58 protein-coding genes and 2 pseudogenes (2 of these 60 running past the window's edge) are annotated in these 55147 nt (G+C 71.2%); 25 read left to right on the top strand and 35 right to left on the bottom strand.

The features are described from left to right. The 3 genes from FDO69_RS18700 to FDO69_RS18690 all read left to right on the top strand — a co-directional run. Nucleotides 1-366: the 3' end of a LysR substrate-binding domain-containing protein gene (locus tag FDO69_RS18700; protein WP_104780979.1), read on the top strand. The gene continues 513 nt to the left of window position 1, outside the view; 366 of the gene's 879 nt are visible here — the last part of the coding sequence; its start codon lies beyond the left edge, outside the window; it ends in the stop codon at nt 364-366. Nucleotides 367-690: 324 nt separating this feature from the next. Then, nucleotides 691-2517: an AMP-dependent synthetase/ligase gene (locus tag FDO69_RS18695; RefSeq protein WP_104780978.1), complete on the top strand. Its 1827-nt coding sequence runs from the start codon at nt 691-693 to the stop codon at nt 2515-2517. A gap of 156 nt (nt 2518-2673) precedes the next feature. Next, entirely contained in the window at nt 2674-3465 is a 792-nt protein-coding gene (locus FDO69_RS18690) for an aldo/keto reductase (protein ID WP_104781101.1), read from the top strand. A gap of 219 nt (nt 3466-3684) precedes the next feature. Here FDO69_RS18690 and FDO69_RS18685 read toward each other — a convergent pair whose 3' ends face one another. Both FDO69_RS18685 and FDO69_RS18680 read right to left on the bottom strand, forming a co-directional pair. Further along, the gene (locus FDO69_RS18685; protein WP_104780977.1) at nt 3685-4581 is read right to left on the bottom strand and encodes a class I SAM-dependent methyltransferase; all 897 of its coding nucleotides are present in this window, start codon (nt 4579-4581) and stop codon (nt 3685-3687) included. Between the two features lie 130 nt (nt 4582-4711). Further along, nucleotides 4712-6433 (bottom strand): glycoside hydrolase family 6 protein, encoded by a 1722-nt coding sequence (locus FDO69_RS18680; protein WP_104780976.1) that lies wholly within the window; start codon nt 6431-6433, stop codon nt 4712-4714. 448 nt (nt 6434-6881) lie between these two features. Here FDO69_RS18680 and FDO69_RS18675 point away from each other — a divergent pair, with 448 nt between their 5' ends. The 3 genes from FDO69_RS18675 to FDO69_RS42040 all read left to right on the top strand — a co-directional run bounded on the left by FDO69_RS18675 (nt 6882) and on the right by FDO69_RS42040 (nt 13477). After that, nucleotides 6882-9800, top strand: a complete 2919-nt coding sequence (locus tag FDO69_RS18675; RefSeq protein WP_104780975.1) for a glycoside hydrolase family 48 protein — start codon at nt 6882-6884, stop codon at nt 9798-9800. Between the two features lie 242 nt (nt 9801-10042). Next, nucleotides 10043-12697, top strand: a complete 2655-nt coding sequence (locus FDO69_RS18670) for a cellulose binding domain-containing protein (protein WP_104780974.1) — start codon at nt 10043-10045, stop codon at nt 12695-12697. 153 nt (nt 12698-12850) lie between these two features. After that, complete coding sequence (locus FDO69_RS42040; protein WP_234387989.1) at nt 12851-13477, top strand: MmpS family protein; 627 nt, start codon at nt 12851-12853, stop codon at nt 13475-13477. Nucleotides 13478-13495: 18 nt separating this feature from the next. On the opposite strand, the gene FDO69_RS18660 is transcribed toward FDO69_RS42040, so the two are convergent. Continuing rightward, the gene (locus FDO69_RS18660) at nt 13496-14239 is read right to left on the bottom strand and encodes a class I SAM-dependent methyltransferase (protein ID WP_104780973.1); all 744 of its coding nucleotides are present in this window, start codon (nt 14237-14239) and stop codon (nt 13496-13498) included. 4 nt (nt 14240-14243) lie between these two features. Then, on the bottom strand, nt 14244-14549 hold the full coding sequence (locus FDO69_RS18655; protein ID WP_104780972.1) for a 4a-hydroxytetrahydrobiopterin dehydratase: 306 nt from the start codon (nt 14547-14549) through the stop codon (nt 14244-14246). A 127-nt stretch (nt 14550-14676) separates the two neighbouring features. Here FDO69_RS18655 and FDO69_RS18650 point away from each other — a divergent pair, with 127 nt between their 5' ends. Beyond that, nucleotides 14677-15483 (top strand): helix-turn-helix domain-containing protein, encoded by an 807-nt coding sequence (locus FDO69_RS18650; protein WP_104781099.1) that lies wholly within the window; start codon nt 14677-14679, stop codon nt 15481-15483. Nucleotides 15484-15590: 107 nt separating this feature from the next. On the opposite strand, the pseudogene FDO69_RS42035 reads toward FDO69_RS18650, so the two are convergent. The 3 genes and pseudogenes from FDO69_RS42035 to FDO69_RS18635 form a co-directional block, all read right to left on the bottom strand. Next, nucleotides 15591-15728, bottom strand: a pseudogene (locus FDO69_RS42035) (RNA polymerase sigma factor SigF); the annotation flags it as partial. A gap of 318 nt (nt 15729-16046) precedes the next feature. Continuing rightward, complete coding sequence (locus FDO69_RS18640; protein ID WP_104780971.1) at nt 16047-16265, bottom strand: hypothetical protein; 219 nt, start codon at nt 16263-16265, stop codon at nt 16047-16049. A gap of 473 nt (nt 16266-16738) precedes the next feature. Next, nucleotides 16739-17224, bottom strand: coding sequence for a MarR family winged helix-turn-helix transcriptional regulator (locus tag FDO69_RS18635; RefSeq protein WP_170320905.1), 486 nt, complete (start codon nt 17222-17224; stop codon nt 16739-16741). 150 nt (nt 17225-17374) lie between these two features. Between FDO69_RS18635 and FDO69_RS18630 the strand changes: the two genes are divergently transcribed. The 7 genes from FDO69_RS18630 to FDO69_RS18600 all read left to right on the top strand — a co-directional run bounded on the left by FDO69_RS18630 (nt 17375) and on the right by FDO69_RS18600 (nt 24539). Further along, nucleotides 17375-18535 carry a PP2C family protein-serine/threonine phosphatase gene (locus FDO69_RS18630; protein WP_104780969.1) on the top strand — a complete coding sequence of 387 codons (1161 nt, stop codon included), beginning with the start codon at nt 17375-17377 and terminating at the stop codon, nt 18533-18535. 140 nt (nt 18536-18675) lie between these two features. Further along, nucleotides 18676-19575, top strand: a complete 900-nt coding sequence (locus FDO69_RS18625; protein WP_104780968.1) for an STAS domain-containing protein — start codon at nt 18676-18678, stop codon at nt 19573-19575. Continuing rightward, nucleotides 19572-19997: an STAS domain-containing protein gene (locus FDO69_RS18620; protein ID WP_104780967.1), complete on the top strand. Its 426-nt coding sequence runs from the start codon at nt 19572-19574 to the stop codon at nt 19995-19997. Before FDO69_RS18625 ends, FDO69_RS18620 begins: the two co-directional genes overlap by 4 nt. Beyond that, nucleotides 19981-20427, top strand: a complete 447-nt coding sequence (locus FDO69_RS18615; RefSeq protein ID WP_104780966.1) for an anti-sigma regulatory factor — start codon at nt 19981-19983, stop codon at nt 20425-20427. The genes FDO69_RS18620 and FDO69_RS18615 overlap by 17 nt, the downstream gene beginning before the upstream one ends. Further along, a complete protein-coding gene (locus FDO69_RS18610) occupies nt 20424-21497 on the top strand; it encodes a SpoIIE family protein phosphatase (RefSeq protein WP_104780965.1) in 1074 nt (357 codons plus the stop codon). The genes FDO69_RS18615 and FDO69_RS18610 overlap by 4 nt, the downstream gene beginning before the upstream one ends. Then, nucleotides 21481-23235 carry a PP2C family protein-serine/threonine phosphatase gene (locus FDO69_RS18605; RefSeq protein WP_104781098.1) on the top strand — a complete coding sequence of 585 codons (1755 nt, stop codon included), beginning with the start codon at nt 21481-21483 and terminating at the stop codon, nt 23233-23235. Before FDO69_RS18610 ends, FDO69_RS18605 begins: the two co-directional genes overlap by 17 nt. Nucleotides 23236-23336: 101 nt before the next feature. Next, the gene (locus FDO69_RS18600) at nt 23337-24539 is read left to right on the top strand and encodes a PP2C family protein-serine/threonine phosphatase (protein WP_104780964.1); all 1203 of its coding nucleotides are present in this window, start codon (nt 23337-23339) and stop codon (nt 24537-24539) included. A gap of 43 nt (nt 24540-24582) precedes the next feature. On the opposite strand, the gene FDO69_RS18595 is transcribed toward FDO69_RS18600, so the two are convergent. Genes FDO69_RS18595 through FDO69_RS18585 form a run of 3 tightly spaced genes read right to left on the bottom strand, consistent with a single transcriptional unit; the run spans nt 24583 to nt 25862 of the window. Beyond that, nucleotides 24583-25089: a MarR family winged helix-turn-helix transcriptional regulator gene (locus FDO69_RS18595; protein ID WP_104780963.1), complete on the bottom strand. Its 507-nt coding sequence runs from the start codon at nt 25087-25089 to the stop codon at nt 24583-24585. 45 nt (nt 25090-25134) lie between these two features. Then, nucleotides 25135-25677 (bottom strand): universal stress protein, encoded by a 543-nt coding sequence (locus FDO69_RS18590; RefSeq protein WP_234387988.1) that lies wholly within the window; start codon nt 25675-25677, stop codon nt 25135-25137. Nucleotides 25678-25682: 5 nt separating this feature from the next. Further along, a complete protein-coding gene (locus FDO69_RS18585; RefSeq protein WP_104780962.1) occupies nt 25683-25862 on the bottom strand; it encodes a hypothetical protein in 180 nt (59 codons plus the stop codon). Nucleotides 25863-26103: 241 nt separating this feature from the next. On the opposite strand from FDO69_RS18585, the gene FDO69_RS18580 reads away from it, so the two are divergent. Both FDO69_RS18580 and FDO69_RS18575 read left to right on the top strand, forming a co-directional pair. Next, on the top strand, nt 26104-26967 hold the full coding sequence (locus FDO69_RS18580; RefSeq protein WP_104780961.1) for a helix-turn-helix domain-containing protein: 864 nt from the start codon (nt 26104-26106) through the stop codon (nt 26965-26967). A gap of 133 nt (nt 26968-27100) precedes the next feature. Then, entirely contained in the window at nt 27101-27568 is a 468-nt protein-coding gene (locus FDO69_RS18575) for a nitrate reductase molybdenum cofactor assembly chaperone (RefSeq protein ID WP_104780960.1), read from the top strand. An 18-nt stretch (nt 27569-27586) separates the two neighbouring features. Here the strand turns inward: FDO69_RS18575 and FDO69_RS18570 are convergent, their stop codons facing one another. Then, nucleotides 27587-27973 carry a winged helix-turn-helix transcriptional regulator gene (locus tag FDO69_RS18570; protein WP_104780959.1) on the bottom strand — a complete coding sequence of 129 codons (387 nt, stop codon included), beginning with the start codon at nt 27971-27973 and terminating at the stop codon, nt 27587-27589. A gap of 103 nt (nt 27974-28076) precedes the next feature. Between FDO69_RS18570 and FDO69_RS18565 the strand changes: the two genes are divergently transcribed. Beyond that, the gene (locus tag FDO69_RS18565; protein ID WP_104780958.1) at nt 28077-28922 is read left to right on the top strand and encodes an NAD(P)H-binding protein; all 846 of its coding nucleotides are present in this window, start codon (nt 28077-28079) and stop codon (nt 28920-28922) included. Between the two features lie 213 nt (nt 28923-29135). Here FDO69_RS18565 and dnaK read toward each other — a convergent pair whose 3' ends face one another. From dnaK to FDO69_RS18530, 6 genes are all read right to left on the bottom strand, one after another. Further along, nucleotides 29136-31019: a molecular chaperone DnaK gene (dnaK, locus tag FDO69_RS18555; RefSeq protein ID WP_104780957.1), complete on the bottom strand. Its 1884-nt coding sequence runs from the start codon at nt 31017-31019 to the stop codon at nt 29136-29138. Between the two features lie 67 nt (nt 31020-31086). Then, entirely contained in the window at nt 31087-31827 is a 741-nt protein-coding gene (locus FDO69_RS18550; RefSeq protein WP_104780956.1) for a glycerophosphodiester phosphodiesterase family protein, read from the bottom strand. Beyond that, on the bottom strand, nt 31824-33209 hold the full coding sequence (locus FDO69_RS18545; RefSeq protein ID WP_104780955.1) for a hypothetical protein: 1386 nt from the start codon (nt 33207-33209) through the stop codon (nt 31824-31826). The genes FDO69_RS18550 and FDO69_RS18545 overlap by 4 nt, the downstream gene beginning before the upstream one ends. A 118-nt stretch (nt 33210-33327) precedes the next feature. Then, the gene (locus FDO69_RS18540; RefSeq protein WP_104780954.1) at nt 33328-33756 is read right to left on the bottom strand and encodes an OsmC family peroxiredoxin; all 429 of its coding nucleotides are present in this window, start codon (nt 33754-33756) and stop codon (nt 33328-33330) included. A 158-nt stretch (nt 33757-33914) separates the two neighbouring features. After that, entirely contained in the window at nt 33915-35990 is a 2076-nt protein-coding gene (locus tag FDO69_RS18535; protein ID WP_104780953.1) for a phage holin family protein, read from the bottom strand. A gap of 113 nt (nt 35991-36103) precedes the next feature. After that, nucleotides 36104-36505, bottom strand: a complete 402-nt coding sequence (locus FDO69_RS18530) for a hypothetical protein (protein ID WP_102913940.1) — start codon at nt 36503-36505, stop codon at nt 36104-36106. Nucleotides 36506-36588: 83 nt separating this feature from the next. Here FDO69_RS18530 and FDO69_RS18525 point away from each other — a divergent pair, with 83 nt between their 5' ends. Both FDO69_RS18525 and FDO69_RS18520 read left to right on the top strand, forming a co-directional pair. Next, complete coding sequence (locus FDO69_RS18525) at nt 36589-37362, top strand: MBL fold metallo-hydrolase (protein ID WP_104780952.1); 774 nt, start codon at nt 36589-36591, stop codon at nt 37360-37362. Continuing rightward, the gene (locus tag FDO69_RS18520; protein ID WP_234387986.1) at nt 37359-37994 is read left to right on the top strand and encodes a DedA family protein; all 636 of its coding nucleotides are present in this window, start codon (nt 37359-37361) and stop codon (nt 37992-37994) included. The genes FDO69_RS18525 and FDO69_RS18520 overlap by 4 nt, the downstream gene beginning before the upstream one ends. 79 nt (nt 37995-38073) lie before the next feature. Here FDO69_RS18520 and FDO69_RS18515 read toward each other — a convergent pair whose 3' ends face one another. The 5 genes and pseudogenes from FDO69_RS18515 to FDO69_RS18495 all read right to left on the bottom strand — a co-directional run bounded on the left by FDO69_RS18515 (nt 38074) and on the right by FDO69_RS18495 (nt 43032). Next, on the bottom strand, nt 38074-39126 hold the full coding sequence (locus tag FDO69_RS18515; RefSeq protein WP_104780951.1) for an MBL fold metallo-hydrolase: 1053 nt from the start codon (nt 39124-39126) through the stop codon (nt 38074-38076). Further along, the gene (locus FDO69_RS18510) at nt 39123-40370 is read right to left on the bottom strand and encodes an aminotransferase class I/II-fold pyridoxal phosphate-dependent enzyme (RefSeq protein ID WP_104780950.1); all 1248 of its coding nucleotides are present in this window, start codon (nt 40368-40370) and stop codon (nt 39123-39125) included. Before FDO69_RS18510 ends, FDO69_RS18515 begins: the two co-directional genes overlap by 4 nt. A gap of 228 nt (nt 40371-40598) precedes the next feature. Further along, nucleotides 40599-40937 (bottom strand): annotated as a pseudogene (locus FDO69_RS43065) (hypothetical protein); the annotation flags it as partial. An 826-nt stretch (nt 40938-41763) separates the two neighbouring features. Continuing rightward, on the bottom strand, nt 41764-42558 hold the full coding sequence (locus tag FDO69_RS18500; RefSeq protein ID WP_104780948.1) for an RNA polymerase sigma factor SigF: 795 nt from the start codon (nt 42556-42558) through the stop codon (nt 41764-41766). Between the two features lie 288 nt (nt 42559-42846). After that, nucleotides 42847-43032, bottom strand: a complete 186-nt coding sequence (locus FDO69_RS18495; RefSeq protein WP_104780947.1) for a hypothetical protein — start codon at nt 43030-43032, stop codon at nt 42847-42849. 157 nt (nt 43033-43189) lie between these two features. On the opposite strand from FDO69_RS18495, the gene FDO69_RS18490 reads away from it, so the two are divergent. From FDO69_RS18490 to FDO69_RS18480, 3 genes are all read left to right on the top strand, one after another. Next, a complete protein-coding gene (locus FDO69_RS18490; RefSeq protein ID WP_104781096.1) occupies nt 43190-43591 on the top strand; it encodes a DUF2795 domain-containing protein in 402 nt (133 codons plus the stop codon). A 72-nt stretch (nt 43592-43663) separates the two neighbouring features. Then, nucleotides 43664-44095 (top strand): CBS domain-containing protein, encoded by a 432-nt coding sequence (locus FDO69_RS18485; protein ID WP_104780946.1) that lies wholly within the window; start codon nt 43664-43666, stop codon nt 44093-44095. A gap of 132 nt (nt 44096-44227) precedes the next feature. After that, nucleotides 44228-44770 (top strand): type 1 glutamine amidotransferase domain-containing protein, encoded by a 543-nt coding sequence (locus FDO69_RS18480; protein WP_104780945.1) that lies wholly within the window; start codon nt 44228-44230, stop codon nt 44768-44770. Nucleotides 44771-44906: 136 nt separating this feature from the next. Here FDO69_RS18480 and FDO69_RS18475 read toward each other — a convergent pair whose 3' ends face one another. Beyond that, entirely contained in the window at nt 44907-45164 is a 258-nt protein-coding gene (locus tag FDO69_RS18475; protein ID WP_104780944.1) for a DUF6158 family protein, read from the bottom strand. Nucleotides 45165-45258: 94 nt separating this feature from the next. On the opposite strand from FDO69_RS18475, the gene FDO69_RS18470 reads away from it, so the two are divergent. Further along, complete coding sequence (locus FDO69_RS18470; RefSeq protein ID WP_104780943.1) at nt 45259-46359, top strand: baeRF2 domain-containing protein; 1101 nt, start codon at nt 45259-45261, stop codon at nt 46357-46359. Nucleotides 46360-46468: 109 nt separating this feature from the next. Here FDO69_RS18470 and FDO69_RS18465 read toward each other — a convergent pair whose 3' ends face one another. Continuing rightward, nucleotides 46469-48088 carry an ATP-binding cassette domain-containing protein gene (locus tag FDO69_RS18465; RefSeq protein WP_104780942.1) on the bottom strand — a complete coding sequence of 540 codons (1620 nt, stop codon included), beginning with the start codon at nt 48086-48088 and terminating at the stop codon, nt 46469-46471. A gap of 62 nt (nt 48089-48150) precedes the next feature. Then, nucleotides 48151-48690: an MOSC domain-containing protein gene (locus FDO69_RS18460; RefSeq protein ID WP_104780941.1), complete on the bottom strand. Its 540-nt coding sequence runs from the start codon at nt 48688-48690 to the stop codon at nt 48151-48153. Nucleotides 48691-48873: 183 nt separating this feature from the next. On the opposite strand from FDO69_RS18460, the gene FDO69_RS18455 reads away from it, so the two are divergent. Together FDO69_RS18455 and FDO69_RS18450 are read left to right on the top strand one after the other, a co-directional pair. Then, a complete protein-coding gene (locus FDO69_RS18455; protein WP_104780940.1) occupies nt 48874-49695 on the top strand; it encodes a class I SAM-dependent methyltransferase in 822 nt (273 codons plus the stop codon). A 42-nt stretch (nt 49696-49737) separates the two neighbouring features. After that, a complete protein-coding gene (locus FDO69_RS18450) occupies nt 49738-49908 on the top strand; it encodes a hydrophobic protein (protein ID WP_104780939.1) in 171 nt (56 codons plus the stop codon). A gap of 57 nt (nt 49909-49965) precedes the next feature. Here FDO69_RS18450 and FDO69_RS18445 read toward each other — a convergent pair whose 3' ends face one another. The 10 genes in view from FDO69_RS18445 to FDO69_RS18400 are tightly spaced (at most 46 nt apart) and all read right to left on the bottom strand, a layout consistent with a single transcriptional unit that may run on beyond the window. Next, nucleotides 49966-50229 (bottom strand): gas vesicle protein K, encoded by a 264-nt coding sequence (locus FDO69_RS18445; protein WP_031108664.1) that lies wholly within the window; start codon nt 50227-50229, stop codon nt 49966-49968. 38 nt (nt 50230-50267) lie between these two features. Then, on the bottom strand, nt 50268-50456 hold the full coding sequence (locus FDO69_RS18440; RefSeq protein ID WP_003994122.1) for a gas vesicle protein: 189 nt from the start codon (nt 50454-50456) through the stop codon (nt 50268-50270). 16 nt (nt 50457-50472) lie between these two features. Continuing rightward, nucleotides 50473-51228, bottom strand: a complete 756-nt coding sequence (locus FDO69_RS18435) for a GvpL/GvpF family gas vesicle protein (RefSeq protein ID WP_104780938.1) — start codon at nt 51226-51228, stop codon at nt 50473-50475. Further along, nucleotides 51225-51563, bottom strand: coding sequence for a gas vesicle protein (locus FDO69_RS18430; RefSeq protein WP_104780937.1), 339 nt, complete (start codon nt 51561-51563; stop codon nt 51225-51227). The genes FDO69_RS18435 and FDO69_RS18430 overlap by 4 nt, the downstream gene beginning before the upstream one ends. Continuing rightward, complete coding sequence (locus FDO69_RS18425; RefSeq protein WP_104780936.1) at nt 51560-52681, bottom strand: SRPBCC family protein; 1122 nt, start codon at nt 52679-52681, stop codon at nt 51560-51562. The genes FDO69_RS18430 and FDO69_RS18425 overlap by 4 nt, the downstream gene beginning before the upstream one ends. Further along, entirely contained in the window at nt 52678-53457 is a 780-nt protein-coding gene (locus FDO69_RS18420; RefSeq protein ID WP_138430119.1) for a DNA primase, read from the bottom strand. The genes FDO69_RS18425 and FDO69_RS18420 overlap by 4 nt, the downstream gene beginning before the upstream one ends. Next, entirely contained in the window at nt 53454-53717 is a 264-nt protein-coding gene (locus tag FDO69_RS18415) for a gas vesicle protein GvpG (protein WP_104780935.1), read from the bottom strand. Before FDO69_RS18415 ends, FDO69_RS18420 begins: the two co-directional genes overlap by 4 nt. A 4-nt stretch (nt 53718-53721) precedes the next feature. After that, nucleotides 53722-54495 carry a GvpL/GvpF family gas vesicle protein gene (locus tag FDO69_RS18410; protein ID WP_104780934.1) on the bottom strand — a complete coding sequence of 258 codons (774 nt, stop codon included), beginning with the start codon at nt 54493-54495 and terminating at the stop codon, nt 53722-53724. After that, nucleotides 54492-54926 carry a gas vesicle structural protein GvpA gene (locus tag FDO69_RS18405; RefSeq protein WP_104780933.1) on the bottom strand — a complete coding sequence of 145 codons (435 nt, stop codon included), beginning with the start codon at nt 54924-54926 and terminating at the stop codon, nt 54492-54494. The genes FDO69_RS18410 and FDO69_RS18405 overlap by 4 nt, the downstream gene beginning before the upstream one ends. Nucleotides 54927-54972: 46 nt before the next feature. Next, nucleotides 54973-55147, bottom strand: the 3' portion of a protein-coding gene (locus FDO69_RS18400) for a gas vesicle protein GvpO (protein ID WP_104781095.1). It continues 197 nt past the right edge of the window; 175 of the gene's 372 nt are visible here — the last part of the coding sequence; its start codon lies off the right edge, out of view — the gene reads right to left on this strand; the stop codon is at nt 54973-54975.

The raw sequence follows: 55147 nt of genomic DNA, 5'->3' as shown, positions 1-55147 counted from the left end.
CTCGACCCGGACCGCCCGGTGCCGCTCATCGTCTACCCGCCGCCCGGCATCACCCGCGCACTCGCCCTGGAGGCCCTGGAACGGCACGGCCGCGACTGGCGCGTGGTGTGCACCAGCGGCAGCCTCAACGGCCTCGTCGCGGCGGCCCGGGCCGGCCTCGGCGTGATGGCCCACTCCCGCGGCCTGATCCCGCCGGGTCTGGTCCGGATCCCCGACCGGGCGGGGCTGCCGGAGCTGGGGCAGGTCGACTTCGTCCTGGTCCACGGCCGGCGCCGCCCCTCCGCCCAGGGCGCGGCGGACGCCCTGGCGGCGGCGATCCTGGCGGGCGGGGACCGACTGCAGCGCAGCGAGCGCAAGGGACTGTGACCTGGCCGGTCAGCCACCTCCGACGGAAGCGGAGTGACGAAATCCGCCGCCGTCCCGCTGACAGAAGGGACGCCGTTCGACGGCGTTTCGCGCCACGGCCGGACTCGTACAGATTCGGTGGAGATTACGGCACCGAAGCTTACTCAACCGTCAGGTTTGTGTCCGACCCTTCCCCATGTGAGCGCTTTTTCCCTCGCTGACCAGCGCGGACCGGGGCGGTGTGTGCTTCCGTACCCCCTCCCGCCCCCCGGCCGGGTGGGGTAGCTTTCACGGCGCTGTGCGGGGCGTCACTCGACAGAAGCGCTGAGGAACGGGGAGCGGGGTTTGCGCGAGTTCACCAACCCTCCGTTGGCGTTGGCACCTCCGGTGGGCGGTCTGGCCGACGTGGTCTTCGAGCATGCCCAGGAGGACCCGCAGCACATCGCGCTGGGCCGCAAGGACGACTTTGGTGAATGGCAGGACGTCACCAGCGCCGAGTTCCGCGACGAGGTGCTCGCCCTGGCCAAGGGCCTGCTGGCGAGCGGCATCCGGTTCGGCGACCGGGTCGCGATCATGTCCCGCACGCGCTACGAGTGGACCCTCTTCGACTACGCGCTGTGGACGATCGGCGCCCAGGTCGTGCCGGTCTATCCGACGTCCTCGGCCGAGCAGTGCTTCTGGATGCTGTACGACGCCGAGGTGACGGCCGCGGTCGTGGAGCACGAGGACCACGCGATGACGATCGCCACCGTCATCGACCGGCTCCCCCGGCTTCGCCGGCTGTGGCAGCTGGACTCCGGCGCCGTGCACGAGCTGTACGACGCGGGCGCGCACCTCGACGACGAGGTGGTGCACCGCCACCGGCAGGCCGTCACACCCGACTCGGTCGCCACGATCATCTACACCTCGGGCACCACCGGCCGCCCCAAGGGCTGTGTCATCACACACGGCAACTTCATGTACGAGGCGGACACCGTCATCGAGCGCTGGGAGCCGGTGTTCCACTCCCGGCGCGGCGACGAGGCGGCCACCCTGCTGTTCCTGCCGCTCGCGCACGTCTTCGGGCGGATGGTCCAGGTCGCCGGGATCCGCGGCAAGGTGAAGTTCGGCCACCAGCCGCAGCTGAACGCGGCGGCCCTGCTGCCGGATCTGGCCGCGTTCAAGCCGACGTTCTTCCTGGCGGTGCCGTACATCTTCGAGAAGGTGTTCAACGCGGCCCGCCGCAAGGCCGAGAAGGAGGGCCGCTCCGGACCCTTCGAGAAGGCCGTCGACATCGCGATCAGGTACGCGGACGCGATGGAGGCCAAGGCCTGGGGCACCGGCCCCGGCCCGTCGGCGGGCCTGCGCATGCAGCACCAGCTGTTCGACAAGCTCGTCTACACCAAGATCCGCGCCGCGATGGGCGGCCGCATCAAGCACGCCATGTCCGGCGGCTCGGCGATGGACCGCCGCCTCGGGCTGTTCTTCGCCGGGGCGGGCGTGCACATCTACGAGGGCTACGGCCTGACCGAGTCCACGGCGGCCGCGACCGCCAACCCGCCCGGGCGCACCCGGTTCGGCACGGTCGGGCAGCCCATCCCGGGCATGACCGTGCACATCGCGGACGACGGCGAGATCTGGCTGCACGGCGAGAACGTCTTCCAGGGGTACCTCAACAACCAGAAGGCCACCGACGCGACCCTGCACGACGGCTGGCTCGCCACCGGTGACCTGGGCGCACTGGACGAGGACGGCTTCCTCACCATCACCGGCCGCAAGAAGGAGATCCTGGTCACGTCCGGCGGGAAGAGCGTTTCCCCCGGCGTACTGGAGGAACGCGTCCGGGACCATCCGCTGGTCAACCAGTGCATCGTCGTCGGCAACGACCGTCCGTACATCGCCGCCCTGATCACCCTCGACCAGGAGGCCGTGGAGCACTGGCTGGCCATGCGGTCCAAGCCGCAGATGTCCGCGGCGGAGCTGGTGCGCGACGCGGATCTGGAAACGGAGGTGCGCCGCGCGGTGGTCGCCGCCAACACCCTCGTCTCGCAGGCCGAGTCGATCCGCACCTTCCGCATACTGGCCCAGCCGTTCACGGAGGAGCACGGGCTGCTGACCCCGTCCCTCAAGCTGAAGCGGAAGGCCATCGAGAACGCGTACGAGAACGAGGTCGAGGCGCTCTACCGGGCGTGACCTCCACCCCGCGGGGCAGGTGTGGCTTCGGAATTCTCCCGTCAGGAATGCATCACCGCCCGTGATCGTTGACGATGGGAGCACACTGACCACTTACCGAAGGATCGAGAGCTCGTGAGCAAGGTCCCCCCGATCATCCTGAACAACGGCGTCGAGATGCCCCAGCTGGGCTTCGGCGTCTGGCAGGTGCCGGACGACGAGGCCGCGACGGCCGTCGGGACGGCACTGGAGGCCGGGTACCGCAGCATCGACACCGCGGCGATCTACGGCAACGAGGAGGGCACCGGCAAGGCCATCGCCGCCGCCGGCCTGCCCCGCGAGGAGCTCTTCGTCACCACGAAGCTCTGGAACGCCGACCAGGGATACGACTCCACGCTGCGCGCCTTCGACACGTCGCTGCACAAGCTCGGCCTGGACTTCGTCGACCTGTACCTGATCCACTGGCCGACGCCGGAGCGGGGTCTGTACGTCGACACCTACAAGGCGTTCGAGAAGCTGCACGCCGACGGCCGGATCCGGGCCATCGGTGTCTCCAACTTCCTTCCCGAGCACCTTCAGAGGCTGATCGGCGAGACGTCGGTCGTCCCGGCGGTGAACCAGATCGAGCTGCACCCGCACCTGCAGCAGGGTGCCTCCCGTGAGTACCACGCCCAGCAGGGCATCGCCACGGAGGCCTGGTCCCCGCTCGGCCAGGGCAAGGGCCTGCTGGAGGTCCCGGCGATCGTGGCCATCGCCCGCAAGCACGAGCGCACCCCGGCCCAGGTCGTGCTGCGCTGGCACATCCAGCTGGGCAACGTGGTGATCCCGAAGTCCGTGACGCCGTCGCGGATCAAGGAGAACATCGAGGTGTTCGACTTCAGCCTCGACGACGAGGACCTGGCGGCGATCAGCGCCCTGAACGAGGATCGGCGCATCGGCCCGGACCCGGCGGAGTTCAACGGCGCCTGAGCCGCACCGACGGCACCCGGGCTCCAAGCCCCTCGCAGGGCCGGACCCCTCGCAGGGCCGGACCTCTGGCGGTGCCCCCTCTCCGGAGCCCCCTCGCGGGGCCCGACTTCCGGCAGCGCCCCGGCCGGAGCCCCCTCGCAGGGCTCCGGCCGGGGCGCTGTCGTTCTGGGGAGGCTCCTCATGGGACCGGCTGCCGTGAAGGCGCTGAACCAGCGGCCGCTACGCGGGCCGGACCGCCGTGTGCACCGTGTGGGCCTCCAGGACGAACACGTCCGGGCGCCGGTGCAGGCTCGCCTCGTCGTCGGGGTCGAGCAGGCGGTCGACGGTCGCGAGATCCTCGGCGTCGAGCTCCGCGGCGAGCATGTCGCGCATGTGTGACAGCGACGCCACGACATAGGCGCGCGCCCGGTCCGAGGCGGGGGCCGGGAGGTCGAGCAGGAAGCTGTGCGTCCTCGTGTGCTTCAGTCCCGCGGCGGCCAGCAGGGCCGGCCAGTGCTCCGTCTCGGCCACGTGCCCGGGCAGGTCTGTGCGCATCCGGCTGAACCACTCCGCCTCCACCGCGTCGATCCGCGCTTGGAGGCCGGGCCGGCCGATGCCGATGTCGCGCGGCAGGAACCGCAGAGGGAGGCCGCCCTCCATGAGGGCCAGCGTGCCGCCCGGCGCGAGCCGCTGCGCGAAGGCGGCCAGCGCGGCCCGCTGGTCGCCCAGGTGGTGCAGGCTGCGGCTCGCCCAGAGCAGATCGGCGGGGTAGTCCAGCTCGCCGAGCACCTCGGGCAGATCACCGGCGAGCGTGCCGAAACGGTCGGCGACACCCTGCCGCCCGGCCCGTGCCCGGGCCCGCTCCAGCAGCGCTTCGGAGCCGTCCACCGCCACGATCCGCGCGCCCGGAAAGACCTCCGCGAACAGGCAGGACACGACGCCCGGTCCGCTGCCGACGTCGACGATCAGCCCCGGCTCGGTCACCTCCTGCGCCAGCCAGCCCAGGGCCCGCTCGTACAGGGAGGCGAACAGTTCCGCCGAGGACTCCAGCATCGGGCCCATCTCGGCCCAGTCGAGGTCCGTGTGGCCGTGGTGAGGGCCGTGGCCCTGCTCGTGGTCGTGGTGGTGGTGCCCCATGGTGGTCAGCCTCTCGCTCGGGTGCGGTCAGCGTGCACCGACGCACCGGACGGAGGCCACTGCTGTTGCCGGTCCCGCAAAATCCGCCGGGGCCCGGGCCCCGGCGGATCAGCGGTTCACCGCGAACCCGTCAGGACAGCGGCGGGTACGCGTTCTGCATCAGCTGCCGGAACTGTGCGGAGAACCAGGCCCCGGACAGCGGCGCGTCCGGCAGGGCACCGGACATGTTGTTGTTGTTGCGCGGGTTGCCCGTGTAGGTCGGGTCGCACATGCGGTCGAAGCCCTTGCCCTCCTCGTTCGGGATCTGCTTGCTCGCCCCGTCGGACTCACCCGGCGGCTTCATCCACACGTAGGCGTCGATCCCCGCGGCCGGGGCGGCCTTCGGGCGCTCGCCGAGGCCGGCTCCGGACTGGTTGCACCAGTTGCCGGTGTTGAAGCGACGGTCGTAGCGCCCGCCGTCGACGTAGGTGTCGACACTGGTCGTCGCGCCCGGTCCGGTGGGCCGTGCGGCGCCGCCCCAGCCGTTGCGGGAGGTGTCGATCAGCATGCCGATGTTCGAGTTGAAGCCCGCCGTGACCAGCTGGTTGCGGAAGGCCTGGGCGTAGGACAGCTCGTCGACGTAGCGGTTCCAGTCGACCCACTTCGACTCACGGACGGACTTGCCCGCCACGGTGTCGCTGATGGTGAAGTTGTTCTCCTTCAGCGCGCTGTAGTTCGCCGTGTTGGTGATGAAGCCGTGGACGTCGTTCACCGTGGCGCCCTCGGCGGTCGCCGCCTCCTTCATGATGGTGGCGGTGGGGCCGAAGTTGTCGTCCCAGCCGATCCAGCCGTGGTGTCCGGCGTCGACGTAGTTGTAGACGTTCGGCACGTCACCGAGCTTGTTCAGTGCGTAGCCCACGCCCTTGATGTAGTTGCCGTTGGCCTTCATCACGTCGCACTGCGGGACGGCCGTCGGGCGGCTGCCGGTGTTGGTGACGAGGTTGGGCAGCGAGTCGATCTCGACCGTGGTGACGATCCGCAGCGAGGCGTACTTCGGGTCGGCGAGGATGGCCTTGATGGGATCGATGTACTCGGTCTTGTAGCGGCCGATCTCGTCAGCCTTCAGCTCACCGTTGGAGGCGAGGGCGGAGCAGTCCCGGCCGGGCAGGTTGTAGATGACGAACTGGACGACGAGTTCGCCGGAGCCCTTCTGGCGCAGCGCCTCGTCGAGGTGGGCGCGCAGGCCCATCTTTCCACCGGCGCCGTTGATCGCGGCGATGCGGTCCAGCCAGACACCGGTCGGCTGGTTGGCGATCCGGCTGCCGCCCGGCTCAGCGGCGGCGTTCGCGGACCACTCCGGGTTCACGTACACCTTCGCGCCCTCGTAGGGGTTGTTCACCCGGTTGGACGGTCCGCCCGGGTCCGGCGGATCCGTGGGGCCGCCGGGACCGCCGCCGTCGACGTTGCAGGTGACACCGTCGAGGGTGAAGGTCGCCGGGATCGCGTTGCTGCCGCTGTAGCTGCCCTGGAAGCCGAAGCTCACCGAAGCGCCGGTCCCCAGCTGGGCGTTGTAGGTCTCGTTGGCGGCGGTGACGCCGGCACCGCTCTGACTCAGCTTGGCGTTCCAGCCGCTGGTGACCTTCTGGTTCCCGGCGTACGACCACTTCAGCGACCACGACGACTTGGCGGCGCTGTTGTTGGTGATGGTCACGGCGGCGGTGAAGCCGGTGCTCCACTCGTTCTGGATCTTGTAGTCGACGGTGCAGGGGACGGCGGCGACGCCGGTACCGCCCGGGTCGACGGCGAACGCGGTGCCGGTCGCGCCGGCGACCAGAGCCATGGCGGCCAGTAACGCGGTTCTCGTACGGCTCATGAGTGGGGGTCCCTCTTCCGTTGGGTTCCTTGCGATGTCCGCGGTTCCGTGGGGGGTTCGGGTGCGATGAGGTGTCGCGGGCAGGGCGAAGCCGGTGCGGCGCCGTACGGGCCGACGCGGGGCGGCAACTGTCCTCCGCACGCGGGCGTCTCGCGCCGGCGGCGGCTCAAAGTACTGAACGCGGGGGGTGTCGCATGAGCGACTCCTTGCAGGTCGGGCGTGCCGTGACGGACGCGTCGACTGATGGAATCGCTCCCACTGGTGTCAAGGAAGGTAGCGCCAAGCGACAGCAAAGAACAGGGGAGTTGCTGACTTTTGCTCAACGTGGTGCGTCGAATCTTTTCGACTCTTCGAGAACCTTGACCGATACCTGACGCATCCGCACTATGGGAGCGCTCCCACTGGTTCAAGCCTTGACTTCTCCGAGCCGCAAGGAGGAACCAGCACCATGCATCCCCCACCCCGGAGGCGGAGAGCCGTGCGGCGTCTGTGGACCGCCGCGCTCGCAGCTCTCGCCCTTCCGTTGACGATGCTCTCCTCAGGGTCGACTCCCGCGCAGGCGGCGGCACTTCAGTGCAGTGTCGACTACAAGACGAACGACTGGGGCTCCGGCTTCACGGTCGACCTCACCCTCACCAATCGCGGCACGGACGTCATCGACGGCTGGACGCTGACCTACGCCTACTCCGGCAACCAGAAGCTGGGCAACGGCTGGAACGGCACCTGGTCGCAGTCCGGCCAGAACATCACCGTCAAGAACGCCTCCCACAACGCGCGGGTCGCAGCGGGCGCCGCCGTCTCCACGGGTGCCCAGTTCTCCTACAGCGGCGGCAACACCGCGCCGACGTCCTTCACCGTCAACGGCACGCCCTGCACCGGCGCGCACCAGCCGCCGATCGCCGTGCTGACCAGTCCGAGCGCGGGCGCCGTCTACACCCAGGGCCAGGCGGTGCCGCTGGCGGCCACCGCAGCCGCCGCCGACAGCGCCACGATCAGCAAGGTGGAGTTCTACGACGACACCAAGCTGCTGGGCACGGACACGAGCGCGCCCTACGCGCTGTCCGTCTCCGACCTGGCCGTGGGCAGTCACTCCCTGGTGGCCAAGGCGTACGACAGCATGGGTGCCTCCGCGGACTCCACCCCGGTCGGCATCACCGTCTCCTCCGGCCCTACCGTCGTCGCCTCGCCGCTGCAACTGGGCGTCCAGTCCGGCAAGTCGGGCACCTACGAGGTGAAGCTGTCCAAGCAGCCGGCCTCCAACGTGACGGTGACGTCGGCCCGCGCGAGCGGCAACTCGGGCCTGTCGGTGTCGGCCGGCGCCTCACTCACCTTCACGCCGCAGAACTGGAACACCGCGCAGAAGGTGACCGTCACCGCCGCGAACTCCGGCACCGGATCGGCCGTGTTCGAGTCGACGGCCGCGGGCCACGCCAAGGCCTCGGTCACCGTCACCCAGCTCGCCGCGGCGAAGGTGTACGACGCCCGCTTCCTGGAGCTGTACGGGAAGATCACCAACCCGGCGAACGGCTACTTCTCCCCCGAGGGCATCCCCTACCACTCGGTCGAGACGCTGATCGTCGAGGCGCCGGACCACGGCCACGAGACCACCTCGGAGGCGTACAGCTACCTCCTGTGGCTCCAGGCCATGTACGGCAAGGTGACGGGTGACTGGTCCAAGTTCAACGGCGCCTGGGACATCATGGAGAAGTACATGATCCCCACCCACGCCGACCAGCCGACCAACTCCTTCTACAACGCCTCCAAGCCGGCCACCTACGCGCCCGAGCTGGACACGCCGAACGAGTACCCGGCCAAGCTCGACACCGGTGTCTCGGTCGGCCGCGACCCGATCGCGGCCGAGCTGAAGAGCGCGTACGGCACGGACGACGTCTACGGCATGCACTGGCTGCAGGACGTCGACAACGTCTACGGCTACGGCAACGCGCCCGGCAAGTGCGAGGCGGGTCCGTCGGACACCGGCCCGTCGTACATCAACACCTTCCAGCGCGGCGCGCAGGAGTCGGTGTGGGAGACGGTGCCGCAGCCGACCTGTGACGCCTTCAAGTACGGCGGCAAGAACGGCTATCTGGACCTGTTCACCGGTGACGCCTCCTACGCCAAGCAGTGGAAGTTCACCAACGCTCCGGACGCCGACGCGCGCGCCGTGCAGGCCGCCTACTGGGCGGATCTCTGGGCGAAGGAGCAGGGCAAGGGCTCGGCCGTCTCCGCGACGGTGGGCAAGGCCGCCAAGATGGGCGACTACCTGCGCTACTCCATGTACGACAAGTACTTCAAGAAGGTCGGCAACTGCGTCGGCCCCGCGGCCTGCCCTGCGGGCACCGGCAAGGACGCCTCGTTCTACCTGATGTCCTGGTACTACGCCTGGGGCGGCGCCACCGACACCAGCGCCGGCTGGGCCTGGCGCATCGGCTCCAGCCACGCCCACGGCGGCTACCAGAACCCCCTGGCCGCCTACGCGCTCGCCAACTACGCGCCGCTGAAGCCGAAGTCGGCGACGGGCGCGGCGGACTGGGCCAAGTCCATGGACCGGCAGCTGGAGTTCTACCGCTGGCTGCAGTCGGACGAAGGTGCCATCGCGGGCGGCGCGACCAACAGCTGGGCGGGCCGGTACGCGACCCCGCCTTCGGGCAAGTCGACGTTCTACGGCATGTACTACGACGAGAAGCCCGTGTACCACGACCCGCCGTCCAACCAGTGGTTCGGCTTCCAGGCGTGGTCCATGGAGCGGGTCGCCGAGCTGTACCAGCAGACGGGGAACGCGCAGGCCAAGACGGTCCTCGACAAGTGGGTCAAGTGGGCGCTGTCCAAGACCACGTTCAACCCGGACGGCACCTACCGGATCCCGTCGACGCTGCAGTGGTCGGGCCAGCCCGACACCTGGAACGCGTCGAGCCCCGGTGCGAACAGCGGGCTGCACGTCACCGTCGCCGACTACACCAACGACGTCGGTGTGGCGGCCGCGTACGCCAAGACCCTGACGTACTACGCGGACCGCTCCGGTGACACGGAGGCGGCGACGGCGGCGAAGAAGCTGCTGGACGGCATGTGGGCCAACCACCAGGACGCCCTCGGGGTCGCGGTCCCGGAGAACCGGGCCGACTACAACCGGTTCGACGACCAGGTGTCCATCCCGAGTGGCTGGACGGGCACGATGCCGAACGGTGACGCGATCAACTCGTCGTCGACGTTCGACTCGATCCGCTCCTTCTACGAGGACGACCCCGCCTGGTCGAAGATCGAGAGTTATCTCGCGGGCGGTGCGGTGCCGTCCTTCACGTACCACCGGTTCTGGGCTCAGGCGGACATCGCCTTGGCCATGGGCTCGTACGCGGAGCTGCTCGAATAGCCCCCGCCGGGCGCTCCGCGGGTGGGGCGGGTACTTCGGCTGCGGGCCCGGCTGTGGCTGGTCGCGCCCACGCGGCGGAGCCGCATATTGATGCAGCCCCACGCCCCCAGAGGCAAAGGTGCGTCCGAAGCTCTGCGTACACGGCCCTGCACCTGACGCGGGGCCACCACGGCCGGGCGGCTCCACCTGCACAGGGGCCGCCCGGCCCTCGCACGTCCCCCCTCACGGAAGGACCCCCCACCGTGCGAAGAACCCGTATCCTCACGGCCGTGCTGGCGCTGGCGGCCGGGCTGCTGTCGGGCGCCCCCACCGCCCTGGCGGCCGATCCCCCGGCGACGAAGCTCGCCGCGGACACGTACACCTGGAAGAACGCCCGGATCGACGGGGGCGGGTTCGTCCCCGGCATCGTCTTCAACCGTTCCGAGAAGAACCTGGCCTACGCCCGCACGGACATCGGAGGGGCGTACCGCTGGCAGCAGTCCTCCAAGAGCTGGACACCGCTGCTGGACTCGGTCGGGTGGGACGACTGGGGGCACACGGGCGTCGTCAGTATCGCGTCCGACTCCGTCGACCCGAACCGGGTGTACGCGGCGGTCGGGACGTACACGAACGGCTGGGACCCGAAGAACGGTGCGGTGATGCGTTCCTCCGACCGGGGCGCGAGCTGGCGGAAGGCCGACCTGCCGTTCAAGCTGGGCGGCAACATGCCGGGGCGGGGCATGGGCGAGCGGCTGGCGATCGACCCGAACCGGAACAGCGTGCTGTATCTGGGCGCGCCGAGCGGCAAGGGGCTGTGGCGGTCGACGGACTCCGGCGTCACCTGGTCGCAGGTCGCGAACTTCCCGAACGCCGGCACCTACGTCCAGGACCCGAGCGACACGAGCGGGTACGCGAGCGACAACCAGGGCATCGTCTGGGTCACCTTCGACGAGTCCACCGGCACCGCCGGGAGCGCCACGAGGACGATCTACGTCGGGGTCGCCGACAAGGACAACGCGGTGTACCGGTCGACGGATGCGGGCGCCACCTGGCAACGGTTGGCCGGGCAGCCCACCGGTCACCTCGCCCACAAGGGCGTCCTGGACGCGAAGAACGGCGACCTCTACCTCGCCTACAGCGACAAGGGCGGCCCGTACGACGGCGGCAAGGGCCGGCTGTGGCGGTACGCGACGGGTACGGCGGCCTGGACCGACATCAGCCCGGTGGCGGAGGCGGACACGTCCTACGGCTTCAGCGGGCTGACCGTCGACCGGCAGAGGCCGGGCACGGTCATGGCGACCGCGTACAGCGCCTGGTGGCCGGACACCCAGATCTTCCGCTCCACGGACAGCGGCGGGAGCTGGACCAAGGCGTGGGACTACACGTCGTACCCGAACCGCGAGAACCGCTACACGATGGACGCCTCGTCCTCGCCGTGGCTGACCTGGGGCGCGAACCCGCAGCCGCCCGAGCAGACGCCGAAGCTGGGCTGGATGACGGAGGCGCTGGAGATCGACCCGTTCGACTCCGACCGGATGATGTACGGGACGGGTGCGACGGTCTACGGCACCGAGAACCTCACGAAGTGGGACGGCGGAAGCAAGTTCGCCATCAGACCGATGGTGCAGGGGCTGGAGGAGACAGCGGTCAACGACCTCGTCTCTCCCCCGTCCGGCGCCCCGCTGCTGAGCGCGCTCGGTGACATCGGCGGCTTCCGGCACACGGACCTGACGAAGGTGCCGTCGATGATGTTCACACAGCCGAACTTCACGACGACCACGAGCCTGGACTTCGCCGAGTCGAACCCGAACACGGTGGTGCGGGCGGGCAACCTGGACTCGGGGCCGCACATCGCGTTCTCGACCGACAACGGAGCCAACTGGTTCGCCGGCACCGACCCCTCGGGCGTGAGCGGCGGCGGCACGGTCGCGTCGGCGGCCGACGGCAGCCGGTTCGTGTGGAGCCCCGAGGGGGCCGGTGTCCACCACACGACGGGCTTCGGCACGTCCTGGCAGGCCTCCGCCGGGATCCCCGCCGGGGCGATCGTCGAGTCGGACCGGGTCGACGCGAAGACCTTCTACGGCTTCAAGTCCGGGAAGTTCTACGTCAGCACGGACGGCGGGGCGACGTTCAGGGAGTCACCCGCCGCCGGCCTGCCCGGCGGCGACAGCGTCCGCTTCAAGGCGCTGCCCGGCCAGAAGGGCGACGTGTGGCTGGCGGGCGGCGAGGCAGGCGGCGCGTACGGCTTGTGGCACTCCACGGACGGCGGGACGAGCTTCACCAAGGTCGCGAACGTCGAGCAGGCCGACACCATCGGCTTCGGCAAGGCGGCCCCCGGCGCCTCCTACCAGACCCTCTACACCAGCGCGAAGATCGGCGGGGTGCGCGGCGTCTTCCGCTCGACGGACAAGGGCGCGAGCTGGACGCGCATCAACGACGACGCGCACCAGTGGGGATGGACGGGCGGGGCGATCACCGGCGACCCACGGGTGTACGGCCGCGTCTACGTCTCCACGAACGGCCGGGGAGTCCTCTACGGCGACAGCTCCGGCGGTGGCCCGACGGATCCGGGACCCGGTCCCGACCCGACGCCGACCGGTGCATGCAAGGTGACGTACAAGATCACGAGCCAGTGGTCGGACGGTTTCCAGGCGGACGTCCAGCTCACCAACACCGGTACGAGCGCCTGGAACGGCTGGTCGCTCGGCTGGAGCTTCGCCGACGGCCAGAAGCTGACGCAGGCGTGGAACGCCGAGGCCGCACAGGCGGGTTCGGCGGTGACGGCGAAGAACGTCGGCTGGAACGCGAACGTGGCGGCAGGGTCGTCGGTGAGCTTCGGCTTCACGGCACAACGATCGGGCACGAACACGAAGCCGACCGCCTTCACGCTGGGTCAGCAGAGCTGCACGGTCGCCTGACCCGTCGATTCGAGGGCGTGTGCCGGACGCGGTATGCGCCCTCTCCGCCGTCCGGAACCGATCACGAACAGATCACCTTGCCCGCACACTACTCACACTTTCTTTACATCTCTCGTTACGCTTACCCCCTACGAAACACCTCAGGGGGGGTCCATGTCGTACACCCAGCCTCCGCCGCCGCCCGGCTTCGGGCCGCAGCCCTCCCCGCCGGCTCCCCGGCCGTCCTGGGCCCGCAAACGCGTCCTGATACCCGCCGCCGCCGTCGTCCTCCTCCTCGGCGTGGGCATCGGCTCGGCCGGGAACGGCGGCGACGCGGAGAAGACCGCCGCCGCGCCCCGCCCGACCGTCACCGTCACCGAGAAGGCGCGGGCGGACGACGAGGCGGAACCGGCCCCCACGGTGACGGTCACCAAGACCGCCACCGCCAAAGCCAAGCCCAAACCCAAACCCAAGGCGGACACCGCGGACGACGCCGAAGCCGCCGACACCGCTGCCGAGGGCACGGCGGTGTTCAGGGTGTGGGGCTCCGCCCCCTCCGGTGTCGACATCACCTACGGCAACGACGGCACCAATCTCCAGGGCAAGGGCCTGCCTCTGAAGAAGACCCTGACCGTCAAGGACGACGCCCTCTACTACCAGGTGACCGCACAGCTCATGGGCGGCGGCGACATCCAGTGCTCGATCACCATCGACGGCCGGACGAAGACGGGCCGGGCACAGGGCGGCTACAACATCTGCTCCGCCCAGCTCAACAGCGACTTCAGCGGCGGCTTCAGCTAGCCGGCGCCGTCGCCGGGTTCACCCGGTCTTGCGGAACGACCTCAGGCCGAACACCGGGTCGGGGCGCGGCCGGTCCTGGTCGGGCAGCTGCGCGAGCCGGGTGGCGAATCCGTCGGCGAGCGGGTGGCCCGGCGGCAGGGTGACGAACCAGCCACGGCGCAGGTCGGCGATCGTACGCCGGGGGCTGCGGCCCTGGCCGTGACCGGTGAAGCGGGCCTGCCCGGCCGGGACCAGGCCGTGGGCGGCGGCGCTGGACTCGATGTCCGCCGCCGCGTCCCGGACCGGGCTGCGCGGCCGGGAGGACAGCACGACATCGATGTCACTGCCCACGTTGTGCGAGGTGGCCTTGTCGACCGTGGTGACGTAGATCCCGCCGGAGCGCAGCACCCGGGTGCACTCGCCGACGATGGTCCGCACCTCGGCTGGCCCGGCGGCCAGGTGCAGCAGCCACACGCTGCACACGGCGTCGAACTGCCCGTCCCGGAAGGGCAGCCGGCGGCTGTCGGCGCGTACGACGGCACCGGGGAGCCGGGTGGAGGCCTGCCGGGCCATCGCGGCCGCGAGGTCGACGCCGGTCACCCGCATGCCGTCGCGGGCGGCGGCGATCCGGCGGGTCACGATGCCGGTACCGCAGGCGACGTCGAGCAGACTGCGCGTGTCCGGCGGTACGAGGCTCAGCACGGCCTGGGCGGCGGCGGCCGCCCGGGGCTCGCCGCCGCGCGAGGCGTCGTAGCGCTCCGCTTCCTTGTCGTAGTCGAGCACCCGGTCAGTGTGCCCCGTGCCCGGGGGCGAGGTCCTCCACCCTGCGGGCGAGCTCGAAGTCCTTCTCGGTGACGGCGCCGCCCGCGCTGTGCGTGTGCACGGCCAGGGAGACGGTGTTGTAGCCGAGCGTCAGGTCGGAGTGGTGGTTCAGTTCCTCCTGGACCTGGGCGATGTGCACGACCATCGCCGTCGCCGCGAAGTGCGAGCCGAGCCGGTAGGAGCGCAAGAGGCGGTCTCTGTCGAGCGACCAGCCCGGCAGCTCGGCCAGCCGGTCCTCGACCTCTTTCTGCGACAGCGGTTCGACGGGCATGGGCTGCGCTCCTTCCCGGACTGCGGTGTCCTCGGTGTCCTCTCAGCCTGCCACAGCGGGGCGGCCGGGGCCCTGGTCACAGGGGTGCGTCTGTCCGGTGCGGCCGGTTCTCGACTACGGTCCCGGCATGACCACTCACCCGTCCTCCGCCGAGCAGGGCGTGGGCCCGCTGCTGCGGGCCTGGCGGGAGCAGCGGCGGGTCAGTCAGCTGGAGCTGGCCCTGCGCGCGGACTCCTCTGCCCGGCACATCAGCTTCGTCGAGACCGGCCGTTCCCGGCCCAGCGAGGAGATGGTGCTGCGGCTGGCCGAGCATCTCGACGTGCCCGTGCGGGAGCGCAACGCGCTGCTGCTGGCGGCCGGTTACGCCCCCCGCTACCCGGAGACCCCGCTGGACGACCCGGCGCTCGGCGCGCTGCGGGAGGGCATCGAGCGGCTGATCAGCGGCTACGAGCCGTATCCGGCGCTGGTGGTGGACGCGCTGTACAACGTGGTGGCCGCCAACCAGGGGGTCATGACGCTGGTCGACGGCGTCTGCGCGTCTCTGCTCGAACCACCGCTGAACGCGATGCGGCTGGCCCTGCACCCGCGAGGTCTCGCGCCCCGCATCCGCAATCTGCGCGCCTGGCGGGGGCATCTGCTGGAACAGATGGAGCGGCAGATCGCGCTGCATCGCTCGGAGCCGTTGCGGGCGCTGTACGAGGAGGTGGCGGCGTATCCCGTGCCCGAGACGGATCCGGCGGACGAGCCGTCGGATCCGGTTCCGTACTTCGCGCTGCCGCTGCGGATCGAGCACGAGGGACGGACACTGTCGTTCATCTCCTCGATCTCCACGTTCAACACGCCGATGGACGTGACGGTCGCCGAGCTGGCCATCGAGACGCTGCTCCCGGCCGACCCGGCGACGGTCAAGTACCTTCAGGAATCCATTTCCTGACGGATTTTCAGGGACATGTGCTGGAGGACGGCGAATCCGGCCACGACCAGGGCCTGGAGCACCGTCCACACGGCGCCCGGCGTGATGAGCGTGTTGCGCGCGTACTAGTACGCGCGGGTTCCCTCCTCCAGGACGGCCAGCCGATCGAGGAAGAGTCCGGACAGTGCCCGGGCGTCCTTGGGCGCGAGCCTTTGCGGGTCGTCAAGGTGGCAGTTCGGTGCCAGAATCCGTCGTTGCCTCGACAGGTGTCGTCGGTGCTGCCACAAGCCCTCCCTCTTGCCTCGGCCTTCCCAGTTGCCTGGTTGGCCGACCTGCGCCGCGCTCAGCCCAGAACTGTCGTTCCATGCCCGCGGCGTGTGGGCGGCGTGGCCGCCGCGTCTCAGGATCAGTGCGAAAGAGGGAGCACCGCTTGTACGGCTTTGCCGCCGGCTCCGGCGCTGATGTCCACCTGTGTCGAGAGCTCCTGTATCAGTGACCAGCCGAACCCTCCCGGCCTCCGGCTCACGGTGTCCTCGTCCGGCGGGGGCGAGGCGGATCGGGCCTGACGTCCTCGACGCACACCATCACGGTCCCGGCCCCGCCCGCAGTTGGAACCCGGTAACCCCGCCGGCATGCACGAGGGTGTTGGTGACCAGCTCGGACACCACGATCAGTACGGCTTCAGCCTCCGCCGGGTCCTTGGGTGCGACTGCGGACAGAAAGCCGCGGGTCATCTCCCGCGCGTGTTCGGCTGTCTGCGGGCTGTCCCCGAGTAGCGAGTCCTCCTCGTCGAAGTAGTGCACCTTGGTGACCTCCGGCGCTTGTCGGTTTGGTACATACCGGATGCCCCCACCGGATGGATTCACCAGTCGGCAACCCGTACACACGCCCGGCCTGGTCGCCCGGCAGCGTGACCTTCTCCCGATCTCGACTGGTCCGTCCTGACGTCGCCACTTCGCCATGTGCGCTGGTCAACGCCACTTCGGAGACCCATTTCAGTGAGCCTCGCCACCTGGAGCGGCCCGCCGTGGGCGCGCTGTCGTCGACGAGACGTTCCCCACAGCCTCTCCAGTGTGGGCCAACCCGGGGTATCCGACTTTGGAGACAGGCAACAAGAGGAACAGTTGCCATTTGACAACTATAGTCGTGAGGCAACAAAGTAGCCGTGCTCGGACATGCACGGGGAAGGATCTGGAATGTTCCGGTGGGCGGAGACCGCTCCGTGCCCTGACAGTCCGTGCCTGACGGCGGGCAGGGAGGCGACGTACAAAGGCGTTCAGGCCGTCCGCCTGCCGGAACCCTCGGCGTCGTCGTGTATCTGGGCCGCCGCCGCGGCGCAGAACGCCTCCAGCCCCTGGAGCAGGGCGGCCCGCTTCACGGCGGGCATCTGGTCGAGGACCGCCTGCAGGGCCTTCTCCCTGCGTGCGCGCAGGTCGTCGAGGAAGGCGCGGCCCCGGGCGCTGAGATGCAGCCGCACCTCACGTCTGTCGGCGGTGCTCATCTCGCGCTCGACGAAGCCTGCGGCCTGCAGCCGGTCGCACAGTCGGCTGGTGGACGGTGGAGTGGAGGCGAGGGTGTCGGCGAGGGTGCGCAGGTTGATGCCCTCGTGGTGCTCGAGGATGAGCAGCACGCGCAGCTGGGACCCGGAGGCTGGTGCGGTGGAGGCCTGTCCCCACAGAACTTCCAGCAGCTCCGCAGCCGTAGAGGTCACCCGAGCGACCTCGTTCGGCTCTCGGCGGGGTCTGAAGGCAGTCACAGTCACACTCTCGCAGGCACTGGGAAGGCTGTCAGCGTACTAGGCGCACGCGCTGGCGACAGATGACTTGAAAGACCCGCGCGGGGCACAACGGACGGCTTCGGCGCGGTACGAGGCGTGCCGGCCGTCCGGTGAAAGATTGGTGTATCAACCATCATGAAGAGATTTGTAGCCGCTGAACGCGCTCTGCGAACAGCGGCTCCCCACGAGTTGCTCAGCGCCGTCCGCCGCGTGCTGAGCGAGCAGTACGAGGCGGACTCGGTCGAGTTGTTCATGGCCGATTACGGGCTGACGGTGCTCCAGCCGGTGTCCGTGCTGCCGCACACCCTGGAGCCGGTGTCGGTGCACAACAGCCCGGCCGGCCGGGCGTTCGGCGCCCAGGAACCCTATGAGGAACCGGTCGGAGACGGACGGGTGCGCGTCCATCTGCCGGTCACGGTGCGTGGCGACCGGCTGGGCGTCCTGTCGGTGACCCTCTCGGACGGTGACCACGCCGCCTCCTATCGCACCGAGCTCTCGGAGATCGCCGAGGTGCTCGGGCATGAGGTGGTCGTGGCCGAGCGGGACACCGACCTGTACCTCCAGGCCCGGCGCAAGGACCGGCTGACCCTGGCCGCCGAGATGCAGTGGCAGTTGCTGCCGGGCCGGTCCTGCGCCCGGCCGGAGTATGAGCTGGGTGCGCAGTTGGAGCCCGCGTACGCGATCTTCGGTGACAACTTCGACTGGTCCGCCACGGCGGACCGCTTCATGCTGTACGTCACCAACGGCATGGGTGAGGGCATAGAGGCCTCCCTGCTGACGAACCTGGCCATCAACGCGCTGCGCAACGCGCGCCGGGCCGGCATCCCGCTGGCCGACCAGGCTGCCCTGGCCGACCAGGCGGTGTACGCGCACTACCGCGGCCGCTGCTACCTGTCGGTGCTGATGTTCGACTTCGACCTGGCCACCGGGCGCGCCCGGGTGGTGGACGCCGGCTCCCCCAAGGTGCTGCGCCTGCGTGGTGGGACGGTCGAGCGGATCGCCTTCGAGGCCCAGCTGCCGCTCGGCATGTTCGAGGAGACCGACTACGTGGCCCAGGAGTTCCGGGCCGAGCCCGGGGACCGGCTGGTCTTCGTCAGTGACGGGGTGTACGACGTCGCCTCGCCGCGCGGAGAGGCGTACGGCGACGCCGCCCTGGCCCGGGCGATGCAGTCGACCCGGCTTCTTCCGGCCGCCGAGGTGCCCCGGGCCATCCTGCGCGAGCTGACCGGCCACCGCGGCCGAACCGTCCCGGACGACGACGCCCTGGTGGTCTGCCTGGACTGGCGTGGACGCTGAACGCGGGCGCGCGAGGTCTGCCCGTCTTGCGGTCGAGTGTTGTTTGCTCCGCACCACCAGGGCTAATGTTTGTCATGCGGCAATAATTGTCTGATGGCCTGCCACGTGTCGGGCATCGGGAGATCCGGTACGAGGGGACGATGCAGGTGTCGGAGCAGGACGCGGCCTCGGAGTGGGCGGCGCGGAAGGTGGGCGAGTTCCTCCGGGTGAGGCAGGAGCAGATCGCCCAGCGCTGGGCCGATGCAGAACTCTTCCGCACGGTGTTCACCGTGTCCCGGGACGAGGCGGTGGAGGCGGGCAAGGCAGTGGTGGACGCGTTGTCCGACGTTGCCTCCTCCGGGCGGCTGGACGACATCACGGCGCCCGGCTTCCAGACGGTGCGTGACCAACTGGGCCGGATGGCCGCCTCCCGGGCCCGCACCGGTTCGACCCCGGCGCAGGTCGCCGGGGAGGTCGCCGAGCTGCACCAGCCGGCCGTAACGCTTCTTCGCGGAGAGTTCCCGGATCCGGCCGGCGACCAGGCCCAGGAATGTGCGCTGGCCCTCACGGTCCTGATGGGCACGCTGCGCCTGGTGGTGATGGAGACGACCCTCAGGCAGGGGGACGAACTCATCGCACGGCAACGCCTGCAGTTGCTGGAGGTGGCCACCCCGGTGATCAAGCTGTGGGACGGCATCGTCGCCGTTCCGCTGATCGGCACGCTGGACAGCGCGCGCAGCCAGGTGGTCATGGAGAGCCTGCTGGACGCGATCGTCGCCGAGCGCGCCCGCTACGCCATCCTCGACATCACCGGCGTGCCCACGGTCGACTCGCTGGTCGCCCAGCACCTGATGAAGACGGTGGCTGCGGCGCGGCTGATGGGCGCCGAGTGCATCGTCTCGGGCATCCGGCCCGCGATCGCGCAGACCATCGTCCACCTGGGCATCGACCTCGGAACCGTGGTCACCCGGTCGTCGTTGGCCGACGCGCTGGCGTACGCGTTGCGCCAGCAAGGCATCGTGGTCGCTCCCCGCACTCCGGTCGGCGCGAACCTGTCGTGACAGGATCCAGGCGGGCCCACCCCTCCCGGGTGCCAGTGCTGGCCCTGGGGGCAACCCTCCTGATCACTCTGCAGGGGGAGTTGCACGACAGCATGGCCGAGCAGCTCCAGGAGGACCTCACCCACCGCATCGCCCACAGCCCGGTGACGGGTGTGGTGATCGACATCTCCGGTGTGGACATCGTCGACTCGTTCCTGGGCCGCGTGCTTGCCGAGATCGCTTCCCACGCCCGTCTGATGGCTGCCCGGACGATTCTGGCCGGGATGCGGCCCGCCGTAGCCATCACGCTGGTCGAGCTGGGCCTCACCCTGCCCGGACTGCCCACCGCCCTGGACGTCGAGCGGGCCCTGGCCATGTTTGAGCACGGCCCCTGCCCCGATCCGCCCCACCCCCGGAGGGCGAACCATGCAGACCTCCCATGACACGGGCACCATCAGACTGCCGATCGGCTCGGACACCGATCTGGCGTGGGTGCGGCAGCAGGTGAGACAGGCGGCGGCCGAGCTCGGATTCGGGCTGGTGCAGCAGACGAAGCTGGTGACCGCGGTCAGCGAGCTGGCCCGCAACACTCTCATCCACGGAGGCGGCGGCCAGGTCGAGATGACCGTGCTGCACCAAGGGCCCGTCCTCGGACTGCGGCTGGCCTTCACCGACGACGGTCCCGGCATCCGCGACATCGAGCAGGCGATGACCGACGGCTACACCACCGGCAGCGGGCTGGGGATGGGGCTGAGCGGGGCCAAACGCCTGGTCCAGGAGTTCGGCATCGACAGCCGTCCCGGCGGGGGCACCACCATCACCGTCGCCGCGTGGGCCACCGGCCTGCCGCACCCCCGTGCGGAGGACGGATGAGCAGGGTCTGGGACACCCCCGTGCACGACTCCACCCGAGTACGGGATGTCCGCGTCGCGGCCGAGGCGGCCGGCGCCAGAGCCTGCCTCGATCCGCACCGCACCGCCATCGCCGCGCTGGTCGCCACCGAGCTGGCCACCAACCTGCTCAAGCACGCCGGCGGCGGCAGCGTCCTGATCAACCTCCTGGAACGCCCGCCCACCGAAGCCGGCTCCGGCAGCGCCGCGGTGCAAATCGTCTCCATCGACCACGGCCCGGGCATCCCCGACGTCGCGGCGGCGCTGCGCGACGGCTGCGCCACCGCTGCCCCGTCCCTCGGCGCAGGCCTTGGCACCTGCGTGCGCATATCCAGCGCCTTCGACCTGTACAGCGTGCGCGGCCGGGGCACCGTCGTCATGGCACGCATCGACCAGGAGCCGGTCACCCACAGGGCAGAGGCCGGGCACCCCTACCGACTGGGAGGGATCAATGCCCCCCTCGCCCAGGCCGAACACTCCGGTGACTCCTTCAGCTGGGTGCGCTCCGGGCCCCGCCTGACCCTGATGCCCGCCGACGGCCTGGGACACGGCGCCAAGGCCGCCACGGCATCCGCCGCGGCCGTCGACGAACTGCACCGGAACGCGCACCTGCCGCCTGAGCAGATCCTGCGGCAGTTGGACAGGGCACTGCGCACCACCCGGGGCGCCGCTGTCGCCGTGGCACAGCTCGACACGGATACCCACCAGCTCGGTTTCGCGGGCGTAGGCAACGTCGGCGCCCGCATATGCACAGGGGACAGCTGGCAGCCACTGGTCTCCCACCCCGGCATCGTCGGTGCCCATTTCCCGGCCAGGGTGCCCGTACAGCACCTGCCGTGGAGCCGGGACAGTCTCCTCGTCCTGCACAGCGACGGACTGCCCAGCCGCTGGACGCCGCCGGAGGACACCGACCTCCTCGGCCATGACCCGGTTTTGGTGGCCGCCACCATCCTGCGAGACGCCGGCAGCGCCGCCCGCCCCCTGCGCGACGACACCAGTGTGGCCGTCCTGGCCCCCGACCGCGGGGCAGGCGACCATGACCGCCGTACCTGACACCTGGACCATCGCCTCAGCCGCCGACGCGGCCCTCGCCCGGACGGCCACGGCCCGTCTCACCGCCTCCGCCGGGGTGCCCCTGGTCGAGCGCACCCGGTTTCTGACCTCCGTCACCGGGAAGCTGCGGTGGTGCCTCGATCAAGGCGGGGCCTGGGACCTGCTCGTCCGCATGCATCAAGCCGACGCCGACGGGGGCAGGCGCCTCGACGTGATGGTGCGCCCGGCTGCCCGGCACACGCGGGGCCATCAGCCAGACTGGCAGCTTTCGATCATGTGCCCCGAAGGCGGGCACGTGGACGCCGCCGGTCCGGCCGACGTCGACAGCTCAGGGATGGCCGAGGCGCTCCTCGTAGCGGATGAGGACACCGCCGAACTCCTTGAGCGGCTCGATACGCAGGAAGGCCTGGTCCGCTCCTACCGCGAGGAACTGCACCAGACCAACCAGGGCGTCCTGGCCCTCCACGCCGAGCTGGAAGCTGCCGCCCTGACCCAGCACAACCTGCTCGATGCCGAACGGGCCGCACGAGTTCAGGCAGAGAACGCACGGAGTCTGCTGACCTTCCTCGCCGACGCCGGCGACGCCGTGACCGCATCACTCCACCACGAAGGCATCCTGCGCCGACTGCCCGAACTCCTCGTCCCCCGCTACGCCGGCCACCTCGATGTCTGGCTCTTCGACGACGACCCCTCCCCAGGCCAAGGACACCGGCCGGCCGCAGCCGTGGTCGCCGCACGCACCGGCCGGCCCCAGCACGCCGCAGCCCACCCGGGCGGCCTGTCCGGCGTCGATGACCTGCCGCCCTCGGCCCTCGCCCCCACACGGCCCCTGCTGTGTGTCCCCCTCGCCGGACACCGCATCCTGGGCGTGCTGACCATGACAGCGCGCGGTTCCCGATTCGATCCCGACGAGGCCGTCATGCTGATCGAACTGGCCCGTCGTACCGGCATCGCCTTGGAGAACGCCCGCCGCTACGAGCAGCATCGCGACACCGCCGAAGCCCTCCAACGGGCCCAGCTCACCGAACTGCCCACCATTCCAGAGCTGTCCCTGGCAGCCCGCTACCTGCCCGCCACACGCGGACTGAACATCGGCGGCGACTGGTACGACGCCTTCGTACAATCCGACGGCAGCCTGCTGGCCGTCGTAGGAGACGTCACCGGCCACGGCCTGCGTGCCGCCGTGATGATGGGCCAACTGCGCACCGCGCTGCGCGCCTACGCCGTCGAATGCGACACTCCGGCGGGCATCCTCACCCGCCTGCACCGCATGCTCCGCCACCAGCAGCACGAGCTGTACGCGACCGCCGTCATCGCCCGCTTCCGCCCCGGCGATCCCAGCGTCGTCTGGGCGTCCGCCGGCCACCCGCCCCCCGTCGTGCGCGCGGCCGACGGCACCGTCCATGTGCTGGAAACCAAGCCCGGGATCATGCTGGGCATACCCATGCCCTACGAGTACGAGGACCACACCGTCGCCCTCCCGCCCGGCTCGACGCTCGCCCTCTACACCGACGGACTGGTCGAACGCCGCGCCCAGGGCATCGACCCCGGCATCGACCGGCTCAGCCACGCCCTGGCCGCACTGAGCACGGCCGAACTGGAGCACGACCTGGACACGGCAGCGGAGTCGCTGCTCAAACCGATGATCCACGACTCCGAGCGCGACGACGACGTCTGTCTCCTGCTGTGCCGCACCGCCCCGGAGGCTTCCCACCGCGGCCTCCGGCACCCCCCGTGATCAAGCGGCTCATCCGAACCCGGTCATTCGTTCGTTTCCCGTAGCCTCCGCGGGACCCGGCCGCGATAGCGTGGAAACCACCAGCGGAGAGGGCGGATGCCATGACCACCTCAGAACCGGCAGCGTCCGCGGAGAGCCTGCTGCGCGCCGCTCCACCCCATGCGCTGGTCGCTACCGCCCATCGCCTCCTGGCCGACCGTGCCGGCGCCCAAGAGGTGACCCTGCTGCTGGCCGACTACGGGCTGACGGTCCTGCAGCCCGTCACCCACCTGCCCCACACCGGCGAGCCGGTTCCCGCCCACGACGGTCCGGCCGGACGCGCCTTCATCACCCAGGCACCGGTCGTCGAGGTCACCAGGGACTCCGCGACCGAGGTGGTGCACCTGCCCATCACCGTGCGCGGCGATCGGCTGGGCATCCTCTCCGTTCGCCTGCCGTCCCATGCCGTGGATCCAGCCATGGTGCTCCGGCTCGGCGACTTCGCCACCGCACTCGGCCATGAGGTCGACACCGCCGGCCGTGACACCGACCTGTACCTGCAGGCCCGCCGCACCCGCCGCCTGACCCTCGCCGCGGAAATGCAGTGGCAGCTGCTCCCCGGCCGGGGGTGCGCCCGCCAGGAGTACGTCATCGGCGCCCACCTCGAGCCCGCCTACGCCATCGGCGGCGACAACTTCGACTGGTCCACCAGCGCCGACCACCTGACCCTCACCGTCACCGACGGCATGGGCCAGGGCATCGACGCCTCCCTGCTCACCAGCCTCACCGTCGGCGCCCTGCGCAACGCCCGCCGCGCCGGCATCTCCCTCGCCGACCAGGCATGCCTGGCCGACCAAGCCATCTACGCCCAGCACGGCGGCAAGGTCTACGCCTCCACCCTGCTCCTGCACTTCGCCCTCGACACCGGCACCGTCCACGCCGTCGACGCCGGATCCCCCCAGCTCTTCCGGCAACGCGACATGACCATCGAACAGATCGAACTGGAAGCACAGCTCCCGCTCGGCATGTTCGAAGAGACCCCCTACCAGGAACAAACCTTCCACGTCGAGCCGGGCGACCGGCTGATCGCGGTCAGCTCAGGCGTGCACGGCGCGCGCTCCGCGGACGGCGGCCTCTTCGGCGAGCGCGCCCTCCGGCAGACCCTCAGTGCGGCACGACTGGCGCCCCCGCACGAGGCCGCGCGCTCCATCGTGGCCGGCCTCATGGAACATTTCGGCAGCAGGCACCTCACCGCCGACGCCGCTGTCGTCTGCCTCGACTGGAACGGACGCGGCATCGCCGCGGCAACTCGGTCCCAGAACTGACATTCCCACAGTGCTCATGGTCACGCCGGAGCGGCTCACACCACTACCTGAGATCGGCATCTGAGGAGCGCGTGGGTACGACCTCCTGGGCTGCGAGAAACGCCTTCATCCCGCGGCTCAGAGCGACACGCTCCTCGGGCTCCATCGCCCCCAGCGCCAGCGCCAGCGCCCGGGCCCGACGTGCGGCGATGCCCCTCAGCGCATCCAGGCCATGCGCGGTGAGACTCAGCCGCACCTCGCGACGCTTGTGCGGATGCAACGCCCGCTCCAGGAGACCGGCCGCCTCCAGCCGGTCACACAACCGGCTGGCCGTGGGAAGCCCTATGTCCAAGCGCTCGGCGAGCGCTGTGAGATTCAGTTCCGATGCCGCTCCCAGAGCACGCAGCGCCCGCAGCTGATGCAGGGACAACCTCAAGGCGGCCTCCTGAGTGGCCAGCGACCAAAGGTGTGCCAGGCTCTCCACGGCATCGGCGATCTCCCGGGCGATGGCTTCAGGGTCATCGTCCGGTCCCTGCGCATCGTCGGCGCGGGGGCCGACGAGATGGGTCACGAGCGCGTCTCTCTCAGTAAGCTCCGGGCAGTGCGGGGATCCCCCTCACCCCATCGCTGTACCCGGAGAACCGCAGTGCAAGCCGCCGTCCCACGCGGAGCCTGAGCCATACCACGCCACGGCGGTCGCGGCTCTGATAGCAGGGGCGACAGGATCGTCACATGCAGCCGATCTTCGTTCTTGGTCGACGATGAAGCGGCCGGCGGGCCCCAGGCTGCGCGGCCCGAGGCGGGTGCGGTCGCCGTCGCGGGCCAGGACGAGCAGGTCGGCATCCTCGGCCGCGGCGACGACTTCCCGCTCGACGCGGCCGATGCGCTCGATGCGGCTGCAGGGGCGGCTCAGCCGCTGTGCGGCCTCGGCGAGCAGCTGGTCGGCGCGGGCGGCGGCCAACTCCTCCAGCCTCGTGCCGGGATCGCGTTCGGGCTGGCCGCGCCCGAGCAGGCCGACGAAGGCGCCGTGCGCCGCGCCCGGCACGTCGGCCGGGGTGACATGCGGCAGCACGATGTCGGCGCCGTCGGGTGCGTGTGCGCGGGCGGCCTCGACGGTTACGGGCCAGGTGCCCTCGGTGATCCAGGCGATGACTTTCATCGCGGTCAGCCTCCGATCAGGGTGAGCGAGGTCCACAGTGCCAGCACCGACAGCAGCAGGGCGGCCGGCACGGTGAACACGCCGAGCCGGGTGACGGTCACGGCGGCGTCGAGGGCGAGGAAGCGGCGCAGCACCGACTGCGGCTCGGAGGTCCGGGCGAGTGCGGCGAGCTGGACCGCGGACATGGGAAATCACCCTCCGTCGGGTCGTGGTGCGGCGGCTGGAGCCGGTTCCCGGGGCGGAGTGCGCCGGCCCGGGAACCGGTGCGTTCACGATCCCCTTCGGGTGGCGTACGGTCGATCACCCGCGGGGTAATGCCCGCGCCGCTCCTCCGCTTCCGGCGATCTTCTCGCTCCCGGCCCTGTCGTGCCGGCGACCGACCGTGACAGACTGATCGCAGGCTTGGGCACGTTGGGGAGGCGTGGCGTGAGTGAACGGCGGGCCGCACCCACCGTGGGCCAGGTGGTCCTGGGCAAGCGGTTGCAGGAGTTGCGCGAGGCCGCGGGCCTCAGTCGTGACGAGGCCGCGAAGGTGCTGCGGGTCGCCCCGGCGACGGTCCGGCGGATGGAGACCGCCGACGTCGCGCTGAAGATCCCGTACGTGCAGATCCTGCTGACGGCGTACGGGGTGGCCGGGGACGAGATCGCCGCCTTCGTCGACCTCGCGGAGGAGGCGAACCGGCCGGGCTGGTGGCAGCGGTTCCACGACGTGCTGCCGGAGTGGTTCAGCCTGTACGTGAGCCTGGAGGGCGCGGCCCGGATCATCCGGTCGTACGAGCCGCACTTCGTGCCGGGGCTGCTGCAGACCGAGGGGTACGCGCGGGCGGTGCTGCGGACCGGCACCATCGCGAACGCCGGGCCGGACGCCGTGGACCGGCATGTGTCGCTGCGCATGGAGCGGCAGCGGCTCCTGGACCGCCCGAACCCGCCGCACCTGTGGGTCATCATGGACGAGACGGTGCTGTGCCGCCCGGTGAGCGCGGACGGCCGGGTGATGCGCGAGCAGCTGGACAAGCTGCTGGAGTACGCCGGGCGCGACCGGGTCACCCTCCAGATCGCCGAGTTCGCGGACGGCCCCCATCCGGGCACCTACGCGCCGTTCTCGCTGTTCCGCTTCGCCGAGCCCGAGCTGCCCGACATGGTTTTCACCGAGTACCTGACCGGCGCGCTGTACCTGGACTCCCGCAAGGAGGTCTCCGCGCATCTGGAGGTGCTCGACCACATGACGGCCCGGGCGGGCTCCGCGCAGCGCACGGAGGAACTGCTGCGGGAGTACCGCGAGCGCTACTGAGCGGCTCACCGCCGCGCCCGACGTCATGGGACGGGTTCTGACCCGTACGGGCGCCGTCGGCAGGTGTGCTTCCCGGCACGCCCCTAGCGTCGGGGGGACGGGCGGGCGGTCAAGCGCTCGCGAAGGAGGTCCGATGCCCGGATTCGAGGTGCTGTACCAGGCGGCCGCGCTGTGCCTGATGTACCCCGACGACGACTTCCGCACCCGGCTGCCGCTGTTGCGCGAAGCCGCCCCGCAGCTGCGGGGGTTCGCCGACCACGCGGCCCTCACCCCGCCGAGGGAACTGGCCGCCCACTACGTCGAGGTCTTCGAGGCGGGGCAGGACCGCAGCCTGTATCTGAGCGTCTGGCGCGAGGCCGCCCCGGCGCCGTCGGAGGAGGTGTACCGCGCGCACGGCCTGGAGACCACCGGCGAGGAGCCGCCGGACTTCCTGCCGGCGGTCCTGGAGTTCGCGTCCCGCACCGGCAACGCCGGGCTGCTGGCGGAGCACCGGGACGGCCTGGATCAGCTCCGGTCGAAGCTCGACGACTTCGGCACGCCCTACGCGACGGTCCTGGACGCGGTCTGCGCGACGCTGCCGCCGGTCGCCACGGGACGCTGACTCGGCGCCACGGGGACGTCAGCTCTCGCTGTCGTAAGCGTGGCGGGCCTGCTCGACCTCGTCGAGGTGGGCGGCCGACCAGTCGGCGAGGTGGGCGAAGAGCGGGGCGAGGCTGCGGCCGAGCTCGCTGATCTCGTACTCGACCCGCGGCGGGACCTCCGGGTGGTAGGTGCGCACGACCAGGCCGTCGCGCTCCAGTTGCCTGAGGCGCTGGGTCAGCACCTTCGGCGTGATGGTGCCGATGCGTCGTTCCAGCTCGACGAAGCGCTGCCGGCCGTGGGTGTGGAGCGTCCACAGGATCGGCGTGGTCCACCGGCTGAACACGATGTCCACGACCGCGCTGATCGGGCAGGCGAGTTCCGGGACGGTGGCGGCGGACGCCGCTCGGGTGGTCTCCACGCCCATGTGCACCCCTTTGGGATAGTCACTTTCCTCTAGGTACCTACTATACCGACGGTGTTAGCGTCCACGACATCGGCAACAAGGCCGCAAAGCAAGGGAGTTGCTCATGATCGTGGTGACCGGTGCGACCGGGAACGTGGGCCGATCGCTCGTACAGGCCCTCGCCGACGCCGGGGAGAAGGTGACGGCGACATCGCGAAGGGTCTCGGGCGCGGACCTGCCGGACGGGGTCCGGGCCTGCCCGGCGGACCTGACCGACGCCGACAGCCTCCGCCCCGTGCTGGACGGCGCCGAGGCGCTGTTCCTCCAGAACGGCGGGGCCGACGCCCATCTGCTGGACCCCGGGCAGATCCTCGACGCGGCCCGGGCCGGCGGCGTCCGGCGTGTCGTGCTGCTCTCCTCCCAGGGAGTCGCGACCCGGCCGGAGTCGGCCTCCCACGGCGGCGTCGGACGGGCCATCGAGGACGCCGTGCGGCGGTCGGGCCTGGACTGGGTGATCCTGCGCCCCGGCGGTTTCGACTCCAACGCGTACGCCTGGGCCGAGTCCGTCCGCGCCCTGCGGACCGTCGCCGCGCCGTTCGGTGACGTCGGGCTGCCCACCGTCGACCCCGACGACATCGCCGAGGTCGCCGCGGCGACGCTGCGGGAGGACGGGCACGCCGGACAGGTCTACGAGCTGACCGGGCCCGCCCTGAGCACGCCCCGGCAGCGCGCCGGGGCGCTGGCGGAGGCGCTCGGCGAACCGGTCCGCTTCGTCGAGCAGACCCGGGACGAGGCCCGCGCGCAGCTGCTGCGGTTCATGCCCGAGCCCGTGGCGGAGACGACGCTGGCCATCCTGGGTGAGCCCACTCCCGCCGAGCGGCGCGTCAGCCCCGACATCGAGCGGGTCCTCGGCCGCGCGCCCCGCACCTTCGCCGACTGGGCCCACCGCCACGTCGCCGCGTTCCGCTAGGCCGTGTCCGCGAAGTCCCGCCTGCCCCGCGACGCCTGGCACGCTCCCCCCGAGCTCTTCGAGCAGGGGGTACCCCACTCGCCGCACCGGACGAAGCCCCAAGTACGTCTAGTACGAGGGACTCCGCCCGGCACGCCGAGAGCACGCACCAGACGCCGCGGGGCCCGCCCTCCGGGCGAACGCCGGGACTTTGCGGACACGACCTGAGGCTGCTCAGCCCTGGCCCGGTCCGCTCTTCCCGGCCCGCCCGGCGCCGTGGTCCGTGTCCTCGTCCACGATCTCGGCGTCGACCACGCCCTCCTCGTCCCGGGGGGCGCCGTGGGGCTCCTCGGCGGGGGCCTGCTGGGCCGCCTGGGCGTACATCGCCTGGCCCATCTTCTGGCTGACGGAGGCGAGTTTCTCGACGGCGGCCCGCAGGGCGGCGGTGTCCGCCTGCTGTTCCAGGCGCTCCTTCGCCTCGGCGACGGCCGACTCGACCTCGGACTTCGTGTCGGCCGGGACGCGGTCGCCGTTCTCGCGGAGGAAGTTCTCGGTCTGGTAGACGAGTTGCTCGGCCTGGTTGCGGGTCTCGGCGGCCTCGCGGCGCTCCCGGTCCTCCTCGGCGTACTGCTCTGCCTCGCGCATCATGCGGTCGATGTCGTCCTTGGGCAGGGCCGAGCCGCCGGTGACGGTCATCTTCTGTTCGCGGCCGGTGGCCATGTCCTTGGCGGAGACGTGCATGATGCCGTTGGCGTCGATGTCGAACGCCACCTCGATCTGCGGTACGCCGCGCGGCGCCGGCGGCAGGCCCGTCAGGTCGAAGACGCCGAGCTTCTTGTTGTACGCGGCGATCTCGCGTTCGCCCTGGTAGACCTGGATGCCGACCGAGGGCTGGTTGTCGGCCGCCGTCGTGAAGATCTCCGAACGCCGGGTCGGGATGGTCGTGTTGCGCTCGATGAGCTTCGTCATGATGCCGCCCTTGGTCTCGATGCCCAGGGACAGCGGGGTGACGTCGAGCAGCAGCACGTCCTTCACGTCGCCGCGGATGACGCCTGCCTGGAGCGCCGCCCCCACGGCCACGACCTCGTCGGGGTTGACGCCCTTGTGCGGGTCCTTCCCGGTCAGTTCCTTGACCAGGTCGGTCACCGCGGGCATCCGGGTCGAGCCACCCACGAGGATCACGTGGTCGATCGCCGAGAGCTTCACACCGGCGTCCTTGACCGCCTGGTGGAACGGAGCCTTGCAGCGGTCGAGCAGATCGGCGGTCAGCTCCTGGAACTGGGCCCGGGTCAGCTTCTCGTCGAGATGCAGGGGTCCCTCCGCGGAGGCCGTGATGTAGGGCAGGTTGATCGTCGTCTCGGTGGAGCTGGAGAGTTCGATCTTGGCCCGCTCGGCGCCCTCGCGCAGCCTCTGCACCGCCATCTTGTCGCCCGCGAGGTCGACGCCGGTCTGGCCCTTGAAGCGCTTGATCAGGTACTCGACGATCCGCTGGTCCCAGTCGTCGCCGCCGAGGTGCGTGTCACCGTTGGTGGCCTTCACCTCGATGACGCCCTCGCCCATCTCCAGCAGCGACACGTCGAAGGTGCCGCCTCCGAGGTCGAAGACGAGGACCGTCTGGTCGTTCTCCTTGTCCAGGCCGTAGGCGAGGGCCGCGGCCGTCGGCTCGTTGATGATGCGCAGCACCTTCAGGCCTGCGATCTCACCGGCCTCCTTGGTGGCCTGTCGCTGGGTGTCGTCGAAGTAGGCGGGAACCGTGATCACCGCGTCGGTGACGTCCTCGCCGAGGTAGGACTCGGCGTCCCGCTTGAGCTTTTGCAGCACCCGCGCGGACAGCTCCTGGGCACGGTAGCGAGTGCCGTCCACATCGCCCTCTCCGGGGAAGCGCCAGTGCGCGTCGCCCATGTACCGCTTCACCGAGCGGGCGGTGCGCTCCACGTTCGTCACGGCCTGCCGTTTGGCCACCTCTCCTACCAGCACCTCGCCGTTCTTGGCGAACGCCACGACCGAGGGTGTGGTCCGGGCCCCCTCCGCGTTGGCGATGACGGTGGACTCGCCGCCTTCCAGCACGGCGACCACCGAGTTCGTGGTTCCGAGGTCGACTCCGACCGCTCGTCCCATCGCTGTCCCCTTCCGCCAGGGCGACGACTCTCCACACACTCCAGCACAAAACTTGAGTGCGCTCTTGTCAATGCCGCGAGGGGGTGATCGGGCCGCGCAGCGCCACGGCCCGCCGGGGCCGGTCGGTGACGAGCACGTCGACGCGCGGGTGAGCGAGGAAGGCACGCATCAGCGTGTCGTCGTTGACGGTCCAGACCATGGTGAACAGCCCGTGCCGGGTCGCCTCGCGCAGCACGTTGGTCCTGGCCAGCCGCTGGTGCACGGCGACGCCGTGCGCCCCGCAGGCCCGGATGCGACGGGTCGGGAACAGCTCGCTCAGCCGGGTCCCGGGCAGCCGGGCGAGGGCGAGTTCCCGACGGTCCCGCCCCAGGGACAGGGCGGTGCGCACGGCGGGGAAGCCCCGGGTGACGGCGGCGACGGAACGGTCCTCCAGCGTGGTCACGACCAGCCCGTCCGCGCCGAGCAGGGCGACAGCCCGGTCGACCACCTCCCGCTCGTAGCCGACCTCCTTGAGGTCCAGGTGTGCCACGAGCTTCCCGGCGATCAGCGCCATGACCTCGTCCACCACGGGCACGGCGTATCCGGCCCGCTCGCACAGCTCGGCGTGCGTGAGCGCGGCGAGCGGGGGCCCGGCGGGACCGACCCGGGGGTCGTGGTACACGACGAGGACTCCGTCCCGGGTGCGGCGGATGTCGAACTCGACGTACTCCGCACCGGACGCGATCGCGTCCTCGTACGCCTCCCAGGTGGCGGGGCCGGCTCGCTCGGAGCCACCCCGGTGGGCGGAGACGGCGGGGCGTGGCGTCATGGTCGTCGGTTCCCGGAGGGCGAGCGGGGCGGCGGTACGGGCAGGAATTCGTCGTCGGGCGCGGGCAGCAGCGAGCCGGAGCGGGTGCGGACCCGTCTGAGCAGGACGTATCCGATCACGACGAGGACGACGAAGGGAAGCCAGGCCAGGGCGTACGCCGTGCCGTAGGTGCCCAGGTCGAGGATGGAGCGGTGCTCGTCGACGTCGGTGCCGTTGACGCCGAAGAAGGCCAGCAGCAGGGTCGGCGGCAGGGCGATCAGGGTGGCCGCGGCGACCAGGGCGGAGACGGTGCGGTCGCGCCGGTCGTCGCGTTCGGCCAGTTCGGCGTCGAGTGCGGCGGAGCGGGCGCTGATCACCGAGGTCAGGCGCTCCACCATGCGGGCCGAGTTCTCCAGGCTGTCGCGGATGCCCAGGGCGTCGCCCAGTGAGGACTGGAAGGCCTCGGTGACCATCTCGGGGATGAGCAGGCTGTCGACGTAGGCCTCGACGCCGAAGGCCAGGTCCAGCTGGAGTTCGTTGACGCCGGCGGAGAGGCGGGAGATCAGGGCGCGGATCTCGGTGGGCGAGTCGGTCAGCGCCCGCTCGTTGGCCTTCATCATGGCGAAGGCCGCCAGCCGGGTGCGCTGCAGGACGGACAGGGCGGAGATCATGCCGACGGCGACGAGGACCAGGCCGTTCTCCACGTGCGGGGCCCAGCCGGCCTGGACGGAGACGCCCCGGCCGAGGGCGGTGAGGGTGAGGCCGTGGTTCCTGAGGTGCGGGCCGGGGCTCGCGTCGTAGGGCGTGGCGGGGTTCCACGGCATCCGGCCGCGGTAGACGATCTCGTTCAGCAGGATCGCCTTGCGGGCCTCGTCGGCGCTGAGCAGTTCGCGCTGTAACCGGCCACCGGGGAAGACCAGTTGGTGCACGTTCTGGCCGAGGGTGAGCGGCCCGCCGCCGAGCTGCGCGGACAGGCTCTGCAGGAGCGGACGGTCGTCGAGTTCGATCCGCTCCCGGTCGAAGCAGGTGGTGGCCAGCCAGGCGGCGAGATCGCCGGCGGTGGTCTCGCCCGCGAAGGCGCAGTCCATGACGAGGGTGGCGTCGCCCCGCGGAGTGGTGACGACGAGGATCCGCAGGGACGCGAGGCCGAGGCCGTGGTCGCCGTGCGGCAGCCGCAGCCGCCGGGGCGCGACCTGTTCGTCGAGGACCGGGACGGGCAGCACGTCCTGGCTGGTCATGAGGTGGGTGGCGAAGCGTCCGTAGTCGTAGCGGTCGACGAGGGCGCCGAGGGAGGTGGCGCGGGGGCGGAGCCGTCCGGAGAGGCCGAACAGCAGCAGGACGCGGGTCCGGTCCCGGGTGGCGGAGTCGAGCACCGTCGCGTTCGTGGACGTTCCCGGCAGCATCGCGTTCCTTCCGGCCCGGCGTTCGAGGCGTCCGGTTCCTACCCCGGCCGGGGGTGGTGAACCGACGACGCGCGGGCCGCCCCCGGTGGGCGGGCCCGCGCGACGGGGATGTGGCAGGTCAGGCGAGCTTGGCGGTCAGGGTGATGGGCGTCGCCTTGAGGGCCTGGCTGACCGGGCAGCCGACCTTGGCCTCTTCGGCGGCGGCCTGGAAGGCCGCCTCGTCGACGCCGGGGACGGTGCCCTCGACGGTGAGGTGGATGCCGGTGATGCCCTCACCGGGCTGGAAGGAGACGTCGGCCGAGGTGATGAGCTTGGTGGGCGGCGTCCCGGCCTTGTTGAGGATGTTGGAGAAGGCCATGGAGAAGCAGCTGGAGTGGGCTGCCGCGATCAGCTCCTCGGGGCTGGTCTTGCCGTTCGCCTCCTGGGCGCGCGAGGCCCACGTGACCGGCTGCTCGCCGATGGCACCGGAGGAGTCGAAGGTGACGACTCCGTTGCCCTCGAGCAGGTTGCCTTCCCAGACCGTGTGTGCGGAGCGCGTGGTAGCCACGAGTTCTTCCTTTCGCGTACGGACTCGCGTGCGGGCCCGTCGCCGGGCCCCGTAACCCCCCATCCGATCACACTACGGCCCAACTCACGCGGACGACCTGCCCTCTGGCGGTGAACGGCGGCCGAACTCCCTGCGGGACCAGGTGCTTCGAGGGGAGTTCAGGCGGCGCGCTCCTCCTCGGTGGCCTCCAGCGGCACCTGCGGTCCGTTCGACTCGCGCAGCCAGCGCCGCAGGACCCGGTGCACGTGCTCGGCGCCGACGAGTTCCTCACCCTCGCCGACCGGTGCGGAGACGCCGAGCGGGGACAGCAGGAAGGGTCTGCCCTGGGCGCCGCCGAGGCCACCGTGGGAGCCGATCTGCTCCTCGAAGGCGAGGACTTCGCCGTCGGCCGGGTCGTGGAAGGAGTTGACCATGATGTCGGCGGTGTGCGGGAAGGAGTGCGTACGGCGTATCGCGTCGGCCGCGCCCGGGCCGAAGGGGGCGAGCGGGCCCGGATTGTCGTCGAGGTCGGCCAGCGGGATCTCGGCGCCGTACGCGCCGAGGACGACACCGCCGTGCTTCTCGCTGCGGACCAGCAGGAAGCCGATGCCGGGGTGGTTGGCGAGGGTCGGCAGCAGCGCGGGGTGGCGGGCGTCGATCTCCTCCTTGCTCATCCGGTGCGAGACGTCCGGGAAGGAGACCAGGCCGAGGTTGCCGGAGGCCAGCACGATCGGCTCGGAGTCGCGTGCGGGGCGGTGCTGTTCGCCGGTCTCCGCGACGGGGAAGCGCAGCGCGGCGCGCACGGCGGCGCGGGCCTCCGCGCCACTGCGGGTGCGTTCCGCCTTGCGCGGAACGGGCATGCCGCAGCCGGCCCGCACCAGGTCGCCGAGCGTGAGGCCGTAACGGGAGCGGAAGGTCTCGCCGGGGCTCTGGCCGTGGTCGGACAGCACGACGAGCCGGTACGGACGCGGGGCGTGCTCGGCGACATTCTCGATCAGGGCGAGCGAGCGGTCGAGGCGTTCGAGGACCTTCTGCGCGTCGCGGCTCGCCGGGCCGGAGTGGTGGGCGACCTCGTCGTAGGCCACCAGGTCGGCGAAGACGGCCGTGCGGCCGACGAGCATGTCGCCCGTCACGGCGGCGACCACGACGTCCCGCTCGACGACCGTCGCGAACGCCCGGACGAGGGGGTAGAGGCCGCCGCGCGAGACGCGCGGGCGCTGCTTGCGCAGGCTCGCCCGGGTGGACTGGCCGATCTCGCGGCCCACCTCGGCGACGAAGGAGAGCGCGGTGCGCACGGCGTTGGCCGGGTCGCAGAAGTAGGCGAAGTAGCCCGCGCGGGAACGGTTCTCCCGGCTGCGGCGGCGGGCCGCGATGGACAGCACGAGGGCCTGTTGTTCCGCGCCGCCGCTGAACAGGTTGCCGCGGCTGGCGCCGTCGACGGTGAGCAGCCCGCCGTGCCCCGCATGTTCGACGGCGCGGCGCTGAAGGTCGGCGGCGCTGGTCGGGCGGTTGCAGACGACCACCTCGCGGGTGTCCTTCTCGTACCAGCGGAAGGCGGGGACGTCGTGGTTGCTGCCGTGCAGGATGCCGAGCTGGCTGGCGCCGGTCTGGCTGGACCAGTCGGTGCGCCAGGGGGTGAGCCGGTGGGTGGGGCGGCCGCCGTCGCCGATGTCGAGCCAGCGGGCGACGGTGGGCATCAGGCCCTTGCCGACCGCGTCGAGCAGGATGTCGTGGCCGACGCCGTCGAGCTGGACGAAGACCGTGCCGGGGGTGGCAGGAGAGGGCGGTCCCGACCGGCGGCGGCGGTCGGAGAGGCGGTACAGCCTGCGGCGGTAGGCGTCGTCGTCCCGCACGGTCAGGGCGGCGCCGGTCGCGGACGCCACGGCGGACATCACGGCGGCGACGACGACGGCGGTCTCCGGCGCGGCGGCCCCGCGCTCGGCGGGGTTGAGGTGCAGGGCCAGCAGCAGCAGGGCGCCGTTGAGGAAGAACACCAGCAGTCCCAGCACCAGCGCCGGTACGAGCAGCAGCAGCCGCACGAGCAGTGGCCACACCAGGGCCGACAGCAGGCCGAAGGCGCCCGCGCCGAAGGCCGCCGTGACGGCTATGTCCGTCGCGCTGTCGCCGTTCTCCGAGCGGAGCCGGAAGTCCGGAAGGATCCCGGCGAGTACGAGCATGGTCACGGTGGAGACCGCCCACACGGCGACGCTCCGCCCCACCTGACTGGCGACCCGCCGCCACCGCACGCCCCGCACGCCCCGCCACCTCACGTCCCTGGCCCGCAGTCGCGGCGAGCCCTCCCCCACAGTGTCTCAACGCCCGGCCGGGCGGTTTCGTCCCCAGGCCGCACACCGGTGAGGGGACGGCGTCAGCGCCCGTCGTAGCCGGCCGTCGGCATCGACAGCCGCCGGTGCACGCACGCCTTCATCGCCGCGTCGTACGCAGGCTCCGCATGCCCCACCGTCTCCACCCGTACACCGCGCCGGGCGCATTCGGCGGTGAACTCCTCGACGGAGGCGAGCGCACTCTCCAGGACCCGCCGGCTGGGCGCGACGAACACGTCGAGGCCGGGCCGGACGCCGTCCCACAGGGCGCCGTGGTCGGGCCGCAGCCCCCGGACCAGTAACTCCCGGCTGACCACGTACCCCCGCTCGGCGGCCCAGCGGGCGCACATCGCGTGCTGGCTGCGGGAGTCGACGAGGAACGGATCGTCGTCCAGCTCCTCCAACGGCGTCAGACTCGCGATCGCCGTGACCCGCACCGGCACCATGGCGTCCCCCCTCACCTCCGGTTTCGCCGCCGACCCTACTCCTGCACGTAGGCTTCGGGGAGTCGCGCGAAGGAGGCAAAGAAGTGCCGGTGGAGATCACCTGGTGGGGTCACGCCACTTGCACCGTCCAGGATTCGAACGTGCGCGTGCTCACGGATCCCCTGTTCGCACGCCGGCTCGCACACCTGCGCCGCCGGCGCGGAGCCCTGCCGCCCCCGGGCGCCCCGCACGCGGACGTGGCGCTGGTGTCGCATCTGCACGCCGACCACCTGCACGTACCGTCGCTGATGCGGCTCGCCGAGGGCACGCGCCTGCTCGTGCCGCGGGGCGCGCGCCGGGCGGTGCCGGGTCTGCGCCGGCTCACGCATCTGCGGGTGAGCGAGGTGGCGCCCGGCGACGAGACGCCGGTCGGCGACATCGTCGTACGGGCCGTGCCCGCGCGGCACGACGGGCGGCGGCTGCCGTTCGGGCCGCACCGCTCCCCCGCGCTCGGCTACGTCATAGCCGGCGAGGCCCGGACGTACTTCGCCGGGGACACCGGGCTGTTCGACGACATGGCCGACGAGGTCGGGCCGGTCGAGGTGGCGCTGCTGCCGGTGGGCGGCTGGGGGCCGTACCTGGGCGAGGGGCACCTGGACGCGGGCCGGGCGGCGCAGGCGCTGGCACGGCTGGCGCCGCGCAGTGCGGTGCCGGTGCACTACGGCACGTACTGGCCGATCGGCATGGACGCCGTGCGCCCCCACGAGTTCCACGCGCCGGGCGACGAGTTCGCCCGGCTGGCGGCCCGGCACGCGCCCGCGGTCTCGGTGCACCGGCTCGGGCACGGGGAGAGCGTGCGCCTGGAGGCCGCGCGGTGAACTGGTCCGCGCCTGTGGCGCTCGCGGCGTCGGCCGTCACACCGGCGTCCCTTGTCCCGGAGTCCACGCAGCAGGCGATCGGCTATCCGACGCTCTTTCTGCTGGTGCTGGCCGGGGCACTGGTGCCGGTGATTCCGACCGGCGCGCTGGTGAGTTCGGCCGCGGTGGTCGCCGTGCACCGGACGGCGCCGTTCTCGCTGGCGGTGGTGTTCGTGACGGCGTCACTGGCGGCGTTCCTGGGCGATGCGGCCCTGTACTGGCTGGGGCGGCGCGGACTGAAGTCGAAGAACGGGTCGCGGTGGCTGGAGGCGATCCGGTCGCGTGCGCCGGAGGACCGGCTGGAGCAGGCGCAGGAGAAACTCGCCGCGCACGGGGTGGCGGTGCTGGTGCTGTCCCGGCTGGTGCCGGCGGGGCGTATCCCGGTGATGCTGGCCTGTCTGCTGGCGGAGTGGCCGCTGCGGAGGTTCTCCCGGGGCAACCTGCCGGCCTGTCTGGCCTGGGCCGCGACGTACCAGGTGATCGGGATCCTCGGGGGGTCGCTGTTCGCCGAGCCGTGGCAGGGTGTGCTGGCGGCGATCGTGCTGACCGTGCTGATCAGCGCGGCGCCGGCGGTCGTGCGGCGGGTGCGGTAGCGCCCTGGGGGTCGTGGTTGTTCCCGGGGTGCGGGTGCGTTGCGGTTCTTCGCGCAGTTCCCCGCACCCCTGATCTCCCCTACAGCACCTTCGATGCGCCCACCGGCATGTCCCACAGGTCTTCCCGGGGCAGGCCCGCCTTTTCCCAGGCCGCGCGTACGCGTGTGAGGGGTTCCATGACCGGCTCGGCCGACAGCACGAACGTGGCCCAGTGCATGGGGGCCATCCGGGCCGCGCCCAGGTCCTGGGCCGCGCGGACCGCTTCTTCGGGGTCGCAGTGGACGTCACGCAGCCACCAGCGGGGGTCGTAGGCGCCGATGGGCAGCAGGGCCAGGTCGATGCCGGGGTAGCGGCGGCCGATGCGGGAGAACCAGTGGCCGTAGCCGGTGTCGCCCGCGAAGTAGACGCGTTGGCCGCCTCGGTCGGTCAGGACCCAGCCGCCCCACAGGCTGTGACAGGTGTCGGTGAGGCTGCGCTTGGACCAGTGGTGGGACGGGACGAAGTCGAAGCGGACACCGTCCAGTTCGGCCGCCTCCCACCAGTCGAGCTCCGTCACGCGCGTGAAGCGGCGGCGGTGGAACCAGCGGGCGAGCCCGGCCGGGACGAACACCGGGGTGTCGCGCGGGAGACGGCGCAGGGTGGGGGCGTCGAGGTGGTCGTAGTGGTTGTGGCTGATGACGACGGCGTCGACGCGCGGAAGGTCCTCCCAGGGGACGCCGACGGGGGTGATGCGGGCGGGGGTGCCGAGGATGCGGCGGGACCACACCGGGTCGGTGAGGACCGTCAGTCCGCCGATGCGCAGCACCCAACTGGCGTGGCCCGCCCAGGTGACGGCGACGGTGCGGGCGTCGACGCGGGGCAGCGGGGCCGGGGCGTAGGGCAGCCGGGGGATGTCGGCCAGGCCTTGCGGTCCGGGTCTCACCGCGCCCTCGCGGGCGAAGCGGGCCATGGCCTTCAACCCCGGGAGCGGCGCGGTCAGTCGGTCGTGGAAGGTGCGCGGCCACACCCGCCGCTCGGCCAGGGGCCGGGGTTCGGCCAGGGGCGGGTGCGGGGGTGCCAGAGGCGACGGGAAGACGGGCTCGTCGGCTGCCCGGGAGGTCGCGCTGGTGGTCGACTCGTACTGCTGCGTCATCGATGAGGCTCCCCTCGCTCGGCGTCGTCGCGGAGATCGCCGAAGACCGACTTCAGCCGGATCAACGCACGGTGCACGTGCGGCAGTTCCAACGGTGTGGGTGAGGTGAGGCATTCCGCGCGTTCCGCGTCGGAACCCGCCACCAGTGCGCCGGTGGAAAGCCGCACGCGCGGGGCTTCGAGGTCGTCGCCGAAGCGGTGCCCGCCCGGGGCGGGCATGCCGAGGCGTGCGGTGAGGAAGTCCTCCAGTTCCTGTGCGTCGCCGATGCCGTGCGCGGTCAGCGCGGGGCTCAGCGGGGCCAGGTCCACGTACAGGTGGCGGCCCGACCGCGGGGGCCGCGCGAGAGCGCCCGCGGCGACGACGGCGGTGTGCGCCGCGGCGGCCAGGAGCGCGTGCAGGCGCACGGCGGCCGCCACGCGCGCGGTGACCGATTCCGGCTCGCCGAGGGCGTACCCGGCCGCCGCGGCGACGGGCGCGGCGACGCGGGCGTCGAGAGCGGTGAGGACGTCGAGGACGCGCGCGTGGAGACCGGCCCCGTCCTCCCCGGCCGGGAAACGGGCCACGGCGGCGGGCCAGCCGGCCGGGAGCAGGGCCCCGGCCAGGTCGGTGACGACGGTGACCCGGTCGGGCACCATCTCGGCGGGACTGAGCAGCACCGTCTCGCGCGTGTCGTGCAGGGTGTCGCGCCAGGTTTCGTCGCTGACCAGGTGCAGGCCCTCCCCCTGGGCGGCCTCAAGGGTCTCGTGGAGCAGTTCCGGAGGGGCGACGGTCGCGGTGGGATCGTCGGCGACGGACAGCACGAGCAGCCGCGGGTCGCCGCCCTCGGCGCGCACCCGGCGCACGGTCTCCAGCAGGGCGTACGGGTCGGGTACGCCGCCGCTCTCCGGCGGGGTCGGCACATGGAAGGCGGGGCGTCCCAGCAGACGAGCGTACGGCGCCCACCAGGCGGCACAGGGTCTCGGCACCAGGACGTCGCCGCCGAGGGCCGCGGTCAGCGCGAGCAGCAGGGCGGGCGCGCCGGGGGCGGACGCCACCCGGTCGGGTTCGCAGCGCAGTCCGCGCCGGTCCCAGTAGCCGCAGGCGGCCTCGCGAAGGGCCCCGCCGCCACCGACCGGCTCGTGGCCGCCCCGGGACGCCGCGGCGGCGAGCACCGCGGACAGCTCCGGCAGGACCGGCAGCCCGTCGTCGGGGAGTGGCGGCCCGAACCGGACGGGGCCGTGACCTTCGGGGGCCGTCCGCCGCATCCGTACCTCCGCAGTGCCAGTGCCTGGTGCCGCCGTGTCGTGCCGCCCTCGACGCGTGTGCCGTCCGCTGCCCGGTGGCCCGTACGGCGCGGCTGGTGCCCTCGGCCACCGGGTACCCCGGGTGCCACCGCCCCATGGGCGAGGGCCGGGTCGTGATGGTCACAGCATGAGCGGGCCCGGCCGGGGAAGCCGTTGCCGTCCGGGGCCGGTGGGACCGGGCCCGGCAGGTCAGCGGTAGGGGTCGGTCTTCCGGTTGCGCAGCCGGTGCACGGCGGCGCCGAACGCGCCCGCGATCAGGACTCCGCCCGCCACCAGGGCCGGCACGGAGTCGGTGAAGGCACCGCCGTCACCGGCCCGTACGCCACGCTGGACGGCCGCCGGCTCGCACTCGGTGGGCCGCGGTTCGCGGTGGTGCGGGGGTTCGGGGCAGGGTTTGTGGGTGGGTGGGCGTGCGGGCCGCTGCGAGGGCTCGTGGGGCGCGGAGCCGTGGGTCACGGTGAACGTCGCGCTCCACGGTGTTCCCTCGCCGCCGGGGGCGGCCGGGCAGGTGCCGTCGACGGTCCACGCCGGGTCCTCCCCCTCGGCGTCGGTCGTCGCCGGGTCTTCCCCCTCGATGTCGGTCCAGGCCGGGTCTTCCCCCTCGATGTCGGTCCTCGCCGGGTCTTCCCCCTCGGCGTCAGTCCACGCCGGGCCCTCCCCTTCGGCGTCAGTCCTCGCCGGGTCTTCCCCCTCGGCGTCGGTCCTCGCCGGGTCTTCCCCCTCGGCGTCGGTCCTCGCCGGGTCTTCCCCCTCGGCGTCGGTCCACGCCGAGTCCTCCCCCTCGGCGTCGGTCGACGCCGAGTCCTCCCCTTCGGCGTCCGGGTCGCCCTCGACGTTCTCAGCCGGGGAGATCAGGGCCGTGCCGCGGTAGGCCGGGCCGGACACCTCGTCGTCGTTGCCCGTGACCAGCCGCAGCGGCACCGTGCCCTCGTCGAAGGCCTGCGAGGTTGCGTCGATGCTGTCGGGCGGCGGCCCGTCGGTCGGGTCGCAGCTGACCGAGACGGTGAGCGTGCCTCCGGGCTGGACGGTGGCGGGACTGACCTCGGCGGCCGGTTCGGAGGATTCGGCCGGCGCGAAGCCCACCAGGGCCGAGCCGGCCAGGACGGAAACGGACAGGGCGAACAGGCTGCGGCGCATCGAGGGGACTCCTTCGGTGGTGATACCCCTCTGCCATGACAGCCAGGCCTCCATGGCGCCGCGCGCGGCGCGGCCCCATTGGCGGGACAGTGCCACTCAACCGAGTGAATCGGAGCGCCCCAGAGGCCCGCGGCTGTACCGATACGCGGTTTTGCCGCGGGGGCGCGACAAGCCACCACGGGCCCGCACCCGCGCCGACCGCGTCAGCCCCGCGGCGCTAGGCGACATCCCGCATGACCTGCTCCCGCACCCGCCCGCAGCACCGGCTGATCAGCCGGGACACGTGCATCTGCGAGATCCCCAGCTCCTCGGCGATCCGGCTCTGCGTCATGTCGCCGAAGAACCGCATGTAGAGAATCGCCCGCTCCCGCTCGGGCAGGGCGGCCAGCCTGGCCTTCACGGACTCGCGGTCGACGACCGTGTCCAGGGCGGGGTCGGTGGAGCCCAGCGCGTCACCCAGGGAGTACCCGTCCTCGCTGCCGGACAGCTCCGCGTCCAGGGACAGCGCCGAGAAGCTCTCCAGCGCCTCCAGGCCGGCCCGGACGTCCTCCTCGCTCATGTTGGCGTGTGCGGCGAGCTCGGCCACGGTGGGCTGCCGGCCGGAGATGCTCTGGGACAGGTCCTGGCCGGCGACCCGCACCCGGTTGCGCAGATCCTGGACGCGGCGGGGGACGTGCAGGGTCCACATGTGGTCCCGGAAGTGCCGCTTGATCTCTCCGGTGATGGTCGGCACGGCGTAGCTCTCAAACGCGTTGCCGCGCTCGGGGTCGTACCGGTCGACGGCCTTGACCAGGCCGAGGGCCGCGACCTGGCGCAGATCCTCGAAGCTCTCGCCGCGGCTGCGGAAGCGTCCGGCGAGGCGGTCGGCCATGGGCAGCCAGGATTCGACGATCTCGTCGCGGAGGGCGTCGCGCTCCGGGCCGACGGGCATCGAGGTGAGCCTGCGGAAAGCCTCGGCGGTGTCGGGAGCGTCGTCGTGGGGGTGCTTCTGCGCGCGAATACGGGTCGGCATGATACGTCGCAATCCCTTGAAAGTGCATGGGCCGGACGGTCACCGTGGAAGCGCATCCGCTGTGGGACAGGGCCTCGGTGGCGGCGCGCGACGCCGCTCCCACGGGCGTGCCTCCTGTCCGAAGCACTGATGAGCGCCTGCCCCCGGCCCCTACCCGCAAACCCGGGCGGGTCTCCCGCGGTCGGGCCGGGCGGAGAGCGCCTCCACGACGTCCGAAGCGACAACTGCCGTACCTCACCGGCTCGATCGGCCCGCGCCGGCAAAGGAAATCGACGGTCGAGCAGGGCTTCAGGGCGAAGGTGCGGGAGTTCCTGCCGGGGCGGGAGAGGACGTGACCACCGCGGCGGTGGGCGAAACGGCGGCCGGTTCACGCCGGTCGGCCTCGTCCTGCGGCAGCAGCAGCTCCTCGTAACGGCCCAGCACCAGTACCACTCCGAGCATGAGAAGCGGAATGAGCACAGCGAGCAACGCCATGGCGTGTCCTTCCCCAGGGAGGTGTGGGGGGCGATCCGGGTCTCCCGCAGGGCACGGCGCAAACCGGTACGGACAGCGGCGATCGGACCGACGTAACCGGTGTCGCCCTCCGGTGTTCGGGTACGCGGTGCGGGCCCCCGAACGTCTGGAGGGAGACATGCAGCGAGGCAGCGACCGGCTGAGCGTCCACCGGGACGACGAGATGAAACACGAACTGCAGGGTCTGCTCAGGTCCGGGCACCCCACGCGCAGTGAGGAGTGGCACGACCCGGAGCCGGCTGCCGAGGACGACCCCGAGGTCGCCCACGGGCCGGTGACGCCGAGCCGTGCGCCGACGTCACTGGAGTCGGTGCGGCTGGAACTGGCCCGGATCCTGGGTCGCAAGGCGTTCCCCGCGAGTCCGCGGGAGCTGACCCGCGAGCTGCGCGGCCACCAGGCGCCCGACGTCCTCGTCGAGGCCCTGGAGGGGCTGCCGCGCCAGGAGCGCTACGGCAGTGTCCAGGAGCTGGCCCAGGCCCTCGTCCGGGCCCGTGAGACCGGTCCGGAGCAGTACGCGTAGGGACCGCGTCGGGGGCACCGCGGCCTGCCGCGGTGCCCCCACCGGCTTGGAGACGGAGGGGAGGGCCGAGTGATGGCCGAGTACGTGAAGGACGTGATGACGGCGGGTGTGGTCGCTGTGCGCCCGGACGCCTCGCTCGTCGAGGCGGCGCAGCTGATGCGGACGCAGAACATCGGCGACGTGGTGGTGGCCGAGGGGCAGGACGTGATCGGCGTGCTCACCGACCGTGACATCACCGTACGGGCCGTCGCGGACGGCGCCGACCCGATGACGGTCAGCGCGCGGACCGTGTGCACCAGGAATCCGGTGACGGTGGCGCCGGACGACCGGGTGACGACCGCGGTGGAGCTGATGCGCGAGCACGCGGTGCGCCGGCTGCCGGTGGTGGAGAACGGACTGCCGGTCGGGATCGTGAGCCTCGGCGACGTGGCCGAGGCCGAGGACCCGGCGTCGGCACTCGCCGACATCAGCCGGGCCGTCCCGGACGCCCCGGGCGACGCGTGAGCCCGGATCGGGCCGAGCGGATCGGCGCCAGCCACCGCCGACACGAAGAACGAGAACCACGAGAACACGAGAACCGGACAGGGAGCGACGGCGCGCCGGAGCGCCGTCGCTCCGGGAAAGGACGTTGACATCATGCGTATCGCGTTTCTGGTCGCGCCCGAGGGCGTCGAGCAGGTCGAGCTGACCGATCCGTGGCAGGCCGCGAAGGACGCCGGTCACGAGCCCGTGCTGGTGTCGACACAGCAGGGTGAGATCCAGGCCTTCAACCACCTCGACAAGGCGGACACGTTCCCCGTAGACGAGGTCGTGGGCGACACCGCGCCTGACTCGTTCGGTGCTCTCGTGCTGCCGGGCGGTGTCGCCAACCCGGACTTCCTGCGGATGGACGACAAGGCCGTCGCGTTCATCAGGGACTTCTTCGAGCACGGCCGCCCTGTGGCGGCGATCTGCCACGCGCCGTGGACGCTGGTCGAGGCGGACGTCGTACGCGGCCGGGAACTCACCTCCTGGCCGAGCCTGCAGACCGACATCCGCAACGCGGGCGGCACCTGGGTCGACCAGCAGGTGCAGGTCTGTGACCACGGGGCGAACAAGCTGGTCACCAGCCGCAAGCCGGACGATCTGAAGGCGTTCTGCGAGACCTTCCTCGACGTCTTCGCCCAGGAGGCCGCCTGACGGCGCTCCCGCCGGCCGGGGCCTTCGAATCGTGCGGGCACTGCCGAACCGTGCGTGCCACTGCGCGGAGCTTCGCCCGCGTGGTTCAGCAGGACCCGGCGAGCCGGTGGGCGCGCTCCGCTCGCAGGAGAGGGGCTCAGGTGCCGGGGGTCGTGGGAGTCGTCGACTCCCCGCTCCCCCGCTCCCGGGCCCCTTCGCGCGTGCGGCCTGCGGCCACCGGGCGGCGCGGGTTGCGGCGCAGGTACTCGCCCTCCAGCTGCGCCATGCGCTCGTTGTGGGCGCGCAGCGCGTCGTTCGAGCCGTAGAGCAGTGTGTCGTGGCGCGTGCGGTGGATGGTCTCGAGCTCTTTCATGAGCTGCTGGTCGTCCAGCCGGTCAGGTTCCACTCCGGTCATTGTGTCGCCCCGCTCGTCGTGTTCGTCTCTGCGGTCCGGGTACCCGCCCCCGGAGCAACTGAGCACTACCCCCGAGCGGCATCCGGGAGGAACCATGGATCTCGCCTTTCTGCACCCACTGTACGAACACCCCGGGCCTTGGGCCTCCGTGTACGTCGACACCTCACGGCACACGGAGGGCACTCCTCACGAGCGGGAGCTGACCGCCCGGGCGATGGCCGGGCGACTGGCCGAACAGGGAGCGGACGAGGCGACGTGCCAGGCCGTGCGCAGCGCGATCGAGGATCTGAAGCACTCCTCGGAGCCGCACGGCCGGGCCCTCTTCGCCCGCGCCGGCGAGGTCGTCCTCGACCCGCCGCTGGTCCGTCCCCCGCAGGGCGGTGACTGGGCCGAATGGGCGCCGCTGCCGCGGGTCGCACCGCTGCTGGAGCTGGCCGGGGAGGACCCGGTGTGCGTGGTGGCGTACGTCGACCGCAAGGGCGCGGATTTCGAGCTGCGCAACGCACTGGGCCGGGAGGACGCCGGGAGCGTCACCGGGCGGCAGTGGCCGGTGCACCGGACGGCCTCCGCGGACTGGTCCGAGCGGCATTTCCAGCTGCGGGTGGAGAACACCTGGGAGCACAACGCCGTGGAGATCGCCGACGCGCTCGCGGTGTGCCAGGAGGAGACCAAGGCCGACCTGCTGATTCTCGTCGGCGACGACCGGGAACGGCGGTCCGTGCACGAGCGGCTGCCCAAGCGGCTGCACGACCTGGTGGTGGAGGCGCCGCACGGCGCGGGCAGCCGGCTGCTCGACGAGGACGTGGAGCGGGCCCGGGCCGAGCATGTGGGGCGGCAGGCCGAGGCGGAACTGGAACGCTTCCGCGCGGCCCGCACCCCGGACGACGAGGGCCGGCCCTCAGCCGCCGAGGGCGTGCCTGCGCTGGTCGAGGCGGCGCGGGAGCACCGCATCGACGAGTTGCTGGTCAGGGTGGACGGGCCCGACGCGCACCGCGAGGTGTGGATCGGGGAGGACCCCGACCAGCTCGCGGTGCGCCGCACGGACCTGAAGGTCCTCGGCGAGCAGCACTCGTGGCCGGCTCGGGCCGACGACGCGCTGATCCGTTCCGCGGTGGCCACGGACGCGCCGGCGCTGGCTGTTTCCCAGGAGGATGTGCCGGTGGGGGGCCTCGGCGCACTGCTGCGCTGGAAGTGAGCGGGGTTTTTGTGCGCCCAGCCTCCGCAGCGGTGTCTCGGATGCCGCGTGTGCGGGTACCTCGTGGCTGGTCGCGCGGTTCCCCGCGCCCCTCCAGGGGGCACAGCCCCTAACGGGCGCGTTCCACCCTGCGTTCGTCCCAGACCGGGTCCGGGGTCTCCCGGACCCGGCCGTCGCTGCCGAAGACGAGGAAGCGGTCGAAGGAGCGGGCGAACCAGCGGTCGTGGGTGACAGCGAGGACCGTGCCGTCGAAGGCCTCCAGGCCCTCCTGGAGCGCCTCGGCGGACTCCAGGTCCAGGTTGTCGGTCGGCTCGTCCAGCAGCAGCGCCGTCACGCCCTGGAGCTCCAGCAGAAGGATCTGGAAGCGGGCCTGCTGGCCGCCGGAGAGACGCTCGAACGTCTGCTCCGCCTGCTGGGTGAGCTCGTAGCGGCGCAGCCGCGAGGACGCGGCGCCGCGGTCCTGTGCGTGGTCCTTCCACAGGATGTCGAGGAGCGTGCGGCCCTCCAGCTCCGGGTGGGCGTGCGTCTGGGCGAAGTGGCCGGGCACGACCCGGGCGCCCAGCTTCCAGTCCCCCGTGTGTGCCACGTCGTCGCCGGCGAGCAGGCGCAGGAAGTGGGACTTGCCGGAGCCGTTGGAGCCGAGGACCGCGACGCGTTCGCCGTAGAAGACCTCCAGGTCGAAGGGCTTCATCAGGCCGGTGAGCTCCAGGTTCGCGCAGGTGACCGCCCGGACGCCGGTGCGGCCGCCCTTGATGCGCATCCTGATGTCCTGCTCGCGCGGCGGCTCCGGGGGCGGGCCGGCCTCCTCGAACTTGCGCAGCCGGGTCTGCGCGGCCGCGTAGCGGGAGGCCATCTCATGGCTGACGGCGGCAGCCTGACGCAGCGTCAGCACGAGCTTCTTCAGCTGTGCGTGCTTCTCGTCCCAGCGCTTACGCAGCTCCTCGAAGCGGGCAAAGCGCTCGCGCCGGGCCTCGTGGAAGGTGGCGAAGCCGCCGCCGTGCACCCAGGCGTCGGCGCCCACGGGGCCGGGCTCCAGGGAGATGATCTTCTCGGCGGCCCGGGCGAGGAGTTCACGGTCGTGGGAGACGAACAGGACCGTCTTGCGGGTCTCCTTCAGCCGCTCCTCCAGCCACCGTTTGCCGGGGACGTCGAGGTAGTTGTCGGGCTCGTCGAGGAGCAGCACCTCGTCCGTGCCGCGCAGCAGCGCCTCCAGGACGAGCCGCTTCTGCTCGCCGCCGGAGAGGGTGCGGACCTCCCGGAACTGCGCCTTGTCGTACGGCACCCCGAGCGCGGCCGTGGTGCACATGTCCCACAGCGTCTCGGCCTCGTAGCCGCGGGCCTCGGCCCAGTCCGCGAGGGCCTGCGCGTACGCCAGCTGGGCAGCCTCGTCGTCGACGGTCATGATGGCGTGCTCGGCCTTGTCGACGGCCTGCGCGGCCTCACGGATGCGGGGCGTCGCGACGGACACGAGCAGGTCCCGCACGGTCGTCTCGTCGCGTACGGATCCCACGAACTGCCGCATGACCCCGAGTCCGCCGCCGACGACCACGGAGCCGCCGTGCGGCTTGAGCTCACCGGCGAGCATCCGGAGCAGGGTGGTCTTCCCGGCGCCGTTGGGCCCGACGAGGGCCACGACGGCCCCCTCCCCCACCCGGAACGAGACATCACCCAGCAGCGCCCTTCCATCGGGCAGGTAGTACTCCAGGTGCGCGGCTTCGAGGTGTCCCATGGGCGCGATTCTGGGCGGGCCGGGGCCTTGGGGGCAAACGGGTTTCGGCGCCGAGGTGCCGGTCAGACCCGTTCCAGCGGCCGGTGCGGCTCGCTCGGAAGCTCCACCTCGATCGGGTCACCGGGGCGCACCACTCCCCCTTCCCGCACCACGCTCATGATCCCCGCCTTGCGCACGAGGTTCCCCGCCTCGTCGCGCCCGACGACCTGCTTGAGCAGCCCGTCCTGGAAATGATCGATCTGCACGCAGGGGTTGCGCAGCCCGGTGACCTCGAGGACCGCGTCGCCGAGGCGCAGCAGGGTGCCCGTCGGCAGTCCGAGCAGGTCGATGCCCCGGGTGGTGATGTTCTCTCCGAGTTCGCCGGGCGCCACCTCGAACCCGTCCTCGCCGACCTCGGCGAAGAGCTCCTCGTGCATGAGGTGGACCTGGCGCAGGTTCGGCTGGGTGGGGTCCTGCGCGACGCGTGAGCGGTGCTTGACCGTCACCCCGGCGTGCACGTCCCCCTCCACCCCGAGGCCCGTGAGCAGCGTGATGCTCTCCCGGTTCGGCTTGGTGAAGGAGTACTCCCCGTTGCTGCTGACGGCCGTGACGTGCGCGTTCATCTCTCGGTTCCCCCTGTGTCGCCGATGGTGATCAGTCCCGAGCCTGCCCCGTGGGCACCGGTGTGTCCAGCTTCTTGCGACTGACGCTTCGTCAGTCCATATGGCAGGATGCGGGTCTCACAATGCGGCTCCCCCGCGTACGGTGATCTCCTGCCGACCCGACCGGAAGGGGTGGGATCCGCCATGCCGGAACCCCGGGACACCGCCGTCTACACCCACGGGCACCACGAATCCGTACTGCGCTCGCACACCTGGCGGACCGCCGCCAACTCGGCCGCGTACCTGGTGCCTTCGCTCAGGCCCCACATGAAGATCCTGGACATCGGCTGCGGGCCGGGCACGATCACCGCCGACCTGGCGGAGCTCGTGCCCGACGGGTGTGTCACCGGCGTCGACCGGGTGCCGGAGATCCTGGACCGGGCACGCGCCACGGCGGCCGGGCGGGGCCTTGCCAACATCGACTTCGCGGTCGCCGACGTCCACGCACTGCAATACCCGGACGACACGTTCTGCGTGGTCCACGCCCACCAGGTGCTCCAGCACGTGGGCGACCCGGTGCGGGCGCTGCGCGAGATGAAGCGGGTCGTCAGGCCCGGCGGGTTCGTCGCCGTGCGGGACGCCGACTACGCGGCCATGACCTGGTACCCGGCCTCTGAGGGGCTCGACGACTGGCTGGACCTCTACCGCCGGGTCGCCCGGGCCAACGGCGGCGAGCCGGACGCCGGACGCCGGCTGAAGGCCTGGGCGCAGCAAGCCGGCTTCACGGACATCACGGCGACCTCCGGCACCTGGACGTTCGCCACGCCCGAGGAGCGGGCCTGGTGGAGCGGGCTGTGGGCGGACCGCACGCTGGCGTCGGCGTACGCGGACCGGGCCCGGCTGGGCGGGCACGCCGACGACGGGGAACTGCGGGCGGTGGCCGGGGCCTGGCGGGAGTGGGGCACGCGGGAGGACGGGTGGTTCAGCGTGCTGCACGGAGAAATTCTCTGCCGGAAGGAAGCCTGAAACACCGTTTCGGGGACACCCTGAAAGCAGGAGGTTCGAATTATGGTTCCCATCCTGCTGGTACTGCTTCTGGCTTTGGTTCTGTTCGGTGCCGGATTTGCAGTAAAGATTCTCTGGTGGATCGCACTCGCGGTTCTCGTCCTGTGGCTCCTGGGATTCTTCGTCCGCGGTACGTCGGCAGCCGGCGGCAGGGGCCGTTGGTACAAGTGGTGAATGAGCACCCCTCTTCCCGGGCCTGGGTCAGGGCCCGGGAAGAGGGATGAGCGGGACTCAGTCCCGCGGAAGCAGCGGTCCGAGCGGCCCGAGGTCCAGATTGAGGTCCTCGGGCCGCAGTCCGTAGCGCTCGCGCAGTTCCGTCATGCGCTCGTCGAGCAGCATGAGCGTGAGCCCGATCCGCTCCTCCTGCTCCTCGCTCAGGTCCCCCACGTCGAACCGGCGCAGCGCCTGGCGCTCCATGAGCTGGCGCAGCAGCTCCACCACCGTCAGCACGAGTTTGACCAGGTCGCGCTCGACCGTGTCGGGCTCCAGATCCATGTGCTTGCGGCGCGGCCGGGGCTGGTCGTCGGGGCTGGTCACAGCAACTCCTCGAACGGTGAGGGCACCTGGGCGTTCACCGAGCTGATGAGCGCGTTGAGGTCGATCCGCACGAGGTCGACGTCGGCGATGCGCAGGGTGATGTCCCCCGTGATCACGACGCCGCCGGCCAGCAGCCGGTCGAGCAGGTCCACGAGGGCGACCTCACGGCGTTCCACTACGGTCACGGATTCTTCCCGTCGTTCATGTGGCCTCCCCGGCGAACGAATAGGCCGCCCAGGGGCCGGTGAGTTCGATGCGCATTCCGGGCACCTCCCCCTTCGTGCGGTCCACCAGTTCCACGAATTCCTCGGAATGCGCACGCGGAACGAGATAGGCGGCGTTCAGTACGTTCCGCCCGGTCGCCTTGGAAAGCGCGGGGTTCTGCGGGGGATGCATCCGGGAATCCTCCGCAAATGCGGAAAGCTCCTCGTGCAACCTGGTCGAGAAAGTCTCGGCCTTCTGCCACATTTCCTCGTGGGACCTGGTCTGCATACGCCGCTGTCGCAGGTAGTCGCGACCCGACGCCGCCTTCTGCGGGGGCCGGGCGCTCTCCTGCGGTTCGGACTCGGCGTAGACCTTGACGCCCCACTCGACCCGGCCTTCCAGCCGGTCCAGGGTGCCCCGGAAGTCCTCCTCGCGGGCCTCCATCATCATCCGCACACCGCTGTCGTCGTGGAAGACGGTGCCGAGACGCAGCGGCAGCGGGGTGGTGACGGTGGTGAGCGCGTCGATGACGCCCTGGTGGGCCCGGGCTGTTTCGGTGAGCCAGTCCAGGTCCTCCAGATGGCGCCGGAGCGGCTCCTCGGCGAAGTCCCGCTCCGGCACGTGGCTCACCACGGCCACCAAGCCGTGGTGAGTCAGTGCTCTGGGTGGATCACCCGCGACCCCGGTCAGCTGGGCCTGGAGGGGTGTGCCGAAGGGGCGGCAGACGGCGTAGACGTACCGCAGTCCGGTCACGGTGCCTCCTTCTTCTCCGCGCGGCCGGGCTCCAGTTCCTCCAGCCGGGCCAGCCTCTCGCGCAACTCGGCGTTCTCACGGGCCAGTTCGTCACGACGGGCCCGTGAGCTCAGGGCCGGGTCGGTCTCCCACCAGTCGATGCCCATCTCCTTCGCCTTGTCGACCGAAGCGACGATCAACCGCAGTTTGATGGTGAGGAGTTCGATGTCGAGCAGATTGATCCGGATGTCGCCCGCAATGACGATGCCCTTGTCCAGCACCCGTTCGAGGATGTCGGCGAGGTTGGCACTGCTTCCCTGACCGTAGGGCTCGGGCATCCTGCTGGGCGTCGTCATCGCCGGCTCCCCGCCTCGACTTCCTCGTCCTCGTCCTCGTACTCGTCGTCCTCGTACTCAGCCTCGGGCTCCTCCTCGCCCTCGGGCTCTTCTTCCCCGGCCTCCTCGTCGTACTCGGCCTCGGAGTCGTCCTCGGCCTCACCCTCGGGCTCCTCTTCGCCCTCCTCGTCCGTCTCCTCCTCGTCGTACTCGTCCTCGGGCTCCTCGCCCTCGGGGCTCTCCTCCTCGGACTCCGACTCCTCCTCGGCGACGGCGTCCTCGTGGCTGCGGACGACCTCGCCGTCGCGGATCTCACCGCGCCAGCCGTCCTCCGCCTCGCCCTTGATCGTGATGAAGCGGACGAAGTTCTTGAGGTCGAGCCGGGCCCTGCGGCCCTGGGAGCGCCAAATGTTGCCGGTCTTCTCGAAGAAGCCGGAGGGGTAGTACTCGATGACGAGCAGCACGCGGGTGAGGTTGTCGGTGAGCTGGTGAAAGGAGACGACGCCCTTCGTGGTGCCCTTGGCGCCCTCGGAGGTCCAGGCGATGCGGTCGTCGGGGACCTGTTCGGTCGTGGTCGCCTTCCAGCTGCGGTTGGACCACCAGACCTTCAACTGCCAGTCGGAGGTGGTGTCATCGGACTTGCTCGCGGCCTTGACGCCTTTCGCGAAGGTGCTGAAGTCCTGGTACTGGGTCCACTGGTCGTACGCCGTGCGCAGCGGTACGCCGACATCGATGTGCTCGATGATGACGGTGGGCTTGTTGCCGGAACGGCCCTTGCCCTTGCCTTTGCCCTTGCCGGCGAGGCCCTTGAAGGCGCCTGTGACCTTGTCCTTGAGCTGCGAGCCGCCGGTCTCCAGTGCGGCGCGCAGCGGCCCCTTGCCCTCGGCGATCTTGCGGCCGCCTTCGAGGGCGAGCTTGGCGAAGCCGGGGCTGTTGCCCTCGGCGATGTCGTTCAGCTTGCCGGTGGTCTCGCCGAGCTTGTGGCCCACGCCGGTCAGCACGCGCGTGGCCTGAGCGGCGAGGTACTCCTGCAGTTCGGCCTTCAGCCGGTCGGCGGCCTCGCTGTGAGCCAGGTCTGTGAGCGGGTTCTTCGTCCCTCCGTTGGCGGCGGACTTCGCCGAGCCGAGAGTGTCACTCATTCCTCACCGCCTCCCTTCTGCAGCCGGGACCGGGCGCCACCGCCCCGGCCCCCGGAGGTCGCCTTCTTGGCGGGCGTGGTCTTCTTCGCCGCCGCCTTGCGGCCCGCCGTCTTCTTCGCGGGAGCCTTCTTGGCAGGGGCCTTCTTGGCGGGAGCCTTCTTGGCGGGAGCCTTCTTCGCCGCCTTCTTCGCCGGCGCCTTCTCGGCGGGAGCCTTCTTGGCGGGAGCCTTCTTCGCCTCGGGCTCCTCTTCCTCGTCGGAGGCCTCGGGCTCCTCTTCCTCTTCCTCTTCCTCTTCCTCGTCGGAGGCTTCGGGCTCCTCTTCCTCCTCGGGCTCCTCTTCCTCCTCGGCTTCGGAGTCCTCAGGCTCGTCTTCCTCGCCGAGTCCGGAGTCCTCGGGCTCCTCGGGTTCCTCGTCCTCGTACTCGGCGTCCTCGGCGTCGTCGTCCTGGCCGGGCGCCACGCCCGTCAGCTGGTCACGCACCTTGGCGGTCCGGCCGTGCAGCCGGTCGGCGAGGGCGTCGATCTGCCGCTCGACCATGGCACCGGAAGCGGCCTTGCCGACACCGCGCAGATCCTGCCGCAGCTGGTCGCCGATCTCCTTGAACTGCGGGTTGTTCCGCAGCTGCTGCTGGACCAGATCTGCGACCATGCGCGGGCTCAGGTTCAGTTTCTTCCCGGCGACCAGGCCACCGACGGCCATCGCCATCTTCAGTTTCTTGGTCCGTCCCAGGAGATATCCGGCCCCTATCGCGAGACCCAGTCCCGTTCGGTTCATTGTGTTGTCCCGTTGCCTGTTCCCGCGCTGCCGCGCGAAGCGATCTCCAACCGGTCGAGGAGCTCGTCCTCAAGACGGTCGAACTCCTCCTCCGTGATCTCCCCGGCCTCCAGCTGCTCCTCCAGTCGGCCCAGTTCGGCCCGTATCGTGGCGGGGTCGTAGTAGATCCGCTCGGCCTCCTGGACGACCTGCTTGATGGCCCAGGCGCTGCCGCGTGCCGGTGCGAACGGCAGCAGCAGCACCTCCGAGATCAGGCCCACGTCGTCACCCCGCTCCGGTGTCCGTGCCACTCACCACGGTGCCCGCGGGCTCGGCCGGGCCGGGCTCGACGAAGCTGTACGGCGGCAGCGGTCCGTTGACCCGCACCTCCAGGTGCGGCATGTCCTTGCGGAGCTGCTCGACCGCGGCCAGGAACGACTCGGCCGTCTCCCGGTTCACCAGGAACGACACGTTCGCCAGCCAGCCCGTGGACTCGGGGCCCTCGCTCACGTCATCGGCGACCGGCTCCAGGGCCCGCCGCACCGCGGCGCCGTCGTCGGCCTCCTTGGCCTTGACCGCTGCCGCGACCAGCTCGCCGAGCCGGATCTTGTCGTCGTAACTGCCGCCGCCCGCCTGCCGGTTGGCCTCCGCGAGCCCGCGGATGTCGGGGCTCTCGGCCATCACCTGGTGCAGGACGGCCTCTTCGACGTGATTGGCCTTGACGTTGTACTCGACCCGGTTGTCCAGGGCCTGCAGCCGCTCCTTGTAGTGCTCGGCACGCTCGGCGAGCACCGCCGTGATGGAGTTGTCGTCCGGGGCGACGCTGCCGAACCGCATGGGCAGCACGCAGCCGGCCGCGCCGGCCTCGCTGAGCACGTTCTGGTGGGCGAGCAGGTCCTTGCGCTTGGGCCGCAGCCCCTCGGGCGCCTCACTGACGACGGCCGCCAGGTCACCCTCCCGCAGGATGCGCACCTCGCGGGGCGGGTCGCCGACGCCGCCCATGCCCTCGGGCAGGGCGGGGTGCGAGCTCGCAGCGATGCCGTAGACGTAGGTGCTCACTCCTGCTCCTCCTTCCGGCGGGACGACGTGCTCTTACGGGCGCGCGGACGGGACTCGCCCTGACGCTCGGAGCCTTCGTCACGCGCCTGCTTGAAGGCGTCGGATATGGTCTCGGCGGCGCCGGACAGCGCCCCCTTGGACTTGCCGCGGGCACCGGACTCGGTCATCTCCCCGACCAGGTCGGGCAGGCCCGGGTCCTTGCGCGGCCCGGCCTCCAGGTCGAGCCGGTTGCACGCCTCGGCGAAGCGCAGATAGGTGTCGACGCTGGCGACGACGACGCGTACGTCGATCTTGAGGATCTCGATGCCGACCAGGGACACTCGGACGAACGCGTCGATCACGAGCCCCCTGTCCAGAACGAGTTCGAGCACGTCGTAGAGACCGCTGCTGCCGCCTCCGCCTCCGGACTGCTGTGCCGGTACGACAGTCATGCCGGGTGTTCCTCCTCGTGTGTGGGTGCTGGTTCGTTCGGGCGGCCTAGCGGCCGCCGGACCTGCGCGCGTCGGACCGACCACGTTCGTAGCGGCGGACGCGCCGGTAACCCGTGAGCTGCCCCTCTGCGTCGAGCTCCACCTGGTAGCTCGCCATCAGGCTCATCGTGTCGGGTACGCGCTCGAGTTCGAGGACCTCGACCTCCAGCGCCCAGCCCTCC

Source organism: Streptomyces tibetensis (assembly GCF_007655005.1).
GTDB lineage: Bacteria > Actinomycetota > Actinomycetes > Streptomycetales > Streptomycetaceae > Streptomyces > Streptomyces tibetensis.
This window is presented reverse-complemented; position numbering and strand designations above follow the sequence as displayed.

Coding starts and splice junctions, on each gene's coding strand:
- FDO69_RS18690 (WP_104781101.1), top strand. CDS start 2,674: ATGCCCCAGCTGGGCTTCGGCGTCTGGCAGGTGCCGGACGACGAGGCC.
- FDO69_RS18685 (WP_104780977.1), bottom strand. CDS start 4,581: ATGGGGCACCACCACCACGACCACGAGCAGGGCCACGGCCCTCACCAC.
- FDO69_RS18680 (WP_104780976.1), bottom strand. CDS start 6,433: ATGAGCCGTACGAGAACCGCGTTACTGGCCGCCATGGCTCTGGTCGCC.
- FDO69_RS18675 (WP_104780975.1), top strand. CDS start 6,882: ATGCATCCCCCACCCCGGAGGCGGAGAGCCGTGCGGCGTCTGTGGACC.
- FDO69_RS42040 (WP_234387989.1), top strand. CDS start 12,851: ATGTCGTACACCCAGCCTCCGCCGCCGCCCGGCTTCGGGCCGCAGCCC.
- FDO69_RS18655 (WP_104780972.1), bottom strand. CDS start 14,549: ATGCCCGTCGAACCGCTGTCGCAGAAAGAGGTCGAGGACCGGCTGGCC.
- FDO69_RS18650 (WP_104781099.1), top strand. CDS start 14,677: ATGACCACTCACCCGTCCTCCGCCGAGCAGGGCGTGGGCCCGCTGCTG.
- FDO69_RS18630 (WP_104780969.1), top strand. CDS start 17,375: ATGAAGAGATTTGTAGCCGCTGAACGCGCTCTGCGAACAGCGGCTCCC.
- FDO69_RS18625 (WP_104780968.1), top strand. CDS start 18,676: ATGCAGGTGTCGGAGCAGGACGCGGCCTCGGAGTGGGCGGCGCGGAAG.
- FDO69_RS18615 (WP_104780966.1), top strand. CDS start 19,981: ATGCAGACCTCCCATGACACGGGCACCATCAGACTGCCGATCGGCTCG.
- FDO69_RS18610 (WP_104780965.1), top strand. CDS start 20,424: ATGAGCAGGGTCTGGGACACCCCCGTGCACGACTCCACCCGAGTACGG.
- FDO69_RS18605 (WP_104781098.1), top strand. CDS start 21,481: ATGACCGCCGTACCTGACACCTGGACCATCGCCTCAGCCGCCGACGCG.
- FDO69_RS18600 (WP_104780964.1), top strand. CDS start 23,337: ATGACCACCTCAGAACCGGCAGCGTCCGCGGAGAGCCTGCTGCGCGCC.
- FDO69_RS18590 (WP_234387988.1), bottom strand. CDS start 25,677: ATGAAAGTCATCGCCTGGATCACCGAGGGCACCTGGCCCGTAACCGTC.
- FDO69_RS18585 (WP_104780962.1), bottom strand. CDS start 25,862: ATGTCCGCGGTCCAGCTCGCCGCACTCGCCCGGACCTCCGAGCCGCAG.
- FDO69_RS18575 (WP_104780960.1), top strand. CDS start 27,101: ATGCCCGGATTCGAGGTGCTGTACCAGGCGGCCGCGCTGTGCCTGATG.
- FDO69_RS18570 (WP_104780959.1), bottom strand. CDS start 27,973: ATGGGCGTGGAGACCACCCGAGCGGCGTCCGCCGCCACCGTCCCGGAA.
- FDO69_RS18565 (WP_104780958.1), top strand. CDS start 28,077: ATGATCGTGGTGACCGGTGCGACCGGGAACGTGGGCCGATCGCTCGTA.
- dnaK (WP_104780957.1), bottom strand. CDS start 31,019: ATGGGACGAGCGGTCGGAGTCGACCTCGGAACCACGAACTCGGTGGTC.
- FDO69_RS18550 (WP_104780956.1), bottom strand. CDS start 31,827: ATGACGCCACGCCCCGCCGTCTCCGCCCACCGGGGTGGCTCCGAGCGA.
- FDO69_RS18545 (WP_104780955.1), bottom strand. CDS start 33,209: ATGCTGCCGGGAACGTCCACGAACGCGACGGTGCTCGACTCCGCCACC.
- FDO69_RS18530 (WP_102913940.1), bottom strand. CDS start 36,505: ATGGTGCCGGTGCGGGTCACGGCGATCGCGAGTCTGACGCCGTTGGAG.
- FDO69_RS18515 (WP_104780951.1), bottom strand. CDS start 39,126: ATGACGCAGCAGTACGAGTCGACCACCAGCGCGACCTCCCGGGCAGCC.
- FDO69_RS18510 (WP_104780950.1), bottom strand. CDS start 40,370: ATGCGGCGGACGGCCCCCGAAGGTCACGGCCCCGTCCGGTTCGGGCCG.
- FDO69_RS18500 (WP_104780948.1), bottom strand. CDS start 42,558: ATGCCGACCCGTATTCGCGCGCAGAAGCACCCCCACGACGACGCTCCC.
- FDO69_RS18495 (WP_104780947.1), bottom strand. CDS start 43,032: ATGGCGTTGCTCGCTGTGCTCATTCCGCTTCTCATGCTCGGAGTGGTA.
- FDO69_RS18490 (WP_104781096.1), top strand. CDS start 43,190: ATGCAGCGAGGCAGCGACCGGCTGAGCGTCCACCGGGACGACGAGATG.
- FDO69_RS18485 (WP_104780946.1), top strand. CDS start 43,664: ATGGCCGAGTACGTGAAGGACGTGATGACGGCGGGTGTGGTCGCTGTG.
- FDO69_RS18480 (WP_104780945.1), top strand. CDS start 44,228: ATGCGTATCGCGTTTCTGGTCGCGCCCGAGGGCGTCGAGCAGGTCGAG.
- FDO69_RS18475 (WP_104780944.1), bottom strand. CDS start 45,164: ATGACCGGAGTGGAACCTGACCGGCTGGACGACCAGCAGCTCATGAAA.
- FDO69_RS18470 (WP_104780943.1), top strand. CDS start 45,259: ATGGATCTCGCCTTTCTGCACCCACTGTACGAACACCCCGGGCCTTGG.
- FDO69_RS18465 (WP_104780942.1), bottom strand. CDS start 48,088: ATGGGACACCTCGAAGCCGCGCACCTGGAGTACTACCTGCCCGATGGA.
- FDO69_RS18460 (WP_104780941.1), bottom strand. CDS start 48,690: ATGAACGCGCACGTCACGGCCGTCAGCAGCAACGGGGAGTACTCCTTC.
- FDO69_RS18455 (WP_104780940.1), top strand. CDS start 48,874: ATGCCGGAACCCCGGGACACCGCCGTCTACACCCACGGGCACCACGAA.
- FDO69_RS18450 (WP_104780939.1), top strand. CDS start 49,738: ATGGTTCCCATCCTGCTGGTACTGCTTCTGGCTTTGGTTCTGTTCGGT.
- FDO69_RS18445 (WP_031108664.1), bottom strand. CDS start 50,229: ATGGATCTGGAGCCCGACACGGTCGAGCGCGACCTGGTCAAACTCGTG.
- FDO69_RS18430 (WP_104780937.1), bottom strand. CDS start 51,563: ATGACGACGCCCAGCAGGATGCCCGAGCCCTACGGTCAGGGAAGCAGT.
- FDO69_RS18425 (WP_104780936.1), bottom strand. CDS start 52,681: ATGAGTGACACTCTCGGCTCGGCGAAGTCCGCCGCCAACGGAGGGACG.
- FDO69_RS18420 (WP_138430119.1), bottom strand. CDS start 53,457: ATGAACCGAACGGGACTGGGTCTCGCGATAGGGGCCGGATATCTCCTG.
- FDO69_RS18405 (WP_104780933.1), bottom strand. CDS start 54,926: ATGACTGTCGTACCGGCACAGCAGTCCGGAGGCGGAGGCGGCAGCAGC.